General features: G+C 43.6%; 38 protein-coding genes, 6 pseudogenes and 1 CRISPR repeat array (1 of these 45 running past the window's edge). Of the genes and pseudogenes, 23 read left to right on the top strand and 21 right to left on the bottom strand.

The window, feature by feature from the left end; translation table 11 throughout:
* Window positions 1-489, bottom strand: partial view of a M48 family metalloprotease gene (locus V5G28_RS17965; protein ID WP_332994458.1) — the 5' portion only. 1,158 nt of this gene lie to the left of the window's left edge; only the first 489 of its 1,647 coding nucleotides appear in the window; it begins with the start codon at window positions 487-489; the stop codon falls past the left edge of the window.
* Window positions 490-729: 240 nt separating this feature from the next.
* Here V5G28_RS17965 and V5G28_RS17960 point away from each other — a divergent pair, with 240 nt between their 5' ends.
* The 3 genes from V5G28_RS17960 to V5G28_RS17950 all read left to right on the top strand — a co-directional run bounded on the left by V5G28_RS17960 (window position 730) and on the right by V5G28_RS17950 (window position 4,657).
* Window positions 730-1,002: a circadian clock KaiB family protein gene (locus V5G28_RS17960; protein ID WP_096561801.1), complete on the top strand. Its 273-nt coding sequence runs from the start codon at window positions 730-732 to the stop codon at window positions 1,000-1,002.
* 76 nt (window positions 1,003-1,078) lie between these two features.
* The gene (gene kaiC, locus V5G28_RS17955) at window positions 1,079-2,605 is read left to right on the top strand and encodes a circadian clock protein KaiC (RefSeq protein WP_332994454.1); all 1,527 of its coding nucleotides are present in this window, start codon (window positions 1,079-1,081) and stop codon (window positions 2,603-2,605) included.
* 90 nt (window positions 2,606-2,695) lie between these two features.
* Complete coding sequence (locus V5G28_RS17950; protein WP_332994452.1) at window positions 2,696-4,657, top strand: response regulator; 1,962 nt, start codon at window positions 2,696-2,698, stop codon at window positions 4,655-4,657.
* A 360-nt stretch (window positions 4,658-5,017) separates the two neighbouring features.
* Here V5G28_RS17950 and V5G28_RS17945 read toward each other — a convergent pair whose 3' ends face one another.
* The 4 genes from V5G28_RS17945 to V5G28_RS17930 form a co-directional block, all read right to left on the bottom strand.
* A complete protein-coding gene (locus V5G28_RS17945) occupies window positions 5,018-6,016 on the bottom strand; it encodes an ABC transporter permease subunit (protein ID WP_073627876.1) in 999 nt (332 codons plus the stop codon).
* Window positions 6,013-7,566, bottom strand: a complete 1,554-nt coding sequence (locus tag V5G28_RS17940) for a sugar ABC transporter ATP-binding protein (protein ID WP_332994449.1) — start codon at window positions 7,564-7,566, stop codon at window positions 6,013-6,015. The genes V5G28_RS17945 and V5G28_RS17940 overlap by 4 nt, the downstream gene beginning before the upstream one ends.
* 29 nt (window positions 7,567-7,595) lie before the next feature.
* Window positions 7,596-8,588 carry an ABC transporter substrate-binding protein gene (locus V5G28_RS17935; protein WP_332994447.1) on the bottom strand — a complete coding sequence of 331 codons (993 nt, stop codon included), beginning with the start codon at window positions 8,586-8,588 and terminating at the stop codon, window positions 7,596-7,598.
* Between the two features lie 73 nt (window positions 8,589-8,661).
* A complete protein-coding gene (locus tag V5G28_RS17930) occupies window positions 8,662-9,702 on the bottom strand; it encodes an RRXRR domain-containing protein (RefSeq protein ID WP_332994445.1) in 1,041 nt (346 codons plus the stop codon).
* Between the two features lie 773 nt (window positions 9,703-10,475).
* Between V5G28_RS17930 and V5G28_RS17925 the strand changes: the two genes are divergently transcribed.
* Window positions 10,476-10,637 (top strand): hypothetical protein, encoded by a 162-nt coding sequence (locus V5G28_RS17925; RefSeq protein WP_332994442.1) that lies wholly within the window; start codon window positions 10,476-10,478, stop codon window positions 10,635-10,637.
* Window positions 10,638-10,735: 98 nt separating this feature from the next.
* Here the strand turns inward: V5G28_RS17925 and V5G28_RS17920 are convergent, their stop codons facing one another.
* The 3 genes from V5G28_RS17920 to V5G28_RS17910 form a co-directional block, all read right to left on the bottom strand.
* A complete protein-coding gene (locus V5G28_RS17920) occupies window positions 10,736-10,918 on the bottom strand; it encodes a hypothetical protein (RefSeq protein WP_332994440.1) in 183 nt (60 codons plus the stop codon).
* Window positions 10,919-11,347: 429 nt separating this feature from the next.
* Window positions 11,348-12,091, bottom strand: a complete 744-nt coding sequence (locus tag V5G28_RS17915) for a class I SAM-dependent methyltransferase (RefSeq protein WP_332994438.1) — start codon at window positions 12,089-12,091, stop codon at window positions 11,348-11,350.
* A gap of 362 nt (window positions 12,092-12,453) precedes the next feature.
* Window positions 12,454-12,804: a hypothetical protein gene (locus tag V5G28_RS17910; RefSeq protein WP_332994435.1), complete on the bottom strand. Its 351-nt coding sequence runs from the start codon at window positions 12,802-12,804 to the stop codon at window positions 12,454-12,456.
* 310 nt (window positions 12,805-13,114) lie between these two features.
* Here V5G28_RS17910 and V5G28_RS17905 point away from each other — a divergent pair, with 310 nt between their 5' ends.
* Window positions 13,115-14,062 (top strand): DMT family transporter, encoded by a 948-nt coding sequence (locus tag V5G28_RS17905; RefSeq protein ID WP_332994433.1) that lies wholly within the window; start codon window positions 13,115-13,117, stop codon window positions 14,060-14,062.
* 24 nt (window positions 14,063-14,086) lie between these two features.
* Here V5G28_RS17905 and V5G28_RS17900 read toward each other — a convergent pair whose 3' ends face one another.
* The gene (locus tag V5G28_RS17900; RefSeq protein ID WP_332994516.1) at window positions 14,087-14,374 is read right to left on the bottom strand and encodes a LysR substrate-binding domain-containing protein; all 288 of its coding nucleotides are present in this window, start codon (window positions 14,372-14,374) and stop codon (window positions 14,087-14,089) included.
* Window positions 14,375-14,471: 97 nt separating this feature from the next.
* Here V5G28_RS17900 and V5G28_RS17895 point away from each other — a divergent pair, with 97 nt between their 5' ends.
* Window positions 14,472-14,981 (top strand): GNAT family N-acetyltransferase, encoded by a 510-nt coding sequence (locus tag V5G28_RS17895; RefSeq protein WP_332994430.1) that lies wholly within the window; start codon window positions 14,472-14,474, stop codon window positions 14,979-14,981.
* A 70-nt stretch (window positions 14,982-15,051) separates the two neighbouring features.
* On the opposite strand, the gene V5G28_RS17890 is transcribed toward V5G28_RS17895, so the two are convergent.
* The gene (locus V5G28_RS17890; RefSeq protein WP_332994428.1) at window positions 15,052-15,933 is read right to left on the bottom strand and encodes a 2OG-Fe(II) oxygenase; all 882 of its coding nucleotides are present in this window, start codon (window positions 15,931-15,933) and stop codon (window positions 15,052-15,054) included.
* Between the two features lie 460 nt (window positions 15,934-16,393).
* Between V5G28_RS17890 and V5G28_RS17885 the strand changes: the two genes are divergently transcribed.
* Window positions 16,394-16,801, top strand: a complete 408-nt coding sequence (locus V5G28_RS17885; protein WP_332994425.1) for a hypothetical protein — start codon at window positions 16,394-16,396, stop codon at window positions 16,799-16,801.
* A 474-nt stretch (window positions 16,802-17,275) separates the two neighbouring features.
* On the opposite strand, the pseudogene V5G28_RS17880 reads toward V5G28_RS17885, so the two are convergent.
* A pseudogene (locus V5G28_RS17880) lies at window positions 17,276-17,557 on the bottom strand (four helix bundle protein); the annotation flags it as partial.
* Window positions 17,558-18,103: 546 nt separating this feature from the next.
* Here V5G28_RS17880 and V5G28_RS17875 point away from each other — a divergent pair.
* Window positions 18,104-19,759, top strand: a complete 1,656-nt coding sequence (locus V5G28_RS17875; RefSeq protein WP_332986999.1) for an IS1182 family transposase — start codon at window positions 18,104-18,106, stop codon at window positions 19,757-19,759.
* A 208-nt stretch (window positions 19,760-19,967) separates the two neighbouring features.
* On the opposite strand, the pseudogene V5G28_RS17870 reads toward V5G28_RS17875, so the two are convergent.
* Window positions 19,968-20,480 (bottom strand): annotated as a pseudogene (locus V5G28_RS17870) (transposase family protein); the annotation flags it as partial.
* A gap of 45 nt (window positions 20,481-20,525) precedes the next feature.
* Between V5G28_RS17870 and V5G28_RS17865 the strand changes: the two are divergent.
* Window positions 20,526-20,723 carry a hypothetical protein gene (locus V5G28_RS17865; RefSeq protein WP_332994418.1) on the top strand — a complete coding sequence of 66 codons (198 nt, stop codon included), beginning with the start codon at window positions 20,526-20,528 and terminating at the stop codon, window positions 20,721-20,723.
* A gap of 437 nt (window positions 20,724-21,160) precedes the next feature.
* Window positions 21,161-21,313: a hypothetical protein gene (locus V5G28_RS17860; RefSeq protein ID WP_332994416.1), complete on the top strand. Its 153-nt coding sequence runs from the start codon at window positions 21,161-21,163 to the stop codon at window positions 21,311-21,313.
* Between the two features lie 249 nt (window positions 21,314-21,562).
* On the opposite strand, the gene V5G28_RS17855 is transcribed toward V5G28_RS17860, so the two are convergent.
* From V5G28_RS17855 to V5G28_RS17830, 5 genes and pseudogenes are all read right to left on the bottom strand, one after another.
* Complete coding sequence (locus V5G28_RS17855) at window positions 21,563-22,885, bottom strand: MFS transporter (RefSeq protein WP_332994415.1); 1,323 nt, start codon at window positions 22,883-22,885, stop codon at window positions 21,563-21,565.
* Between the two features lie 216 nt (window positions 22,886-23,101).
* Window positions 23,102-23,866 (bottom strand): condensation domain-containing protein, encoded by a 765-nt coding sequence (locus V5G28_RS17850; RefSeq protein ID WP_332994411.1) that lies wholly within the window; start codon window positions 23,864-23,866, stop codon window positions 23,102-23,104.
* Between the two features lie 71 nt (window positions 23,867-23,937).
* Window positions 23,938-27,759: pseudogene (locus tag V5G28_RS17845) on the bottom strand (non-ribosomal peptide synthetase); the annotation flags it as partial.
* A pseudogene (locus V5G28_RS36760) lies at window positions 27,759-32,386 on the bottom strand (SDR family NAD(P)-dependent oxidoreductase). The pseudogenes V5G28_RS17845 and V5G28_RS36760, both read right to left, overlap by 1 nt.
* A gap of 220 nt (window positions 32,387-32,606) precedes the next feature.
* The gene (locus V5G28_RS17830) at window positions 32,607-39,227 is read right to left on the bottom strand and encodes an amino acid adenylation domain-containing protein (RefSeq protein ID WP_332994405.1); all 6,621 of its coding nucleotides are present in this window, start codon (window positions 39,225-39,227) and stop codon (window positions 32,607-32,609) included.
* Between the two features lie 1,225 nt (window positions 39,228-40,452).
* On the opposite strand from V5G28_RS17830, the gene V5G28_RS17825 reads away from it, so the two are divergent.
* The 6 genes from V5G28_RS17825 to V5G28_RS17800 all read left to right on the top strand — a co-directional run bounded on the left by V5G28_RS17825 (window position 40,453) and on the right by V5G28_RS17800 (window position 48,807).
* On the top strand, window positions 40,453-43,113 hold the full coding sequence (locus tag V5G28_RS17825; protein ID WP_332994403.1) for a TonB-dependent siderophore receptor: 2,661 nt from the start codon (window positions 40,453-40,455) through the stop codon (window positions 43,111-43,113).
* A 60-nt stretch (window positions 43,114-43,173) separates the two neighbouring features.
* Complete coding sequence (locus V5G28_RS17820) at window positions 43,174-44,850, top strand: ABC transporter substrate-binding protein (RefSeq protein WP_332994400.1); 1,677 nt, start codon at window positions 43,174-43,176, stop codon at window positions 44,848-44,850.
* Between the two features lie 561 nt (window positions 44,851-45,411).
* Window positions 45,412-46,401: an ABC transporter permease gene (locus V5G28_RS17815; RefSeq protein WP_332994398.1), complete on the top strand. Its 990-nt coding sequence runs from the start codon at window positions 45,412-45,414 to the stop codon at window positions 46,399-46,401.
* Window positions 46,398-47,276: an ABC transporter permease gene (locus V5G28_RS17810; RefSeq protein ID WP_332994395.1), complete on the top strand. Its 879-nt coding sequence runs from the start codon at window positions 46,398-46,400 to the stop codon at window positions 47,274-47,276. The genes V5G28_RS17815 and V5G28_RS17810 overlap by 4 nt, the downstream gene beginning before the upstream one ends.
* A gap of 9 nt (window positions 47,277-47,285) precedes the next feature.
* A complete protein-coding gene (locus tag V5G28_RS17805; protein WP_332994393.1) occupies window positions 47,286-48,215 on the top strand; it encodes an ABC transporter ATP-binding protein in 930 nt (309 codons plus the stop codon).
* Window positions 48,202-48,807, top strand: coding sequence for an ABC transporter ATP-binding protein (locus tag V5G28_RS17800; protein WP_332994391.1), 606 nt, complete (start codon window positions 48,202-48,204; stop codon window positions 48,805-48,807). The genes V5G28_RS17805 and V5G28_RS17800 overlap by 14 nt, the downstream gene beginning before the upstream one ends.
* Here the strand turns inward: V5G28_RS17800 and V5G28_RS17795 are convergent.
* On the bottom strand, window positions 48,790-49,326 hold the full coding sequence (locus V5G28_RS17795) for a hypothetical protein (RefSeq protein WP_332994389.1): 537 nt from the start codon (window positions 49,324-49,326) through the stop codon (window positions 48,790-48,792). The genes V5G28_RS17800 and V5G28_RS17795 overlap by 18 nt on opposite strands.
* Window positions 49,327-49,559: 233 nt before the next feature.
* Between V5G28_RS17795 and V5G28_RS17790 the strand changes: the two genes are divergently transcribed.
* From V5G28_RS17790 to cas5, 5 genes are all read left to right on the top strand, one after another.
* Window positions 49,560-49,796, top strand: coding sequence for a hypothetical protein (locus V5G28_RS17790; RefSeq protein WP_336231115.1), 237 nt, complete (start codon window positions 49,560-49,562; stop codon window positions 49,794-49,796).
* A 164-nt stretch (window positions 49,797-49,960) separates the two neighbouring features.
* The gene (locus V5G28_RS17785) at window positions 49,961-50,155 is read left to right on the top strand and encodes a hypothetical protein (RefSeq protein WP_332994384.1); all 195 of its coding nucleotides are present in this window, start codon (window positions 49,961-49,963) and stop codon (window positions 50,153-50,155) included.
* Between the two features lie 55 nt (window positions 50,156-50,210).
* A complete protein-coding gene (locus tag V5G28_RS17780) occupies window positions 50,211-50,873 on the top strand; it encodes an endonuclease domain-containing protein (protein WP_332994381.1) in 663 nt (220 codons plus the stop codon).
* Between the two features lie 536 nt (window positions 50,874-51,409).
* A complete protein-coding gene (locus tag V5G28_RS17775; RefSeq protein WP_332994378.1) occupies window positions 51,410-52,360 on the top strand; it encodes a type I-B CRISPR-associated protein Cas7/Cst2/DevR in 951 nt (316 codons plus the stop codon).
* A gap of 15 nt (window positions 52,361-52,375) precedes the next feature.
* On the top strand, window positions 52,376-53,023 hold the full coding sequence (cas5, locus tag V5G28_RS17770; protein WP_332994376.1) for a type I-MYXAN CRISPR-associated protein Cas5/Cmx5/DevS: 648 nt from the start codon (window positions 52,376-52,378) through the stop codon (window positions 53,021-53,023).
* A 241-nt stretch (window positions 53,024-53,264) separates the two neighbouring features.
* Window positions 53,265-53,586: a CRISPR direct-repeat array (repeat unit 36 nt; unit sequence GTGCTTCTTGGCTTTATGTCGTTAGGCGTTGCTCAA).
* Between the two features lie 56 nt (window positions 53,587-53,642).
* On the opposite strand, the gene V5G28_RS17765 is transcribed toward cas5, so the two are convergent.
* A complete protein-coding gene (locus V5G28_RS17765) occupies window positions 53,643-53,777 on the bottom strand; it encodes a type I restriction enzyme endonuclease domain-containing protein (protein ID WP_332994513.1) in 135 nt (44 codons plus the stop codon).
* Between the two features lie 478 nt (window positions 53,778-54,255).
* Entirely contained in the window at window positions 54,256-55,278 is a 1,023-nt protein-coding gene (locus V5G28_RS17760; protein ID WP_332994374.1) for a TniQ family protein, read from the bottom strand.
* Window positions 55,279-55,524: 246 nt separating this feature from the next.
* On the opposite strand from V5G28_RS17760, the pseudogene V5G28_RS17755 reads away from it, so the two are divergent.
* Together V5G28_RS17755 and V5G28_RS17750 are read left to right on the top strand one after the other, a co-directional pair.
* Window positions 55,525-55,749 (top strand): annotated as a pseudogene (locus V5G28_RS17755) (hypothetical protein); the annotation flags it as partial.
* A 640-nt stretch (window positions 55,750-56,389) separates the two neighbouring features.
* The gene (locus tag V5G28_RS17750) at window positions 56,390-56,968 is read left to right on the top strand and encodes a hypothetical protein (RefSeq protein WP_336231109.1); all 579 of its coding nucleotides are present in this window, start codon (window positions 56,390-56,392) and stop codon (window positions 56,966-56,968) included.
* 83 nt (window positions 56,969-57,051) lie between these two features.
* On the opposite strand, the pseudogene V5G28_RS36755 reads toward V5G28_RS17750, so the two are convergent.
* Window positions 57,052-57,216: pseudogene (locus tag V5G28_RS36755) on the bottom strand (IS982 family transposase); the annotation flags it as partial.
* Between the last annotated feature and the right edge of the window lie 455 nt (window positions 57,217-57,671).

Below are 57,671 nucleotides of genomic sequence, written 5' to 3'. Positions count from 1 at the left end.
TCCCGCTTCTGCTTCCCGCCAGTACACTTGACCACTTGGGGATAGTTGCGCGAGGTCAACTATTGGTTGTTTGATTTCTTGTGTATCAGATGTTTTGGCAAAAGGTTCTTTAACCTCTCGATAGAGTTTTTCCGCAGCAGCTATTTGTCCCGCTTGGTAAAGCTTGTCCGCTTCTATCAGTTTTTGCTGGCGGGCAATTTCTTCGGGAGTCGGTGGAGGTTCCGCTGCTGACTCCGGCTTTTTAGAATCAGAAGAAGTTGGTTGTTTTGATTCAGTCGGTTTCTTTGTATTAGAGGCTTCTGAGTTGGGTGTTGCTGAAGGAGATTTTTCTTCAGTGGGTACTATAACTGGTTCATTATGACTCGTGGATGCTGCGGGTTCTTTTGCTGGCGATATTATCGGTTGTGTCAGGATAATCAGAAGAGATGTTCCGACTGAGAGGAAAACCCAGGTCAAGGCAAGCAGCAGTGACTTCCATTTGCGTTTCATGGCGGGTGGAACCTATACAAAAGCTCTTTGTAAGCCTAATGAAATCACAAAACGAGTGCTTAGGCAGCCTTCAAATAATATTAGCAGAAAATTACTTGATAGCTGATGAACTCATGGTTACCTAACTATCGGCACTCAGAAATACTTCGTTAGTGTGAAAAAAATTAACATTATTAAAATTTATAATGACTTTCATCAAAAGTGAATACATAAATGAACGAGTTGTGACTCGAGTGACAAATGAGTGATAAATATCTGCTCAAACTATATGTTACAGGAGCCACCGACCGATCCCAGCGAGCCATCTCCAATTTGATTCAGTTGTGTGAGTTACATCTGCGAAATAGACATGAGATAGTCATTATAGACGTACTGGAGCAACCACAAATTGCTGAAGCTGAGAAAATTTTAGTCACTCCAACTTTAATCAAGGAATTTCCCTTGCCAAAAGTGCGAATTATCGGTGATTTATCAGATACAAAGACAGTTTTGTTAGGGCTTAATATTCCTTAGATATATCGGCATACATTAGTTAAAGTAATGATTAATATTATATTTGTTAATAGACAAATCAAATTTCACATCACAGATGAACCAAAAAAGAGAACAAGGTTTGGTTGAGAAAATTATCACAGGAATTCCTGGCTTTGACATATTATCTGAAGGAGGACTACCTGTAGGTCGGGTAACATTGGTCGTTGGCACCGCAGGCGCTGGTAAGACTGTATTTGCATCTCAGTATCTTGCTGAGGGAATTAGACGGGGCGAGAATGGAGTGTTTGTTACCTTTGAAGAATCTCCCCAGCGTATACGGAAAAATATGCGGAGTTTTGGGTGGGATATCCCCCAATGGGAGGAAGAAGGCAAATGGGTATTTGTTGATGCCTCTGGTCAACCTGGCGAAAAACCTTTAATTACTGGAGAATACGACTTCAATTCTTTAGTTGCTCGCATTAAGTATGCCATTAATCAGGTGAATGCAGTGCGAGTCTCTATGGATTGCCTGAGTGCAATTTTTACCTATTTCTCTGATAAGGCTCACATGCGCAATGATCTATTCATGATTGCTTCGGTACTGGGACAAATTGAAAGTACGGTTGTTGTGACTTCCGAGCGCTCTCAAGAATATGGTGACATTAGCACTCATGGTGTTGAGGAGTTTGTTGCTGACAATGTCATTATCCTACGGAATGCGATCGCTCACGAGAAACGCCGACGAACTATAGAAATTCTCAAGTATAGAGGCAGTTCTCATCAACAGGGAGAATTTCCTTTTTCCATCCTTTCTGACAAAGGGATTGTGATGATTCCCCTCTCCACAACCGAGTCAGGAGAGGGTGGTAGTTCTGATACCCGCATCACCTCTGGTATTGGGGAACTTGATACTATGTGTAGCGGTGGTTTCTTCGGTAATTCCATCATCCTAGTGTCAGGAGCTACAGGTACAGGTAAAACTTTACTAGCAACCCAGTTTATTGCAGCTGGAGTCAATAATAACGAACGCTGCATACTGTTTGCTTTTGAGGAAAACCGAGAACTGATATTTAGAAATGCGCTGAATTGGAGTGTTGACTTCCGGCAAATGGAACGAGATGGAAAATTGCTAGTTGTTTGTCGCTACCCAGAGGCAAATCCGCTAGAGTACCACCTGATCAGAATGCAAGAGATTATCGAGGAATTTCAACCAAATCGGGTAGCAATTGATAGTCTATCGGCATTGGAGTGGGCTTCTAGCACTCAAGGGTTTCGGCAATTTCTTGTTGGTCTTAACTCAATGGTTAGACAGCGGAGAATTACAGCACTGTATACCTCCACAATCCCGATGACACTTGTCACCGGCACCTCAACTTCAGAAGCTCATATCTCTACAACGACTGATGTCATTATATTACTACGCTATGTTGAGGTGTATGGGGAAATTCGCCGAGGAATAACGGTTATTAAAATGCGCGGTTCACAGCATGATAAGCAAATGCGAGAGTTTACAATTGACAATGAGGGTATGCACATTGGTGCGCCCTTACGTAATATCACTGGTATTCTCGCGGGTAATCCGGTATCTTTAGAACCAAGCGAATTGGAGCGTCTGACGAATCTCTTTCCACAGGGAGAATGATAAACATAAGTCTTTGGGTGATATGATGCCGAAACAATAACTATTAAGATTTGTTCATAATAATCACCCGTCTATTAAGACCAGCTAAAAGTGGCTGATAAATGCACCATTTTATTTTTATTTACCTGTCCCCAATCTACAGAAGATATTCTGGCTTTGATGAATGGGGCTGATTTTGCAGTGAACTATCACTGTGTGGCAACACAAGCTGATTACTTAACTTATCTCAATTCTAGTTGGGATGCGATCGTTGCTGACTACAGCTTAAATGATTTTGATGCCTTAGAAGCATTGCACACAATGCAAGCACAAGGGTTGAATGTCCCTTTTGTGATTGTTAATGGCACAGATAAGGCATCTGTTGCTGTCAAGTGCATCAAGGCAGGAGCAGCGGACTACCTACCCAAAGATGAACTAGCACGCCTACCCCAAGTTATTAAGCAGGCACTTGCTAAGAAAACACAATCACAATTGCATAAGAAAGATTTAGAACAACGCCTACAAGCACAAACAGTAGAACTCAGAAAACAAGAAGATCGCTTGCAACAAGTCGAAGCTGCACTGGAAAGGATTTCGGTGCAGTTGCAAACGCTGATTGCTAAGAATGCTGACGGCATTGTGGTGGTGGATCGGCAGGGTATTGTACGTTTTATCAACCCAGCAGCACTAAAGCTGTTTGGTTGCAAGCAAGAAGAGCTATTGGGTGAATTGTTTGGCTTTCCTGTTGTTGGCAGTGATAACACAGAGGTTGATATTTACCCATACAACAGAGAAACCACTGCCGCAAACGGTAGCTTGGAAAAAATTGCCCAAATGCGCGTGGTAGAAATTGAGTGGCAAGGAGAAACCGCTTATCTTGTTTCTCTAAGAGATATCACGGAACGCAGGCGAGTCGAAGAAGAGCGAAACAAACTTTTGGAACAGGCTCAAGTCGCCAACCGCATCAAAGATGAGTTTCTCGCCGTCCTTTCTCATGAATTGCGCACACCGCTTAATCCAATCTTGGGATGGGTGAAACTGTTACGTAGTGGCAAGCTTGATGCAAATAAGACAAATCAAGCTCTGGAAACTATCGAGCGTAACGCTTGCTTGCAGGTACAACTTATTAATGACTTGCTGAGTGTGTCTAAGATTTTGCGCGGTAAGTTAAGTCTCCATCCAATGGCTGTTGACTTGCAAACCACAATTGCTGCTGCTATCGAAAGTGTCTCTCTTGCTGCTCAAGCTAAGTCAATTAAGATCACGACTGTATTTGATAGGAATGTAGGACCGATTTTCGGCGACCCCAAACGATTGCAGCAAGTCATGTGGAATCTAGTTTCTAACGCTGTTAAATTTACACCTTTTAGGGGAGAGGTCACAGTTCGGTTAGACACGGTTAACTCATATGCTCAGATTCAAGTTATCGATACAGGCAAAGGCATTAAACCAGATTTTCTACCTTACGTATTTGATTACTTCCGTCAACAAGATAGTAGCTACTCCAGAAAGTTTGGCGGGCTGGGATTAGGTCTTCCCCTTGTCCGCCACTTGGTTGAACTGCATGGCGGAACTGTCCAAGCAGAAAGTTTTGGTGAGGGAAAGGGAGCATGTTTTACTGTCAGGCTTCCTCTGATGCTTGAGTCCTCGATGACAATTGAAGGTGAGACTCAAAAAGATGGTAATAGCCCAGATCTTAGTGGAGTGCGGGTGCTAGTTGTGGATGATGAACCAGATAACCGTGATTTTCTGGTTTTCCTACTAGAAGCTTATGGGGCTTCTGTACGTGCAGCCGCCTCAGGACATGAAGCGCTTTCATCACTGGTTGAAGAACAGCCAGATTTGCTGGTGAGTGACATTGGAATGCCAGAAATGGACGGCTATACGCTAATTCGTGAAATCAGATCTTTACCAGCCGAACAAGGTGGACAAATTCCGGCGATCGCCCTAACTGCTTATGCAGCCCAAACTGCTCAACAACAAGCATTAGGGAGTGGTTTCACGCTTCATGTTCCCAAGCCAGTCGAACCAGTTCTCTTAGCGACAGCTATTGCAAACTTGGTTGAAAAATAAGTTTTTCATCAAAGTTTTAGAATACCAAGTTGCGTTCAAAGATGGTAGTTTTTGGCAAGCACAGGGAGAGAAGTCTACTATTTTTGATTGCAACTCGGTATTAGCAATGCCATTTTTAATTTTGCATTTTCAATTCTTCATCTTTTGCAGTTACCAGTTACCAAGGAAGCGCAGTACCAGTTTTTAGCGGGAGTCCGTAGACCCCTATCACGCTCCGGGTACGTTTCACTTGGGGTCTAATATCAGTTATCAGTTATCAGTTATCAGTTATCAGTTATCAGTTATCAGTTATCAGTTATCAGTTATCAGTTATCAGTTGTCAGTTTTTTGGTCACTGTTTACTGGTCACTGTTCACTGTTTTAACGCCCAGAACGTCTGCGAAGTCGGTCAATTGTCACCGCCACAATAATCACCAGACCCTTGACGACGAGTTGCCAGAAATAAGACATATTCAGCAGGGTCAGACCATTGTTGAGAACGGCAATGATCAACGCACCGAGAAGGGTTCCCCCAATAGTCCCAATACCACCGGTGAAGCTGGTTCCACCTAAAATGACAGCGGCGATCGCATCCAACTCGTAACCCTGACCTAACATACCAGTCGCACTATAAAGGCGGCTAGCGCTCATAATTCCTGCCAAACCTGCCAGCAATCCGCTGACGCCATAGACAAACAGCAGCACACGATTGACTTTGATACCAGTGAGGCGTGCTGCGCGATCGTTACCGCCTACAGCGTAGATTTGCACCCCCAAAACAGTCTGCCGCAGGACAAACCAACTCGCTGCAACAGCCAGCAGGGCAATCACTACCAACCACGGAATAGGACCCAAATAGCTGTTACCTATCCAAGCAAAATTTAGGTTACGGTTGATGACCGTTGTCCCATTGGCAACCAAAAAGGCAGCACCCCTCAACGCCGTAAGTGAACCTAGGGTGACAATAAAAGGCGGCACATTCAAAAAGCTGATCAAAGCACCATTGACTAAGCCCAGAAGCAATCCTGTCAGCAGACCAGCAAGCACACCCGCCCAGCCCAAACCTGGAATCAGCGATACCAGCACTGCAACGACGGCAGAAACACCAAGTATTGACCCAACCGAAAGGTCAATGCCTCCGGTGAGAATCACAAACGTCATCCCGGTTGCCAGCACAATGTTGATTGATGCCTGGCGCAATATATTGACGACGTTACCCGGTGTGGGGAAGTTGGGGGTAAGCAACGAAAACAGGATGCAGATGAGCACCAGAATAGGCAAAATTCCTAGAACCTGAAGCAAATTGCTGGCTGATTTACGCTGAGCCGACTTTGGATGCTCTCCAGGTCTATTTTTGACAGGTCTTAAGGTTTGACTCATGATCCTAGTACCTCCGCTGCTCCAGTGGCATAGTGCATAATCTTTTCTTGGGTAATTTCCTTGCCAGGGCTGCCGTCAAGTTCGCCTACCAGCTGCCCTTCTCGCATCACTAGGACGCGATCGCTCATCCCGACAATCTCCGTGAGTTCGCTGGAAACCATCAAAATAGCGATACCTTGTGCTGCCAGTTCGCTCATAATCCGGTAAATTTCGCTTTTGGCACCAATATCTACGCCGCGTGTTGGCTCATCCAGCATCAAGACTTTCGGCTTAATCGCTAGCCAGCGTGCCAGCAGGAGCTTTTGCTGATTGCCCCCGGAAAGATCCACCGCTCTGATTTCCAAATTGGCAAGCCGGATATGGAAGTTTTCCACGGCTTCCGTTGCAATCTGATTGACTGAACCCCAGTTAACGATGCCAGCCTTTGCATCCTGCTTCAGCCTGTTGAGGGCAATATTTTTACGCGAACTCATTTCCAGAAATAATCCCTGGTCTTTGCGGTCTTCCGGGACATAGCCAATTCCGACAGCAATGGCATCACCGGGCGTATTGATATTGAGTTTTTTGCCATCCAGGAAGACTTCACCACTAGCCTTGCGATCAGCACCAAAAATCAGCCGAGATAGCTCCGTGCGTCCTGCACCAACCAGCCCCGCTAAACCGAGAATCTCTCCAGCATGCAGCTCGAAGCTGGCAGGTTGAACCTTGCGTCCGTCGCTGATATTTCTGACTTCGAGCACTACTGGACCAAAGTTTGTTTGCCGCTGATGTTCGTAAAAGTCCTGCATGGGACGACCGACCATCATCTGCACCAATCGCTGGGGAGAAATTTCATCCCGCGTCAGACTGCCAATATATTGACCATCGCGCAGTACGCTAATCCGGTCAGCCAAGGCATACACTTCTTCCATACGGTGGCTGATGTAGATGATGGCAATGCCGTCAGAGCGCAGTTTACGAATGACTTCAAATAGGCGCTCAGTCTCCCGATCTGATAGTGCAGCCGTTGGCTCATCCATCACCAGGATGCGGCTTTTGTCTTTCAGTGCCCGAGCAATTTCCACTTGTTGCTGTTCGGCAATAGAGAGAGTGCCAACCACATCATTTGATGCAAAACTGGCTCCCAAGCTTTGGAGGACTTGCTGTGCTTCACGCTCCATACCTTGGCGGTCTAAAAACTGACCCCGCCGCAACTCGCTACCCATAAAAATATTTTCGGTCACGGTTAAATTGGGTGCGACATTCAGTTCTTGATAAATCAGATTAATACCCGCTTGTCGCGCCGTACCCGGATCGGTAATTTTCACAGGGTTACCATTGATGCGAATCTCGCCTTCATCAGCAATGTAAGCCCCAGCAAGAATCTTCATCAATGTGCTTTTGCCTGCCCCGTTCTCGCCCATCAGGGCGTGAACCTCTCCTGGATAAATCGTGAGATTGACATTTTGGAGGGCGGGTACACCATGAAATCGTTTCGTAATCCCTTGCATTTCCAGCACTGGGGTCGTGCTCGGTACATGAGGAAGGGAGGCTGCAATATCCGTTGTCATGAGGGATTCCTGCAATGTTGGATGTTATATCACTGCCAGCCTTTATACTCGCTGACGTTGTCTCGCGTGATCAGCTTGACCGGAATCAGAATGTTGGGATTAGCAGGTTTCTTGCCATAAAGAATGTCGTTACCAACCTGAACCGCCTTTTTAGTCATTCCTAGCGGGTCTTGAGCAGCAGTGGCAACAAACAAGCTGTCCTTGTCTGCGATCGCATCTTTTGCTTCCGGTGCACCATCAACCCCAACAATGAAAAATTCGCTGCGTTTTGCCTGCCTAGCTGCCAGTTCTGCTCCGACGCCCGTTGGGTCGTTAATGGCAAAAACCGCATCTATCTTGGGAAAGGTTGCGAGCAAATCACTCATTACCCTGAGTCCTCCATCCCGGCTTCCTTCCGCGTTCTGGTCTTTAGAAAGCACTTTGATACCAGGATATTTAGCAAATATCTGTTGACAGCCGTTGACTCGCTCGACGACAGAGATAACTGGAGGACCGTTGATAATAACTATATTGCCTTTGCCCTTGAGGCGATCGGCGATGTACTGACAACCAACCTGTCCAGCTTGCACATTATTTGAGGTAATGGTGGCATCTACACCTCCCTCAGCGCCCGTATCTACTGCAATGACAACACTACCTGCAAGTTTTGCTTTCTCGACTGCTGGTGCAATTCCCTTACTGTCACCCGCGTTGAGGATGATCACGTCAGTACCTGCGGCAATGAAATTTTCCATTTGGTTGAATTGTTGGTTCAGGTCATAGCCACTAGAAACTACGGTAACTTTGACATCATTACCGCCTATTTTCTTGGCTTCTGCCTCCGCTCCCCGGCCCATGAGGACGAAGAAGGGGTTACCAAGGTCACCGACGGTCACGGCGACTGATCCTAGTTTGGGAGCTTGATTACTCCGGTTACCCTGTATGGCAGCTCTGTTATTCTGGGAAATGGGTGAGCAAGCCACAAGGGCACCACTGACAAGACCTAATACGCCAGCGGCGATTGCTACTCTATTCACATTCATCTGTCTTCCCCTTTGGAGACCCCCGCTATATTGCTCTTAGCTGTCTTCTGCGGGAGGAAAAAGGGGGCAAGATCTAGGATGCACATCGAGTCCTCCATGAGTTGTAACAGAGAAAATTGATATCAGTAGGTAGCGCGTTTTGAGTGAGCCGCTTACCTGTTTCTAGACTGTGCAAGCTAATTACCTTACGCTCTGGTTGCTTTTTGGTTGCAGACTCCATAAACCCGCCAACATAACAAAGTCCATATTTCTGATGTCGAACAATAGAACCCCGCTTGAAGCCAGCACTAATTGTTCCACCGTATCGAGGTCTAACACTGCCAAGGGTGTGTTCTAGTCTATGTATTTGACGGCGATGAAACCGCAATGGAACAATAACGAGTAAGTTAGTATTATCTGGTTCTTGATGTCCGAGTGCGTACCAATTAGCTAGTACCCAAGAATCAACATTATGTGCTTCAAATTTTTCCGCTAATTTGTTCTTGGTCTTTTTTAAACCCAAAGAATCACGTAATTCTTTTGTTTCTAGACCGGACTTAGTTTTTAGTATTCCAAGTTGACATAATTGGTTGTAAAACCAAGACTTCCCAACCTCTAGTGGACTAAATAAAACATTCCATTTTCTGCTATTTTTCCAGGTTCTAGCCTTAATATCCTCCACCACAAAAGCAGTGACGGGAAACATTTTGCTTAACCACCAACAGATTCGTAACTTCCATTGCCACCTAGCTTTTGTAGATGGTGGTAGTCTTTCTGTATTGACTAATCTGTTGGTTCTAGGTTGACGGCAAGGGGTTTTTCTTCCCCGTCTAGTCCGTCGCATATTACGGCGAGTTTCAACGGCATCTTTTACCCAATCAACAGCATGAGCCAGAATATTTAAGTATGTCTGTGCTTGGGACTTAACACTAAATCCCTCGCGCTTGGAGCCTGGATCTATTCCCACAGCTATTGGTTGAGTTATGCAATTACTTGGCTCCACGTTCAATCGAACGCAAAACACACCTCGTTTCCAGAAGCCCGTAGCCTTACCCAACTTAATCCATCGCCGCGCACGTGATGAAGTCGTGGGCATTAATGGACGCTGATTGCTATCAACAACTGGAACAAACATACGATAAGTCTCCGATTGGAGTATGTACATCTCTTCGACACTGGACTACATAGAGGTTGCAGACTAGAGAAGCATCCCGCAACGTATGCGCGAACTGCCACGTTCAGTAGCCTCAGTTGGCTTGCGCCTTGTCTAGACAACTGTTTAGTCTTGTTAAAACTAGTTGGCTTCTAGCTCTTTACAAGCCCCCGCTATATTCGGTACTCCGCTCTTTGCGGTGGGTAGTTGACCTATCTCCAACAACTCACTGGAATTTGAAGAGAGTCAAGAGAATACGAATCTGCAAAGCAATCATAATATGAGCTAAGTCTAAAGTGTTCAGACCTAACCTATCGACACTGTTAGCTTCTACAATTTCAACTCCTTACAAACGTCTTGTGATAGGAATTTAAGTAGAGTGCTATTAACTCTGACAAATTCTCTACCTAAAAAGGTGCAAAAACAATTCCTACACCTCCTCAAAGAATCATGTCGCTTTTGTGAAAACACATAAGAAGTGTGTAACACGAAAACCGCTTTTAGCCAAAACTTCTAAAAGGCTTTGCTAGAAAAGTTGCAGGTATATTCTATTTGGCTCTCAGGTATATTCTATTTGACTCTGTCTTAGTTTATCGTGCGCCTTTGCAAAGATTAACCACATCTATCAAATAGATTATTCCCTAAGATTATATTGAGTCGCTATCAACTGAAAACCTGACTATCATTATGTTTCTAGAATAGACTCGGTCTAAACTTTGGGTCAGATTTAATAAAAAGTAATAGTCTTACCGCTCTTGATAATAGCAGGCGAAGCAGGGGAGCAGGAGGAGAAAGAGGCACTAAACCAGACTGTAGCCAGAGTTTTAGCAGATTTGGATATTGTAAATTTGATTGTAATAGAGCCGCCAGTTGAAGAAATAGTTGGGCGGATTTTTCAAGCAGGGATAGTCAACTGATAAACATTTAACTTAATCGCCGTAAGTCCCCCACCATAACGGTACACCGGAAAGGTGGTGGGATTGCTCTGGCGGACGGCGACGAGGGCATCTCCGACCTATGTTGAGCGTCGGTCAACTCGGGAGGGGGTGTCTGATGAGCCGTCTTTTCCTTTGTTAGGTAATCGGTCAATGTAATCTTCGATTATTTGAGTCACTGTCTTTTCCTTCAACGTGGCATAGTTTTTTAGTTTGCTAAAACGCTTTTCCGATATACGGATGTGTACTTCTTTTGTTTTCATAAGTATGTCCACAATATAGACATACTTATGCTAGTATATAAATGGTTGCGACCCACCCACTCGGCTGCTTTCCAATGGTAACAGTAGCGGTCATACGCTTACCACGGTAACTAGCGAGAGAAAGGGGAAAGATTCCGGTCACTGGTTCGCAAGGGTTAGCTCTGCGGTAAAAGATAAGCCATACAGGAATGTACGAAAAACAAATTACTGCCAAGGGATACGCAGGGCGGCTGCCTGGGTTCTCACGAGTGAGGAGATAAACGGTGAAAACCGAGAGATGCGGCGTAAGACTCAGACCGGATTTGGTTTCGGATACTCAGCAATGAGTATACCCAACGGAGCGGCGGCAAATGAGACAGGAAGCCCCCACCATACCGCTTGCGGTTGGTGGTGGGTACTTCACTGTGTTTCTTTGGGCTATGTTAACAGCTATTTTTGGCAGGTGATGCCCACTATATAAGGATAGTCTATGGCATCCTGCCAGAACTCCTGGCTAAATTTCTGCACGCCTTCGGGAGAGACTATTGGATTGTGCCAGCGGATATCCTTCAAACCAACGCTTCTCAAAGCCCATTCATACGTCGCTTTGCTCAGGTAGTAGTTGTCAAAGCTGACTTTCTCACCATCATCGGCAATTGTCAATGTTAAGGTTAGGCGAGTACCTTCCTGAAGCGACCCAGGACAGCTCTTAGCAAGACCATATTTTTCACTTTTATGATAAAACTGTGGGAGTAAGTCTAAATTATTGTTGAGACTGATGAACCGACCGCCTGGTTTCAAGTTAGCTGATATGGTATGACACATTTTAAGTAGTTGCTCCTTCGTTGAGGCGTAATTCAGAAGAAAGGAAGCAACCACAAGGTCAAAGCTATCAATAAAACCTATTTCCATGACATCAGCGATAATATACTCAATTTCGAGCGGTTCTTTCTCTTCTTCCTGTCTTGCTAGTTTGATCATTTCTGAAGAAATATCCACACCCACTAGACGTGCTGCGCCGTTTTGTTTGAGCAATCTTGTGTAAATTCCTTCTCCGCAAGCCAAATCAAGAATTGATTTTCCGGTAACATCTCCAATTAGATTTAAGTGTGTATACGTCTCAACATGCAGGGCAAACGGCAAAGAGTAGAACTTTTTAAACTGTTCAGCTATTGAATCATAGATTTGTGCCATTTTTTCCCTGTTTTGCAAATTCTTAAAGACTAATAATTATTTTGACTTATCCCCGCCATAAATCGACGGGGATTCTAAGCAGATACTACGCACAAGGCTAAAGCCTTTGCTTCGTTTCTTCTTATAATTTGCAATTGGAAGTGTGCCTGATTTCATGCAGTCTTAATTTGGGTGGCATAGGTGTACAAGAGGGTAAGCGGGAAGATGGGGTGTGAGGGCAAATTGGGAAGGCGATTGCCCAAGGGGCAGTGCGCTCTGCGCAATCGCCCATCACCCCGGCTGTTAGGCAGGACTGTTTCATTCCCTAAAATTGGCATTCAAGACGATTTTGGTGATGTAGCTTAAATCAACAGGCACGCAATTCACCACTTATTACCCAGTAACACTTCAAGTTCTGCTCTTAGAGCCTTAATATCCGCAACCCTTGCTACCAGTAAGTTATCACTCCCTGCATCTATTAAACGTGATTTCCAATAGCCAATACTCTCTGAATTATTCATCCAAAACTCAATGACAGTACTTACGACTTCATCTATATCCCAGCCCCACTTTTGTGGCAATGGTTCTACAGATGTGATCAGGGCATCAAGCGTACATTTATGAGTTGCTACTAATTCTACACCTTGATGCTGTGGTGTTTGTAGATTCTGCTGTTGGTGACTAAAAAAATGCAAAACTGGAGATACTCCTACGATGTCGAAAGTGTATTTCATTCTACTCCTCCAAGTTCTTACATGAGTTCTCTTCAAACCAGAGCTTTTAAATTTTTTAATGTCCTAAAATCCTCTTAAATAACATCTGAAAAAAGTTGGACATCACCCTATACCATAGGTACTAAACTTCAAAAATATTGGCACTATAGTCTTGTGAGTGCTAAAGTTTTTCCCCATAAAAGAGTTAGCAGTAAAGTACGTTGAGTGCTAAAGTTTGTTCCGCGAAAATTAGCAGTAAAGTGCATTGAGTGCTAAAGTTTATAAAGGTATTTATCTTAAATTATTAAATATTTTCCTTATAAGAAAAGAGATGGATATTATTTTTAATAATTATTTCAAATTGGGTGCGACAAGTTTTAAAGGTGAAATAGCAGCTTTGTCTGCTGCCTGTTTGTGGGCTGGGGCATCGGTGATATATAGGCGCTTGGGGGAGCGTATCCCGCCATTGCAACTCAACTTGATCAAAGGGATAGTTGCGATCGCTTTCCTTTTGCTTACCATCTTCATCAAGGGTGAATTTTTTCCCAACATTTCACCACTTCCCCTGTGTCTGCTGCTTGTCAGCGGCGTTGTGGGCATTGGCTTAGGCGATACAGCCTTCTTGGCAGCTTTAAATCTTTTAGGCGCACGTCGTGCCTTACTTATAGGAACCCTTGCGCCACCAATGACGGCAATATTAGCGCTCATTTTTCTCCAAGAGCAATTAAACGCTAATGCTTGGTGTGGCATTTTGCTCACCATTTTGGGAGTTGCCTGGGTGGTGACAGAACGCACTCCCGATACAAATGATACTTCTACTCATACTTCTAGAATGCAGTTATGGCGGGGACTTGGCTTTGGTCTGATAAACGTAGTAACCAATGCTATAGGTACTGTTTTGGCTCGTGCAGCATTAGCAAATAGCAGTATTAGCCCCTTGTGGGCAGCTTTGTTGCGGTTAATTGCAGCCGTGTTGATTCTCGTGATATTGCTACCCTTGCGCAGGCAACAAGGTGACTTTAAGTTAAAAACATTACATTCACCAAGGGTAGTTCTAGCTGCTATCTTTGCTGCTTTTTGTGGGACTTATTTAGGAATTTGGTTGCAACAGACAGCAATTAAATTAACTGCTGCGGGAATTGCCTTAACTTTGTTGCAAACTAGCCCGTTATTTGTTATACCAATTTCTCTGACGATAGGTGAAAAAGTCAGTTTGAGGGCGATCGCTGGTGTAGTGATTGCGATCGCTGGGGTTGCATTGCTGTTTTACTTGCGGTAGCCAGAGTAAATTGGATGATTTTAATCAAACTGCTGTTTTTTGAGTGAAGCGATCGACACCGAGAATAGTTTCTAAAAATGCAAACACAGCCGGACTATGGAGAGTATTTGCTAGCACAGCCACGCCAATGACTCTTTTCAAAGGAACTGGCAAACTGCATACCTGCATTTCTGGCAGTATAGGTTCGGCTACCAGCCGGGCTACAATAGCTGCACCCAAACCTTGTTTAACCATACCAACGATTGTCGAGGTTTCTGTAACGTTATAAGCAATGTTTGCAGGAAATTTCATCAGCGCCAAGTGTTTGTCGATTACGGTGTAACAGTGATTAGCGATCGCTCTGATGATATTGCTATTTTATCTCAGGTAGTGTTTCAGTATTGCAACCAGTCTAATCGTTCAAAATTCTATGCTAAATATTACTGCAGAGAGAGATAACCAAAGAGCAAAGATTCACCAAGTGCTAACAGATGCTTTTGGTCAAACACAAGAAGCCGAACTTGTAGATAAAATCCGCAACTCCCCAAATTTTATACCTGAATTATCTCTTGTAGCGCTAGAAAATGAGGATGTGCTGGGACACATTCTTTTCAGTCGCATTAACATTGAAGCAGCACAAATTCTAGCACTGGCTTTAGCACCGCTAGCTGTGACACCAATGCACCAGCGCCAAGGTATTGGCACTCAGCTGGTGCAGGTGGGTTTATCAAGGTGTCGTGAATTAAACCATTCTATTGTTGTCGTTGTTGGCGATCCGCGCTATTACAGACGTTTTGGTTTTCAAAAGGCGAGTCAATTCGGCTTGCACTCATCATTACCAATTCCTGATGAGGCATTTATGGTGTTAGAACTCAAACCGAGTGCTTTGATGAATCTTAATGGGAACGTGTGTTATCCAGCCTATTTTAATGAGGTTTGAAACATTATTTTCCTAGTTATGATTCCTACTCCTGTTTCTTCCCTAAGTCACTATTGCTAAAATTGTTATATTATCGCCAAAAAACACACTGCTTTTGTTCTTCGGAGAACTTTGTGGAAAGTAAATGCAAATCCTCCATAGGTAGAGAAGATTTACAATAAAAAGGGAATTTTGGTTGTCTGGAAGTGTAATCAAAAAATACTGAAAATCTATCGGAATCTACAGGTTTTTTTCCCCGATGAAAGACACTAGCAGTGCCTGCAATAACTACCGTGCCAGATGCTCCTGTACAGGATTTATAATTTGATTGGGATATCACCTGTTGCAAAGTTTTATCTTTGATGTAGCCAGTTTTATATTTCAAAGAATCAGCTACTTTGGAAGTGATATCTTTTGGAATATATTGAAACGGACCTCGCTCATCGTTGATATCGTTTAAATAAACAATGACTTTGAACAATTTTCGGTCTTCCGAGTCCATATGCCACAACCTTGATTTTTTCTCCACTTGGTTGGCAATATCTCTGCGAAAATAGGCACCATGATAAGCGACTGGTAGACCAAGATAATTCTCAGCAATATTGAGTAAACGTTGTTCTAATCCCCAAAGAAAAATCTCTGGGTACTCCATCATTTGCTCGGAAGTTGCATGAACAACAAATTCATTTTCATCGCCAGAAATCGCTCTTGGGATTTCTGGTATGAGTTTTTTGGCAGCTTGCAGCAATTGTGGAGTAGAAGGAATCGAAAGTTCCTCTAATGAAGTGACAGCAACTCCCTCAGTTTCAAGAGTCTCCACGATAGCCCAGTCAGTACTCGAAAGAACAGGTAGATGACTCTTATGTTTTTCTAATGCTGCTTCATAAGCAAGCTCAGCAGGATCTCGTATAAATGAAACTTCATAAAGATTTTTTAATATTTTGTTACGCACCTGAGTAGCAATAGTTTTCATCTTGCTTGTTACCTGTTTTACAACTAACCTTAGAAGTATTTTAAGTATACCTAAGGCTAGATGTCCAACTATTTATTTTTATCTAAGCAAACTTTATACTCGCTTTATACAAAAGAAGCTATAAGAGGAGTGTGCTTTACTATTTCTGTATATTCAGCAGAAAAACCTACTTTCCGGAAATTTTTCCCAAAAAAATCTTAATTTAACTCAATAAATTTACGGAATGGCAGGTACAGACAAGTTGTCGGTAGTTCGTAGAAGCCGCAGTCTTACTTATTCATTTGAGTGTAAAGTTTGGTTAAACCCGAACTTGCAAAGCTGCTTAACGGCACAATGTATTAAAGTTTACTAGCTGCAATGTGATACTAATTTTTGCCACAGATAGGCGCGATAATTACACCAGCTACAGCCTATACTATCGCTTTGGAATAGCAGATATGAGTATAGAGGAGCCATCATAATGGTGCGGCTAATTATCAGCTTAATTTTGTTGGGACTATTAACTGCGTGTACCACGAGTGTTCTTGCACCAACTAGGCACTTAGTGGAAAAAGCAATTGCATTTGAATTAGAGCAAACTCAACAGCAACTCAGCCAACAGCTAGATTTGAATTTTCAGGGATTTGAAATCCATCGGCTATCAATTAGTCAGGAACAACCTTTGACAATTGAAAATTTACCCACATACCGCGTTCGTGGAACTTACGAACTCACGTTTAAGCTACCAAAACGACGGTTGACACAACCTCAAAAACCTTTTGAAGTTTACCTGCAACTTCAAAGAGAAGGTAAAACTTGGCGGTTACTGGTTCCTGAAGCTAGTGGCAAGGATTCTAAATCAGTTTGGCGCAGTTATTTCATTCGATAAATTATTCATTATGAATTATGAAATTAGAGTAGAATATGACTCTTGCATAATTCATAATTTGTAATTTATCATTTGCCATTGCCTATTCTCTTGGCTTTCTTAGTGTGTAACTCTAAAAACCATCACAAGGATTTTTGCCTAAGTCCCAACCCCTCGCCAAGATTGAAGTGATATCTTCATCGGAGACAAGGCAAGATGTATTTTAACTTCTTCATTGGTTCCAGTCTGGCAATTATGATTTTGGTATTGCTGGCTTTTAGCGTGCTGCAATGGTTCCATGCACCCACTGGCAACTTCCTTGACTGGATAATTGGGGGCGGGACAACAACCATAAGTTGTCCAAAATGGTCACTTTATGCTTGTAATTCTCTATGGTCAACTTATGGGGTCTTGTCAGATTTTGGTGATCTTGGCTGGGGGAAAGGCAGAGGGCAGAGGGCAGAGGGCAGAAGGAGGAAGAAGGAAATTATAGATTCAAACTTTGAGTTTGTTTAAACTTGCAACTAATATACTTTGCATTTCCTCAACTTCATTTAATAGGGGAGTAAAAAGGTTTTTCTCTGCTAAATCTACTTCTTTAGCAATGATTAATTGTGTATCGAGTTCTCTTAAAGAACCTAAAGCAATATGCAAAAATTGTACATATTCTTGTTTTGAGCGCCTTCCATATCCTTCGGCTATGTTGGATGCTACAGATACTGCGGAACGACGTATTTGGTTGGTTAAACCATACAATTCTGACTGAGGGAATAAGCGCTTAAGAAGGCAGAAGTACGCTCGTCTGAAGGCAGAAGGGCATCCCCACGCTTAAAAGCGGGGCATTTAATAAAGTTCGCACTTTTTTATTTGTCTCCATAAATAAATGATGCTGTTGGCGAATAAATTAGGGGTCAAGCACGACAAGAAAAATTAAGGAGATACAACAGAGTTGAATCAAGTTATTCGTGATGATGGCACTAAAGGCGGAACAAACGGAGATTGTCGGGTTGAGTCCTAGTGGCACGAGGGGGGCTACCGCCCGCCCTCAGGACTCCCCCCGATGCCAGTTGCTGACCGCCCGCTATAAAGTTTACTAGTGATGTATTCGAGTTATTAAAGCGGGCAGTCACCGCTCTTGCTGCAACTGGCTCAAAAATCAGTAGTTGAAAACACTAGTGTTTCAAATACACTTGTGGCTGGTGCAGGCAGGGATACTCTAGAGAGTCAAGCAGGGTCGAGAGTGCTTAAGTAAAATAATCAGAGCACTGACAATAGCTGTCAAGCAGAGAAACTGGTAAGCGCAACATTACAGGGGGAACATAGATGAGTGTGCATCCAAAATCGGAGTGGGAGATACCACAAGAAACGGCAAGGATAGCAACATCGGCATTCCCGAAAGGAAATGTGTACATGAAAATGCGGGACAGTTTAGGAGAGATTTACACAGATAAGGAGTTTGAAACGCTATTTCGGAGTGATTGTGGTCAGAGTGCATATTCGCCAGGACAATTGGCGTTGATTAGCGTGATGCAATTTGCGGAGGGGTTAACCGACCGTCAAGCTGCAGAGGCAGTCAGATCGAGAATCGACTGGAAGTATGCTTTAGGGTTAGAAATCACTGATAGCGGATTTGATTACTCAGTATTGAGCGAATTTCGTGGCAGGCTGATAGCGCGAGGGCGAGAGCATCAAATACTGGAGAAGATACTTGAGGAATTTAAACAAAAAGGATGGCTCAAAAGTCGCGGCAAGGCACGAACCGACTCCACCCATGTGATAGCTGCGATTCGACAATTAAATCGACTTGAGTGTGTGGGAGAAACGTTACGCCACTGCTTGAATGAATTAGCAACCATTGCACCAGAATGGTTGTTATCGATTGTTAGCCAAGATTGGTTTGACCGTTATAGTCATCGGTTTGAGCAGTATCGTCTACCTAAGACGAAAGCAGAACAACTGGATTTGGCCTTAGTGATCGGTCGGGATGGACATCAGTTATTGATGGCGGTGTATAGTACCAACACACCGGCTGAACTGGCTTCGGTTAGTGCAGTGGAAATTTTACGTTTGGTTTGGGTACAACAATACTATCTCCAAGGTGAAAACTTAAGTTGGAGAACAGATGACTTACCACCCAACCAATTGCTGATTCAGTCACCCTACGACATACAAGCCCGCAACCGTACAAAACGAAATACAAACTGGACTGGCTACAGTGTACATTTGACCGAAACTTGCGACTGTGAGTTACCTTCGTTGATTACAAATGTCGAAACAACTGCCGCTACCACTTTTGACGGGGCAATGACACCCATCATTCATCAACACCTAGCCGACAAAGCACTTTTACCCCAAGAGCATTTTGTCGATACGAACTATGTGAGTGCACAGCACCTGCTCGACTCCAAGCAAAATTATCAACTTGAGTTGACAGGACCTGTGATGCCTGACACTAGTTGGCAAGCTCAAAGTGACAATGGTTTTGACCTTAAGTGCTTTACCATTGATTGGCACTCCCAAACGGTTGTTTGTCCGGCAGGCCATACCAGTAAAGCTTGGTGTGAACGCATCGAAAACGACGGAACTTGTGTGAGTGAAGTTCGCTTTGCATCGATTGACTGTCGAGTCTGTCCACTGCGAGCACAATGTACCCGTGCTGCCCGCGCTCCACGTCTGCTCAAACTCAGACCACAATCCCAGCATCAAGCTTTGCAAGCAGCTCGTATCCAACAAGCTACTTCCGAGTTTAAAAGGCGCTACCAACAACGCGCCGGCGTCGAGGGGGCTATTTCCCAAGCTTGTGTGCGGTTTGGGTTACGTCGTAGCCGATACATCGGTTTAGCTAAGACACACTTACAGCATCTTCTTACCGCCACTGCCATTAACCTCACACGCATTGTCAGTTGGCTTGAGGGTATACCTAAAGCCAAGACTCGCACTTCTCGCTTTGCAGCTCTTGCTCCGAGTGCTTTTACCTAAGTTTTATTTGATTTTCTCTTTACTATTTTCACTCTTACTTTGGTATCCCACCATATTGCTTTCACCCCTCACTTATTCGCCAACAGCATCATAAATTCAGGGGCTGTCTTACCATATGGCAGAGCACAGAGGACTTACCTTTGTATAAAAGTTACTATCTTTCCTTCTGCCTTCTGCCCTCTGCCCTCTGCCCTCTGCCTTTCTTCCGGTAAGTTTTACATTTACGAAAACAAAAGTCATCTACCCCAAGAGTATGTGGCGTTACGATTGGTGGTAGTGGGATTGAGCGGACTAAATTTAATAGTGTGTTGCGAGAAACTTTTATCCCCAATTGCTCTGAGAGTCTTACTCCTGCTGCACCACCATTAGCTAAAGCAATCGCACTTAGTCGTTGAGCTAAACGTAGAGTTCTTCTCGCCCAAGGTGCGATTACATTGGTCAGCCTTTCTGTAAAAATGCGTCGTTTACACAAAGTATTGATGCAAAAAAACTTCCTTACCCGTAACTGTAAGGTAATGCTGTAATCAGCCCAGGGCAAGTCTGCTAAGAAGCGTTCATAGCGACTATGAATTTTGTGAGTTGGTTGGTTACAAACTGGACAATTAACTACTCTACTGATTGCGGAAACAATCAAATTTATCTGAGTTTTTATCTTGTCAAGAAGGCAATTCTCAAGTTTCAGATTGGTTGAATCTGGTAATAGGTGAGTTAGCACCGACATAGGCCTTGCTGAGGCTTATTCCTCAAATGTTTGATGGAGTAAAGTTTGAAGTATCTCAATTATATCTTTCTTCCTTCTGCCCTCTGCCCTCTGCCCTCTGCCTTAAAACGAGTTTCCGTGTTGATCACCAAAAGCTGCCAAGAACCAACTTATGCTTGTTATTATTTAAACTCTGACGAGAGCCGCCCTTTAAAGCCTATCTTTGCCGCAGTGGTACAGGTCAGCGATCGCATCTCTGGTTAGCGCGATCGCACCTCAAAGCCCCCATTTCTGCTACTCAATTGCTACTCAATCTCTATGGTGGGCTACACTACAGTAAACCTTCCGTCTGGAGAGTCGGTCAACTAGAAGTTTTTGACTGTCATAGGCAAAATATGTAATTTGTAGGGGTTCTCGCATTCGGTGAACAATTTATACCGCTCAGAACTGCTGGTGCCGTAGGCAATCGCTCAAGATTTTCTGTCCCAATGCCACAGCCCTTCATTAAATGTCGATGAGAGTTAACTCTGTTTTCTTGACCGACTCAGACACGAACTATCCCCGCAGGTTCGGTTATTACGAATCTAACTTTCAGGATAACCGAATAAACATAGCTATCCCGCAGCCTATCAGTTACAAAATATTGACAGAATTGATAAAAACGGAAGAACAGTCGGCTTCGGCTGCCATTAGTTGAAGTATTGAGTCAAAAAGGGGGCTACTCTTGGAAGCGCATCCGCTATCGCCCTGCTCTGACTCGCTCGCTTGCTTGGGTAGCCGATTCGTGCAAAGATTGGGAAACGCTCAAGCTTGGGGTACAGCAAGGACTGATCCGGCGCTCAGTATTTAGATGAGTCTGGTTGTACCTGTGTGCGTTCTGCAGAATACAGTTATGCTCTCAGAGGGGTGCAAAAATCCATTCGTCAACGCCCTCGACGGGGCAGACGCATTAATATCTTGGGGGTTTGGGAACCAGGAGTGCAATTTGACGGGAGCTTTAATGGTGGGAACGCTTAAAGCCCCAACCTACCTGGAACTGATGGATTGACAGGCTCATATTGCCCAACAGCATCTTGATACTAGTGGACAAATAACGGTGATGTTTAAATGGTATTGCTATCGGGCAATATATCCTCTGCATTTTTGATGATTTTGAAGAGATACCCACCTAAGCCAATTAATATACCTAATAAACCTAGAATAAAAAGGACTAGACCCATTCCAGCACCAGGACCAATACCAATGATTCCGCCGAACATAGGTACAATGCTACCTCCTGGTTGCATTGCTGGCTCAAAAACGTAGTCAGCTAGCGGTCCTGCAATAATTATGGCTAAAGGCATAGTAATTTCTCCTATCTGGCGTTGCACGCCAAAAACACGCCCTTGCAAATCGGGTGGTACTTTGGCTTGCCAGATAGCTTGATTACAGCCATATGCAATCGGGGGAAAGAATTTAGTAAAAAAGGCGGCTGTAGCCCAAACAGGAAGGTTCTGTCCCAGTCCCATCAGCGTTGTACCCAGTAGGCTAGTAAATGCTACGCCAAGCAAAACCCCGTGTATTTTGCGCGTCGGACCACCCCAACAGCTCATCAACACACCGCCAGCTATTCCTCCAATACCAAAAGCTGAACTTACAATTCCAAATATGACCTGATTGTTATTCGAGCGAGCCAAAATCATGGGTGCAAACAAAGCCATGTAGAAGCCGAAAGTGATGTTGATAGTGAAGAAAATAAGTACAAGTCCGCTAAGGCTGGGACGCTTATAAATGTAGCGGAATCCGTAAATAGAATCTTGCCATAAACTAACGCTACTAACTTTTTCAACGGCTGTTTTTTCTGGCTGGGGAATATGTATGAAAAGCAATGCACTTATTGCTACTAGAAAAGTTAATATATCAATGGTCATAATACCTTTTATGCCAATAAGCGCAAACAAAAAGCCTGCCAATACTGGAGCGGTAACACCCGAAATAGATTCCAAAAGTGAGAGCATACCGCTAGCTTGAGTGTATTGAGCTTTTGACAGCATCATGGATATGGAAGCGTAATAAGCTGGAAATTGAAAAGATTCAAATATTGAGGCAATAGCTGTCGTGAGATACAGATGTTTTACTTCCAAATTGTTAGTGGCATAAAGTACTAATAAGCCAATTGTTACCAAACCTGCGCCCAAGTCGCTGATAAATAAAATCAGTTTTCGATTCCAGCGATCTACCAGCGCACCAGCAATAGGGCTGAGTAGTATAGATGGCATAAAGGAACAGAAGAATACCAAAGCTGTAGCTGTGGCTTGTTCGGTTATTGTGTATGTCCATATAGTAAGAGTAAAGCGGGTCATAGCAGTACCCAACTGTGAAATCACCTGACCAAACCAGATGACTGTAAATCCTTTCATGCCAGTTAGTAGCTTTGCTTTCCTCATCAAATTTCTCTCTTGTTACTGGTTCATCTTTTGCAGTGAGCAGTGAGCAGTTACCATTTTTAGCGGGAGGAAGGAGACCCCCATCACGCTCCGGGTACGTTTCACTTGGGGTCTAAATCAAGAGCGTGTTACCTGGTCACTGCGGCTGGTACTGGTCACTGTTTTAATAGAATTGCTGTATTATTCCTAATAAATTACAATCCCGCTTTTGGAAGACTACAACTGAACGATTAATGAAATGAGCGATCGCACTGTCTCCATCAAAGATTCGGCTAGACTCTCAATTGTGGACTGTCGATGAACATTCTCACTATAGATAAAATCTACCTCCAGCCTGTCCTCAGATATTACCCCGATGACATCTAGTAAATGCGGTCGAATTCCTTGTTTTTGCCTAATTGTTCCGGGAGATTCTGGGGCAAATTGGAATAAAGAAGTTTGAGAAAAATCTACTTGACCAAAGTAGTTGAAGGCAACTTCAGCTTGAGGTAAAGACCTTAATTTTTCGGCAACTTGAGTATTTGGTGTAAGATAGCGAAGAATACCGTAGCCGATGCCTCGGTTGGGAATGCGCTGAATTTGCTGTTTGACCGATCGCAACACATCCTCCAAAGTATCTCCATTGCCCATATCTAAAAACACAGGGTAGATGCTGGTAAACCATCCCACAGTGCGAGATACATCCATATCTTCTAAGATTTCCTCGCGTCCATGACCCAAGAAGTTAAGCAACAGAGAACTTTTGCCTGTCCACTGGGACATGGCACATAGTAAGCTAGTCAACAACACCTCTTGAGCTTGAGTGCCATAAATAGGAAACTGCCGCAGCAGCACATGAGTTTCTTTTTCATTGAGAGACCTGGAAACAGTGCGGCTAGAACATTCAGTATTAATGCCTTCAGGATAGTCCACTGGCAGAGGGTTTGCTTGTTTGGGAAGAGTTTCCAGCCAGTAAGACAACTCTTGCTGAATCTTATCCAACTGTGCATATTTGATGAGTTGTTGAGACCATTGCTGGTAAGAAGTACTTTTGGGGGAAGCTGAATAGCTTGACCGCTATTGAGCTGCTGATAGAGTGTTTGGAGATCCTCTACCAAAAACCGCATCGAAACCGCGTCAATTACTAGGTGATGGGCAACTATTAATAGGAGGTCTGACTTTTGGGAACCAAGTTCAAAGAGAACAACCCCTATCAGTGGTTCTTGGGACAAGTTGAAGCTAGCCAGTAACTCTGCTGCCGTTGCATTGATCGCTTGTTGGCGATCGCTCGTTGGTACGTGCGATAAATTAATTCGCTCAAAAGCGAGCGCCGCCCCAGGACTGGCGTTATACTGCTCCCAGCCAGAAACATTTCGTTCAAAGCGCAGGCGGAGTGCATCGTGATACAGCAGTAAATGTTGGAAAGCTGCTTCCAGCACACAGACATCTACTTTTTGCCGCACCTCCAGCAGCCACGTCAAGTTCCAGGGATAAGAGTTTGGCAGATCCTGCTCGAATAAAAAGTGCTGGATGGGGGTGAGGGGAACCAAACCCGTTACAGGTTCCTGTTCGGTGCAGACTGCCGTCGCCGTGCTAGCTACTGCTGCTACTTCAACAATAGTTGGATACCCAAACATCTGTCTGGGTGTTAGTTGAATACCTGCTTGCTTGGCACGAGCGATCGTCTGCATAATGAGAATCGAATCTCCACCCAAGGCAAAGAAGTTGTCGTTAATGCCTACAGGTTTGACAGCAAGTACCTCAGCCCAAATTTCCGTTAGTATCTTCTCTATGGGAGTGCGAGGTGGCACATATTCAGTACGGCTACGCGCTGACGTGAGAGTAGGAATTCCTACCTCAAATTCGCTGTTGACTTGCTCAGGTGCTGGTAATGCCCGCCGATCCACTTTGCCGTTAGCTGTCAGTGGCAGGGCATCCAACACCATGAACGCAAAAGGCACCATATACTCAGGCAGTTTCTCGCTCAAGAAGTGGCGCAGTTCATCAACGGTAGGGGCTGGCTTTTGCACGGGGACTACATACGCCACCAAACGCTTATTGCTTTGCTGTTGATCTGCCATAACGACAGCTTGATGCACAGCCGGATGCTGCACCAAAGCCGCCTCAATTTCTCCTAACTCAATGCGGTATCCGCCGACTTTAACCTGGTAATCTTCCCGTCCTAAAAACTCAATTTGACCGTTTGGTAAATAGCAACCTAAGTCCCCTGTACGGTACAAGCGACTACCAGTAACGGGATGAGTGATAAAGTTGGCAGCAGTCTTTTGCTCATCCCGCCAGTAACCTTTTGCTAAACCAATTCCCCCAATATATAGCTGTCCCGGCACCCATACAGGACAAGGTTCTAGTGCCTCATTCAAGACGTAAAATTGCTGGTTGGTCATCGGACAACCGTAGGGGATGCTTTTCCAGCTTGGGTCGATAGTTTCAATCGGGTAAAGAATTGACCAGATTGAAGCTTCGGTAGCACCTCCTAGACTGATGACTTGAGCATTTCTAGCTATAGCTTTAATTCGAGAAGTCAGAGGTAATGGCAACCAGTCTCCACTTAGAAGCACTAGGCGTAAAGAGGTCAGGGAAAATTCTGGTCGCACATTGGCATATTCCACTAACATCTGCATTAAGGCGGGTACTGAGTTCCAAACAGTAATTTGCTCGTGTGCGATCGCATCCAACCAATGAGATGGGTCTTTAGCCGCATTCGCTTGGGGAATGACAATTGTTGCCCCAGCAGCTAAAGTACCGAAAATGTCGTAGACCGACAAGTCAAAACTGAGGGAGGAAAGCGCGAATACTCGGTCAGATGAGTTAACATCAAAACGTTTATTGATATCGAGGATGGTATTAACTGCACCGCGATGGTCTATCATCACTCCTTTAGGCATCCCGGTAGAACCAGAAGTGTAGATAACATAGGCTAAATCTTCGGGTTGCTGTACCGGATGCAAAGGCTGGTGTTTTTCAGATAGCAGTTCTTTTATGTCTACATAAATTCGCTTTACAAAAGAAGGTAACTCTAAGGTTTGATTCAGTTTTAATTGGGTTAAAACTAAGCTGACTTGTGCTTGTTGTAGTAAATGCGTAAGCCGCTGATTAGGCAATCCTGGGTCGATGGGTACGTAGGCAGCACCAGCAGCTAAGATGCCCAAAACAGCTACGACTTGCTCCCATCCTTTCTCCATAACGACAGCCACCAGAGTGTTTGGCTTTGCACCCAAGTGCCGCAGTCGGTGTCCCAATGCCTGTGAAAGGCTATGCAACTCTTGGTAAGTCAAGGTGCGCTTTGGTGCAATAATGGCGGCATGATGGGGATGCTGTTTTACCTGAGCCTCAAATAAAGTGTGTAGCAGCAAATCTGGTACTGGTAGCGTGGTGCTATTGATAGCTTCAAAAAGCTCAATTTGGGCATTTGGTAACAGTTGCCGTCTGGTTTTCAACCAAACCGATTCATCATTAGCCAAACGAAACAGAAAACCACAATAAGCTTCAAACATATCAGAAAGAAGCCCACCGGGGAAAAGTTCCTCGACAGCATCCCAGTTAAAAACTAAAGTTTCTTCTTCCTCATAAACTTGATGATCTAGCAAAACTTGAGGTGTCTGGGTGATGCTGTAAACTACCGAGCCAAATGGGGCGAATGGGTCAGTATTCTGTCCGGCTTCTGTTAAAGTAAGGGTGCTGGTAAATACGACTGGCATCAGAGCTTTTGACTCCTGAGTTTGGATGCGAGCCAATTCTCGCAACACCTGCACTCCGTCAAAGTAGCGATGATCTAAATCTTCCCAAAGTTGCTCTTGTATGTTTCGAGCATGGGTTTCAAACGAATCTAAAGTTGAGTTGTCTATGGCAAGTAAGCTTAATGAGGTGAAGTCACCAACAATTTCGTTGATTTGGGGATGTAGGGGTAGGCGATTAAATAGCGTTAGGTTGATGGTAAATCGGGGACATTTGCTCCAGACACTCAGAACTTCGGCAAAAGCAGCTAATAGCACTCCTGATGGCGTTAAACCTGCTTGATTTGCTCGTGTTTTCAGTTGTTGCCAGATTTCTGGTTGTAGCGTTGCACTCCGACGCACAAACCGAGGGGAATGTAGCAAGCTGGGATGTTTTGCCAAAGGTAATTCGGGTGCGGGTGGTAGGGTATGAATTCGCCTCAGCCAATAGTCCCGCGATCGCTCATACTCGCAAGAACCTTGCAGCGCGACACAAGCGAGAACATAATCTCGGAACGATACCGCGATCGCACCTAGAGGAGCATCGGCATCTTGGTAAAGTTCCCAAAGTTCTTGCAATAGAACTTGCAGACTCCAGTCATCACCAATTAACAAGTCGAAGCTGATATGTTGCCGAATGCACCGTTCATTTAATATAGAAACACGAATGTCAAATAAAGGCCATTGATCGGTTGGCAGTATTTGATGAGACATTTTCTGGCGAGTCGCTTCTAATTGCGAAGCTGCTACCTCTGGACTTTCTTTGCGTAGATCCAACACTTGAATTTCATAAGGTGGTACAGAGTCCAGAATTTGCTGTTCTCCAGAAGGTAAGACAATCGCTCGCAGCATTTCGTGACGTTCGATTAACCGCTGCCAAGCTTTTTCATATCTTTCTAAATCTAAATTGATGCTTTCAATTTCCCAGTAAGCATGAGCTGCTACATTGCCCAATTCCAGCGCTTCACTGCGACCGATCCAGTAAGCTTGTTGAATGTTAGTAAGTGGGAAAGGTTGGTGCCGTTTTTCTGGATCGGACACTATGAGAGGAAGTGGTTGCGTTTGCGAAAGTTCTATTCCTTCCTCTTCAAGTAAATATGCCAGAAGATCGCGCTCTTCGGTAGAAAGTTCAGTTCCGTCTGCAAAGCTTTTGATATTCATTAAACTCTAGCTCCTCTTTTCTTCTCCTGAAGCGTCTGTCTGATGTCTTGAGCAGACATATTCTTGAGCCTTTTTAAAGCTTTAGCAATCTTTTCGGTTTGTCCTGGCTTTGGTTCGTTAATGATAATGGCGTGTGACAAATCTGCCACATTGGTTGCTTTAAAAAGAGTACGCAGAGGTAGTTCTACCTGAAAGGTGTCGCGCAACCTAGAAACTAACGGCAAGGCAAGCAAAGAGTCTCCTCCTAGTTCAAAAAAGTTGTCGTGGATGCCTATTTGTTTGATACCAAGCAATTTTTCCCAAATCTCAGTAACAGTTTCCTCAACCTCGTTTCTCGGAGCGACGTAGGAATTTGATAAACTCGGTCTAGGATGGCTCGACGATGAATTTAGTTCTTTGGAATCTTCAATTTTTTGTAAAACTTTAAAATTAATCCATTGGTCAATCCTAGCTTTTAAATCTCCTGTGGAAATGACAATTTGAGTGGGCGCATTTATGGCTAAAATACGTTGTAAAACCTCTACTCCTTCTGCAAGTGTCATAGTTAATTCAGCCATACTTGCTCCTAAAGCTGTTGTTGTTGGTTTTTCTTCTTTAAATTGCCAGTTGTCCCAATTTACATTCAGCCAAGGGAAAGAGTGGGTTTGGTTGCACTTATAAGCAAAAGCATCCACGAATATGTTGGCGGCAGAGTAGGCTACACAACCTAATCCTCCTAAAACAGATGATAGGGAAGATACCAATAGACAAAAATCAAGTTTTCTTCCCTGCAATTCTTGTTCTAATACTATAAGTCCGCGTCCTTTAGCCTGAAATTGCTGCTCGCACTCAGTTTTATCTGTTTCTTGGATGGAGCGAAATGACTTTTCTCTGACAATGCCTGCGGCGTGAATAACTCCATGAAAAAGACCAAATTGTTCGTATATCTGGGTAATGACTGCTTGCATTTGGCTGCGAGCGCCCACATCTGCGTTCTTGATCAAAACTTCGGCACCCAGTTTTTCAAGTGTTTGCAATTTCTCAATCTTGCGGCTGATTTCATCCTGAGAATCGTGAGTTTCCAGCCATTTTTCCCACTCGTCTTTTTTGGGAAAAGGCGATCGCCCAACCAATATTAGTTTGGCTTGCACGGTTTTTGCGAGATGTTCGGCAAGCACCAGACCAAGACCTCCCAACCCACCCGTGATAAGATAGACTCCACCTTGGCGCAACCTTATTTTGCTTCCAGCTTTATCATCCAGTCGTATTGGTTCAAAAGTTTGCACCCATCGATGATTTCCACGGTAAGCAACAACTAAGTCAGACTGCTCTGCTGCTGTAAATTCGGCTATGAGTTGATTTATTAGCTTATTGTCCTGGGAAGTTTTGATTTCAGGAAGTACGATATCAATGCTGCGGCAAGTTATATTGCTGTATTCTTGAGGAATAACCTTGCACGCACCTAAGACAGTCGCCTTTTCTGGACAAAGTACCTCTTCTTCAGTCACTCCCTGCATATTTGCTGACACAACTTTGATTTGCAAAGAATCGGTAAGATTTCTATCTTTAAATGCTTGCACAAGATAAAGTAGACTGTAAAAACCGAGTTCCTGAGAGCTTTCAAAAAATTCAATTTCAGATTGTTTCTGCTGAGGCGGTTGAATGCTCCACAAGTGTGCAACTATTTGGGGAATTTGACTTAATGTGCAAAGTTCTTTTATTAAGCGATCGTAGTGCTGGCGCGAGCGCGGATTGATAGTATAGACACCATCGTCAACTTTGCGAAACTCCTCCCCAATCATCACTTTGATAACAGTTTGCTTTTCTTGTTCCAAAAGTTTGGCAATTTGCTCTCCCAAACCGCATTCATCCACAAATATCAACCAGCAACGTTTTACGCTTTCTAATTCTCCCGGTTGAAATAATTTAGGTACAATGGAACGTTTCCATGATGGAATGTAAAACCAGTCGGAAATGTCAGGCTTTTTGCTTAATGATACTGAGCTATTAGTTTCAGTGTCAGATAACTTTTTCGGTTCAATCCAATAACGCTGACCTTCAAATGGATAAGTTGGTAAGGGTAAGCGATGACGTTTTTGGTAGACGTAAAATTTCGAGCAATCTATTAGCCTACCCTCAAGCCAAAGTCTGCCTAATGTATTTAATAAAAATGCTACATCTGACTGTTCTTCTTTGGGATGTCGCAACGAAGAAAGCACAATTTGTCCGGTTATCTGTCCTTGATGCTGTTTTGCTAAAGTGCTTAATGTTCGACCTGGTCCAACTTCTAATAAAATTCGTTCTGATTTCAACAACTCCTGTATTCCAGAAGAAAACTGTACCGTGTGGCGCAAATGTTTCGCCCAATAACTGGAATTTGTTGCTTCTGCTGCTGATATCCAAGTGCCAGTAAGATTGGACAAAAAGGGAATTTCGGGGGGCTCAGCTTAACTTTTTTTACCAGTTCGGTGAATGGATCTAAAATAGAATCCATCACAGAAGAATGAAAAGCATGGGAGGTATGTAAGCGACTTAATTCCAAACTTTTCGCCGCCAACTCATCCTCTAGTTGGGCGATCGCTTCTACTGTACCAGAAACAACACATCGAGATGGTGCGTTAATTGCCGCCAAGGAAAGCCCTTCTTTTAAAAAAGGTTGTACTTCTACTGCCGATAAGGAAACAGAAAGCATCGATCCAGCAGGCAATTCCTGCATCAATTTTCCTCTAGCTGCCACTAACGCCAAGGCATCTTCTAAACAAAAGACACCAGCGAGACAAGCAGCTACATATTCTCCAATGCTGTGACCGATCGCAGCTTGAGGTTGCACTCCCCACGACATCCACAACTTAGCCAAAGCGTATTCAATGACAAATAATGCTGGTTGTGCAATCGCCGTCTGTTTTAGTTGCTGTGTTGCCTTATCCATATTTGACTCGTCTGGATACAGCACTTGCCGCAAATCTAAATTTAGATGAGGTTGTAGCAGTTGACAGCAGCACTCGACTTCCTCTCGAAAAGTTGGCTCAGTTTCGTAGAGTTCCCGCGCCATATTTACATATTGCGCTCCTTGACCGGGAAACATAAATACAATTGGTCTTTCGCTTGGCTTTTGCGAGTGATAGGATTGCTGCAAATTCAAATTTGAGAGTGCATTTACGGCATCTTCAACGTTTTGGCACACCAACATCCGGCGATAATTGAAAACGCTGCGACCCACTTGTAATGTGTAAGCTGCATCGGCAAGATTAATATCAGGATGCTGTTTAAAGTGTGCAGCTAAATTTGCAGTAGCAGTATCCAAAGCTGTTGGAGTTTTGGCAGAAAGTAACAATAATTGATACTTTCTGCCCTGCACCTCTGCACCGCTAGAATTATGTTCAAGAGGCGCTTCCTCCAAAACTATATGAGTGTTAGTTCCCCCGAAGCCAAAGGAACTAATACCTGCACGACGGGGAGTGCCGTTTGCTTTCCATTCAGATAAAGAAGTGTTGACGTAAAATGGGCTGTTGGCGAAATCTATTTGAGGATTTGGCTTCTCGAAATGCAGGGTGGGTGGTAGTAATTTATGTTTGAGAGATAAAACAGTTTTAATTAAACCAGCGATACCAGCAGCCGCATCTAAATGTCCGATATTAGTTTTAACAGAACCGATAGCACAGTAGGGTTTTTTATTAGGATTGGTGGGAAAAATTTTGGAAAGAGCAGCAATTTCAATTGGATCGCCTAAGGGAGTTCCGGTTCCGTGAGCTTCGATATAGCTAATAGTTTCGGGTTCCACTCCTGCCACAGACAAAGCTTCTGCGATCGCTTTTGCCTGTCCGTCAACGCTGGGTGCTGTGTAACCAACTTTGGCAGATCCGTCATTATTGATGGCAGAACCTTTGATGACCGCATGAATGCGATCGCCATCTGCAAGAGCATCTTGCAATCGCTTCAAAACAACAATTCCTAATCCATTACCGCCAACAGTTCCTTGTGCTTGAGCATCAAATGCGCGGCAATGTCCGTCTGGGGAAACAGCTCCTCCTTCTTGATAAAGATAACCGAGTTTTTGCGGAACTTTAATTGAAACTCCACCAGCCAAAGCCATATCGCATTGATAATCGAGTAAGCTTTGACAAGCCAAGTTTACAGCAACTAATGAAGTAGAACAGGCAGTTTGAACGCAAATACTAGGACCGTTAAGGTTTAATTTGTAAGAAACGCGGGTAGCTAGATAATCTTTATCGTTACCAATCAAAACTTCAACAAATTCTGAAGGCTTTCCCAGTTTCCATTGTGATGCCAAGTTGAGTAATGAATAAGTGTTAATCCCTGAACCAGCGTAAACACCAATTGCCCCTTGATAATTTTCAGGAGTATAGCCAGCATTTTCCAAAGCCTCCCAAGCGCACTCCAAAAAGATCCGCTGTTGGGGATCTATAATTTCAGCTTCTTTGGGAGTTATCCTAAAGAATTGAGCATCGAATAGATCTACATCTTCTAAGATGTATCCTGCTTTGACAAACTGAGGATTTTTTACAATGGCGGGGTCTATATTTTCCTCCATCTCCTCAGAAGAAAAGACTGAAATTGATTGTATGCCGTTTTTTAGGTTATGCCAAAATGTTTCAATATTTTTGGCTTTGGGAAAACGACCTGCCATGCCAATAATGGCTATTCCGGTCAAATCTATTTCTTCTTGATTTATCACGGCTTTTCTCCGATTTCTTGAAAAATCTATACGATTTGGGCGAAGGAATACGGTGGTTCGATTGATTTATGAAGGGTTTTAAGTAAATTAACCGCAGAGACGCCGAGGACGCAGAGATAAGAGAGGTAGAAGTTCACAAATTATTTAGAATTGATATTTTCTTTTTCAACAGTTACAGAGTACTCAACTTCTTCTTGCTACTTCGTTGTTTTTGTAAAGCCGCTTCTTTTCGCTTTTGCCCTCGGTCGTAACCTTCTTTGAAAACAGTATTTCTCGTTTCTTTTTGACTTAAAGCTTGTGCTAAAGCGCTAACTGTTGGATGTTCAAACATTGTGACTACTGGAAATTCCGTTTCCAGTTTTTCTTGCAGCTTGTTATAAATTTGAATTGCCTTTAAAGAATTTCCGCCCAACTCGAAGAAGTTATGGTGAATATCCACAGCACTTTGTAAGTTAAGTATTTGAGTCCAAATGCCAGCAATTATTTGCTCCAGTGTATTTCGAGGAGCTACAAAAGCTTTGTTTGGATTTAGTTTGATTGGACTCAGTTTGGCAAGAGCTTGCCTATCTACCTTTCCGTTAGAATTTAGCGGTAAAGTATTAAGGGATATATAGACAGAAGGAACCATATACTCAGGTAGCTTTTTCTGAAGAAAATTCCGCAATTCATCTTGCTTCAACCGCTTTTCAGAAAAAGGTTGTCGAGCAATTATTAAATGTTGCCCAAACAAATCATTAAGGGAACCGGATTGTGGGAAGGCAAGAAAGTCTTCAAAGGCATTCAATTGTAAAATATTTTGCCATTGCTTTACTGATAAAGTAGGTAAGTTTTCTTGCGTTCTTTCATCTTCATAATTGCTGAAGCCTTTGACAAATCCCATAGTCGTCATGGCTGAACGACTGTACTCTGTTAACTCAACTAATAAAAGTAAACCTTGGGGAGCTAAAAGAGAGCGGATATAGGACAAAGTTGTTCCTAAGTTGCGGGCGACGTGCAAAACATTGGCGGCTACAATCAAATCAAAACTTTGCAATTCATAGCCTTGCTCTTGCGGGTTTTGGTCGATATCTAGTCGCTTGTATTCAACAAAGGAATATTCTCTGAATTTTTTCTTAGCCAAATTACTGAAAAATGGAGAAACATCAGTGTAAGTGTAAAGTGTGCGATCGCCTGGCAAGACTGGCAGCAGCGATGCGGTTGTGCCACCTATGCCTGCCCCAATTTCCAGAATTCTTAGTGGTTTTCCCGGAGGCAATGTTTTTACCAAAGACCTCACGATTTCCCTGGCAAGACTGTTGAAATAGGCAGCAGTAGGAAAGGATTGATACAGACTTTCTACCGTATCTAAAGAACCGTCAGGAAATAATAAATCCAGCGGGTCTATTTGTCCTTTTAGCAGTGCCAAATGATTATCGAGATGACGCTCGATATAATTCAGAAAATTCTGCCCTTGAGGAATCGAGTTGGCATATTGTTTAACCTCGTTCCAAATAGTATTTAGAGAATCGGTTTGTAAGGGAATATGGTTGACAAAAGTATCTTGTCCTTCTCTCTGCAATAGCTTTTCTTTTTCCAGGACGCTTAACCACTGCCCTAATAGTTTTCGATAGTGAGGCTGAATCTGACACCGATTCATTAAACTATCTAGAGAATGCTTTTCTTGGGGGTGGATATAAACACCCAAACTGGTTAAGGTAGAACGTATATAGGCAGTACTCAAACGCTCTATAGCTTGCAAAAAAGCTGATAGAGTTTGAATATTGACTCCTTCTGGTTCTTTTTCAGCTTGTTGAGAACCTGAATTCACCAGAGATTTCCAAACTTGTTGAATCTCTGAAAAATTTGTACCTTCCACTTCAAAAAGGGTGAATCCTTGTTCTCGATCTGGAAGTACATAAGCTACTAGCTGCTTATTGTTTTGCTGTTCGCCAACTGCCGCGACGACAGCTTGATGTACTGCCGGATGTTCCATTAAAGCAGCTTCAATTTCTTTTAATTCGATGCGATATCCACCAATTTTGACCTGGTAATCTTCTCGCCCAATGAACGAAATGTTGCCATCTGGTAAGTAGTAACCGAGGTCGCCAGTGCGGTAAAGTTTTGCTTTAGTTACCGGATGAGTGATGAAGCTAGCAGCAGTCTTTTCTTCATCCCGCCAATAACCTTTAGCTAAACCAATTCCACCAATGTATAACTGTCCCGGCACCCATACTGGACACGGTTCCAAAGATTCGTTAAGTACATAGAATTGTTGGTTAAGCATCGGACGCCCGTAGGGAATACTTTTCCAAGACGGGTCTACACTTTCTATGGGGTAGAGAATCGACCAAATTGATGCTTCGGTAGCGCCTCCCAAACTGATAACTTGGACGTTTTTAGCTACGGTTTTAATTTGATCGGGTAAAGTCAATGGCACCCAATCTCCACTTAACAGAACTAAGCGCAAACAATCCAAAACTGAGATACGTCCTGAAGCATATTCCACCAACATCTGCATTAAGGCAGGTACTGAATTCCAAATTGTTACCCGCTGTTTTTCAATCAAATCCCACCAGATTGAGGGATCTTTAGAAGCCTCTGTTTTGGGAATGACAATTGTTGCCCCAGCAGCTAGAATGCCGAAAATGTCGTAAACTGACAAGTCAAAGCACAGAGAAGAAAGCGCCAAGACGCGATCGCACGGGTTAACACCAAAGCGCTGATTCATATCCAGGATGGTATTAACTGCACCGCGATGGTCTATCATCACCCCTTTAGGCATCCCGGTAGAACCAGAGGTGTAGATAACATAGGCTAAATCTTCGGGTTGCTGTACCGGATGCAAAGGCTGGTGTTTTTCAGATAGTGGTTCTGAGATGTCTACACAAATTCGCTTTAAAAAAGAAGGTAACTCTAAGGTTTGATTCAGTTTTAATTGGGTTAAAACTAAACTGACTTGTGCTTGTTCTAGTAAATGCGTCAACCGCTCATTCGGTAATGCTGGGTCGATGGGTACGTAGGCAGCACCAGCAGCTAAAATGCTTAAAACAGCTACCACTTGCTCCCATCCTTTTTCCATGACAATGGCTACCAAAGTATTGGGTTGTGTGCCTAATTGTCGTAAACGATAACCTAGCGCATTCGAGTATTCAAATAACTCTTGATAGGTGAAACTGCGGTCGGGTGCGACAATAGCCAAATGATGCGGACGCTGTTTGACCTGAGCCTCAAATAAAGTGTGTAGCAGTTGAGTTGACAGTGGTAGCGTGGTGCTATTGATAGCTTCAAAAAGCTCAATTTGGGCATTTGATAACAGTTGCCTTCTGGTTTCTACCCACGCTGACTCGTCAGTTGCCAAACGCTGCAAAAGATTACAATAAGCCGCAAACATATCGTCGAGAAGACCTGGGGGGAAGAGTTCTTCAACAGCATCCCAATTAAACATTAAAGTTCCAGCTTCCTCATAAACTTGATGGTCTAGCCACACTTGAGGCGTCTGGGTGATGCTGTGAACAACCTCTCCAAATCTTGCCAATGGATCGACATCTGTACTGGCTGTTGGTAAAGACAGTGTACTGGTAAATACAACTGGCATTAACGCTTTTGATTCCCATCTTTGTTGCTTTGTTAATTCCCGCAATACTTGAACTCCATCGAAGTAACGATGGTCTAAATCTAACCAAAGTTGCTGTTGTATTCGCTGGGCGCGAATTTCAAACGAATTCGGGTTAGAGTTGTCTACAGTCAGTAAGCTTAATGTGGTGAAGTCGCCAACAATTTCGTTGATTTGGGGATGCAGCGGTAGACGATTAAATAAAGTGAGATTAATCGTAAACCGAGGATTTTTACTCCAAGTAGTTAGAACTTCAGCAAAGGCTGCTAAAAGCACTCCTGAAGGAGTTAAGCCTATTTGAGAAGCGCGTGTTTTCAGTTGTTGCCAAAAGAGGGGTTCTAGCTTTGCACTCTGGCGCACAAACCGGGGATGAGTGATGGCGCTTTTCTCCCGCTTCTGTAGGGGTAATTCGGGTGCGGGTGGTAAAGATGGTAATCTGTTGAGCCAATACTCTTTGGAACGTTGGTAATGCAAGGAATTTTGCAGCGCCAGACAAGTATTGACGTAATCTCGGAATGATACAGATAGTGGAGGCAAGGAAGTATCGAGATTTTGATAAAGTTCAGAAAGTTCCTTGCCAAGAATCTGAAAACTCCAGTAGTCACCAATTAACAAATCAAAGCTGATGTGCAGTCGAATGCGTCTGTCATCCAAAACAGAAGCGCGAATTTCAAACAAGGGCCAAGTGTCAGTAGGCAACAGTTGATGCGACATCTCTTGGCGAATAGTCTCTAATTTAGAAGCGACTACCTCTGGAATTTCTCCACGCAGATCCAAGACTTGAATTTGATAAGGTGGTACAGAGTCCAGAATTTGCTGTTCTCCAGAAGGTAAGACAATCGCTCGCAGCATTTCATGACGTTCGATTAATCGCTGCCAAGCTTTATTGTACCGTTCCAAGTCTAAATCAACGCTTTCGGTCTCTAAATAAAAGTGAGCTGCCACGTTACCCAGTTCAAACATCTTACTGCGACCGATCCAGTAAGCTTGTTGAACATCAGTGAGTGGGAAAGGTTGATACCGCTGGTTTTCATTAGAAGCGATCGCAAATAATATACTGACATTTGTACTATCGTTAGTACTGACAGTTTTCTGCTTAACTGCATTTTGTTCAATCCAAGCTGCCAAACTATCAACGGTGGGTAATTCCAACAGGCGTTGCAAAGTTAGTTCCACACCAAAGGCATCATGTACTTGGAGCAGCAGTTCCGTTGCTAGTAGCGAGTGTCCTCCTAACTCAAAGAAATTATCGTGAATGCCAACCCGTTCAATGCCAAGAACTTGTGCCCAAATTTCGGCTAACACTTTCTCTGACTCAGAGCGAGGTGCTACGAAAGCTTTCGCCAAATGCGATCGCGTAAAATCGGGAACAGGCAATGCAAGGCGATCCACCTTGCCGTTGGGAGTTAAAGGCAGTGCCTCAAGGAATACAAAAGCTGAAGGCACCATGTAGTCCGGTAGCTTTTCGCTCAAAAAGTGACGCAATTCACTGATACTAAGCTCTGATGACACCAAATATGCCACCAAGCGTTGTTCACCAGAGACATCCTTTTGAGCCAAAACTACCACTTCTTGCACGTAGGGATGTTTTGCAAGAATAGCTTCAATTTCCCCTACTTCGATACGAAAACCGCGTATCTTTACCTGTTGGTCAATGCGACCTAAAAACTCAATGTTTCCCTCTGGAAGATACTGCGCCAAATCTCCAGTTTTATAAAGTCTGGGGACTGGGTAATGGTGATTGGTGATTGGTGATTGGGGTATTGGTAGTTCTCTCCATTTCCTCATCTCAGACAAAGGGTTTGATATGAACTTTTCAGCAGTTAATTCTGGTCTGTTAAGGTAGCCTCTAGCCACGCCTGCTCCGCCTATGTATAATTCACCCGGTACTCCAACAGGTACAGGATTTAACTGCTCATCTAGTAGATAAATTTGAGTATTGGCGATTGCGCGACCGATAGGAATTGAACTCTTCAACTCATCGCTTTGACAACGATATACGCTACTCCAAACAGTTGCCTCTGTCGGTCCATATTCGTTAAATAAAGTTGTTTGCGGAAGTATTTGATAATGGCGATCGACTAACTCTCTCGAACAAGGTTCTCCCGCTACAATAACGGTACGCAGGGAAACAAGCTCCTGTAACGACCCATGAGTTAGTAAGGCTTTGTAGAGAGAAGGAACGCTTAACCAATGGGTTATTTGATATTGAGATATTAGCTTTGTTAACTGCAAGATGTCTTTGTGCAAACCCTCTTTAGGGAGTACAAGAGTTCCACCAAAGCAGAGCGTCCAGAAGATGACTGCAACTGAACTATCAAAGGCAAAGGATGAAACCAACAGGAAATTTTTAACAGGTTCTTGGTAATAGAAAGTACGAGCAACAGTCGAATAAACTAAGTTGTTATGCGTTACCATGACTCCCTTGGGTCTACCCGTGGAGCCTGAAGTATAAATCGTATAAGCTAAGTTTTCTGAACTAACTGCACTGAGAGGGTTTTCGTTGCTCTCGTGTACCATAACGCCGCAGTCTGAGTCCAGACACACTACCTTAGCTTTATGTGCAGGAAGTTCTGCAACTAGCTGCGCCTGAGTCAGCAGTATCGGTACACAGGCATCTTCCAACATAAAAGCTAAACGCTCTTTTGGATATGTTGGATCTAGAGGTACGTAAGCTCCACCCGCTTTGAGAATACCCAGCAGTCCTACAATCATCTCTAGAGAACGCTCTACGCAGATACCAACCAGTGTTTCTGCCCCTACTCCCTGCCTTTGCAAGTAGTGTGCTAGTTGATTAGCGCATTGATTCAACTCTCGATAGGATAAAGACGTGATAACCCTTGTCTCTACGTCTTCAAAGATAACCGCAACAGCTTCCGGTGTCCGTTCTACCTGAGCCTCAAATAGCTGATGAATACACGAATTTTGTGCGTAATTAACCTGAGTGTCATTCTGCTGTTTGAGTACGTGCATTGCTAGCTGGGCAAGGTTAAAATCTGGTGGAAAGTCAGCGAGAGATACAATGACTCCAAGGTCAGTCTCAATGCAGTTTTTTAGCTCGACTCGGCTCAAGGAATCGAGTCCCAAACTGTTTAAAGGTTGCTGAAGATCCACTTGAGATAAAGCAATTTTCAGCATTTTAGCCACCTGCGCTTGCAGATAAGACTCCAGCAGAATCTGGCGCTCTTCTAGTTCAATCATGAGAAAAGCTTTACAGTAAATTTATTTTTTTTAAGCAGAAAATTTTAGCTTTGTGTCTTGTAAATTCGGATTTTGAAACAGTAATCCAGTGATATCATTTTACAATGAGGCTGCATAGAATAGAAAATCACTTGCATTGTGATTACCCTTGATTGATAACCATCTTAAAGCTTTAACATTCTGTGCAAGCTCAATGTAATTTGATATGAGGCAATTGCTTTTATTTGCGCCGTAGGTATTGGTTACTCTAAAGTCGAACTTTTTTAGACTTATGGTGTTGAGAATGCCTCCCTGTTAGTTAGCGCGGGCATTACCTGAAAACTTGGTACCAATATATTACTTTACAATTTTTTAGCTCAAAAAACTTAGCAAATCCAAAAACTTGGTTGGGCGATCGCTTCGATAGATTTTTTGCAGCAAGTTGTAAATTGCTTCATCTCTAATTTGAATCGGCATACTTATTTCCTCACTCTGAGGTTTAGCTTGCTGTTAGCCAAAGTCATAATATCACCATATCACCTGTCTTACAATTTACAAGTCCTAAACCAAACAATAATTTGTAGAATTTTTTACTTTCAAACCGCAGCATCCCTTCTCGACATCTTTCTTAATAGGTCTCTATTCCTTTTTCACCAAAGCTTTTCAGGCTCAAGTCGCTTTTTTCTCATTAATTCTCTCATTAAAATTTACTATATTTTCTTAACTCATTGATAATGATTTTCAAATTTGGCAGGGCAATATTTGATTGTAACTGGGATACTGTAAAGCTTGTTGTATTGCCTTATAAAAAAGATTGCATTGAGCAAATGTGAAATGGTATTATTTGTACTTTTTCCGTTCTAACTTAGCGCATCGCCAGCGTTCGACAGCAAAGTTTTCTGTACATTGCAATGCCCCTATAGGGCATAGTAAGAAAAATATTTTTTGCTCGCTCTCATTTAAGTTTGACAACTTGTCGTTTGACACCGTTGCTGCAAATATAAATAATTTATAAAAGAGTCATTTTATAACAACTGAATAATTCTGCTTCGGATTTAGTCCTGAAGTTCTACTTGCCTAAAGTTAGTTTTCAAATTCTCTATCTTTTATTAAGAAGTATTATTATTATCAAAAAATGTGATATTTACTTAGTAACAAAAAAAGCATTCTAGCTGCTAAGGCTTGCCAAATCCTTTTGGTAGTTGGAAATTCATTGCTGTTGAAACTACTTAGGTGTAAGGAATTTATGAATCAACTGTATCTACTGAGGAATTTAGGACTAGCTGTGGTCATAGCAGTGATTGTCAATCAGGAAGCTTTGGCAGGAGCTAACACCACGAAAACAAGTCATACAGCAAAAATAGTCCCTATTACAAAGATTCCCCAACTTAAGGACATCGAGCGTCCTTACACCAACGTTAAGGAGTGGCTGGCGCAGCAAGAGCAATCGAGTCAGATTATTCAAGTAACAGGGGTCAGGCTGAATCAAACACAAAGTGGCTTGGAAATCATCTTAAAAACATCTGCTACATCTGACAAGCTGCAAACTTCACTCAAAAGTGAAGGTAATACCCTGACTGCTGTGATCACCAATGCTCAATTACAACTAACTAGTGGTAATTCTTTGCGTTCTGAAAAACCTATTGCGGGAATTACGTTACAAGTCACAAATCAGAATCCTAATACTGTCCAAGTGACAGTGACAGGTGAAGAGGGATTACCAAAAGTCGAGGTGTTTGACAGCGATGAAGGTCTCATTTTTGCGGTGACACCAGCTGTATCCTCAGCTGTGAAGCCTACCCCTAGCCCTTCCCCGCCTACGACACCCCAGCCCACAGGCGAGGAGAGATCACCATTACCTGGTAGTGAAACACAGCCTGCAAAACCATCAGCTTCTGGTGAAGAACCCATTGAGCTAGTAGTGACAGGTGAGCAAGAGGAGGGATATCGGGTTCAAGAGTCAACAACCGGAACCAAGCTACCTGTTTCGCAACGCGACTTGCCGCTGTCAGTACAGGTAGTACCCCAAGCCGTGATTCGCGATCGCGGGCTGACTCGTTTGGAAGAGTTCACTGAAAATATCAGCGGTGTGACTCGGTTCCCTGGCTTTCCGTTTGCGCCCGGATACCGGGTGCGAGGCTTCGGGGAAAGTTACCAACAACTCCGCAATGGTTTTCCAGACTCGGCTTTTATCAATCCCCACGGCTTTGCGAATGTCGAACGGGTGGAAGTCCTCAAAGGACCAGCTTCGACACTTTATGGGGGCAATTTCGCCTTTGGTGGTGTTGTAAACACAATCACAAAGAAGCCTTTAGATCAACCGTTCTACCAAGCGAATTTTACGGTTGGGAATTATGATTTTTTTCGTCCAACATTTGATATAGGAGGTCCTCTCACCGCAAATGGTTCTCTCACTTACCGTTTGAATGCTTCCTACGAATCCGCAAACAGCTTTCGCGATTTTGTCTTTAACGAAGACTATTTCATTGCGCCAGCTTTTACCTGGCGCATGAGTCCGCGAACAACGTTAACAGTAGAGTACGAATATTTCAAAATTTCTAATAACATTTTTGGTGCTAACTTTCCACCAGAGGCAGAGTTTTTGCGAGTGCCTATCAGCAGGTATCTTAGTGAACCAGACTTGGGACCCACTACGGGAACAACACACTGGGGATATTACGACTTTGAACATCGCTTTAGTGATAATTGGAGATTTCGGCAGGGGTTTAGCGTACTCGTTGCCGATCTCAATATTGGATCTGAACGATTAGCTAGCACTGCGCTAGAACCAGATCGGCGAACGCTCAACCGTGAATCCGTTAAGGGACCGCAGAACAATCAACTCTACACGCTGCAAAACGAAGTCATTGGCAAGTTCAATACAGGCTCCGTGCGACACAATCTTCTGTTTGGTGTGGAATTAAGTCGATTTGTCTATCCCTATACTCGCAGAACCGCGCCTCTAGGTTCCATCGATATCTTTAATCCTGTTTACGGTGCCCGACCGGGAAGTTACACTGTGCAGGACTCTGCGGAATTTGGCAACGATAGTCTCGGAATTTACATACAAGACTTGGTTGAGCTTGCCTCAAATCTCAAGGTGCTAGGTGGCATTCGCTTTGACTCCGTCTATTCCTTCAATGAAAATAGACTAACAAATGACTTGACAGAACAATCGGATACAAAATTCTCTCCCCGCGTGGGCATTGTCTACCAGCCAACAGATTCTACTTCTGTCTATTTCAACTATGCACAAGCCTTCAGTCCCAACACTGGTTACATCACCCGGACGGGAGAATTATTAGAACCGCAGACTGGAGAGCAGTTTGAGTTTGGACTTAAACAAGATTTCTTCGAGAATCGAGTTTCAGCAACTCTGGCGTTTTACCAGATTACCAGACAGAATGTGCCAACAGCTGACCCTGACCCGGAATTTCGAGACTTTTTCAGTGTTGCGACGGGCGAACAACGTAGTCGTGGAGTTGAATTGGATATTGCCGGAGAAATTTTGCCAGGATGGAATATCATCGCTAGCTATGCTTACACGGATGCAGAAGTCACAAAGGATACTGACCCTGAGAAAGTTAGCGATCGCCTACCTGGTGTTCCATATCATAGTGCCAGTTTGTGGACAACCTACGAGCTGCAAAGTGGAAGTTTGCAGGGGTTGGGATTTGGCTTGGGGCTGACATATGCACAAGATGCTGAGGTCATACTACCCAATAGCTTCAAAATTCCCTCTTACCTTAAAGCAGATGCAGCTCTGTTTTACCGTCAAGATAACTTTAGATTCGGGCTAAATTTAAAAAATCTCTTTAGCACAAGATATTATGACGTTGATAACGGCTTTGCGTTGATTCCTGGAGCACCTTTGACAGTGTTGGGAACGGTGTCTATTAATTTCTAATTCGAGTGTGTCCTATGAATCGCAAGACAGTATCGAATTTAGTAACACTCTTAGTGGGCAATGTACAAAAATTGTCTTAGTAGTAGGCAATGCCTACCCGGTAAAACTTATCAGCGCACCTCTCATTTCCTTCGCTTGTTAGCAGTGCTGTTGTTAGTAGGAGCGGCTGCTTGTAGTCGGGTTTCCCAGAACCGCTCACTGTTTAGCGCCACCTCTGGGTCCAAGCAGCAGATTATGGTGGACTTGGGGTGGGATGAATATCATATATATGAGAAAGGGTTCGACCCAACAATGGGTTGGCATTACGCCGGTCCTCCTCTGTTTCAAAGTACACTATTAAGCCGCAACGAAAATTTGGAACTGGTCAACGACCTAGCCCAAAGCTACACCGTCAGCAGCGATCGCAAGGTCTGGACAGTGAAAATCCGCGAAGATGTTCGGTTCACTGATGGTCAGCCCCTCTTGGCAGAAGATGTCGCTTACACCTTCAATACAACGAAAGACAGTTTGGGGCGACTGGATATGGAGATTTTGGATCGCGCTGTTGCTACAGGTAAGTATCAAGTCGAATTACACCTCAAACGACCTGATATTACCTTTGTCAATCAACTTGCCACTTTGGGTATTGTACCCAAGCATGCCCATAACAAAGACTACGCCCGCAACCCAATCGGTTCCGGTCCTTACAAACTAGTGCAATGGAACCAGGGCGAGCAGGTGATCATCGAAGCGAATCGTGACTACTACGGGCAGAAACCAGCTATTAAGCGTGTCATCCTTCTCTTCACTCAGGGAGATGCTGCTTTTGCCGCCGCCAGAGCCGATCAAGTTCAGGTGGCTGCAGTTCCCAACCACCTAGCCTCACAACCAGTGGAGGGCATGAAGACTTATGTCATTAAAAGCCTCGGTCACGCTGGGCTTATGTTTCCCTTTCCTCCCCGTACTGGGAGGAAGACACCTGATGGCTACCCAATTGGCAACGATGTCACCTCAAACCGAGCGATTCGTCAAGCAGTCAATTATGCGATTGACCGCCAAACTTTGGTTCAAACCTTGTTTAACGGTTACGCTTCCCCAGCGATGAGTCCTGCTACTGGTCTTCCCTGGGACGAGCCAAAAGCAGACATTCAAGACGGTGATATCAACAAAGCCAAGCAAATCCTGAGTGAGGATGGTTGGCAGGATACGGATGGTGACGGCATTTTAGAAAAACAGGGGATCAAGGCAGAATTCACTCTCCTTTACAATGCCCAAGACGCTTTCCGGCAGGGACTGGCTTTAGCAGTTGCCCAAATGCTCAAACCTGTCGGGATTAAGGTAAATGTTGAGGGTAGGAGCTGGACTGAGATTGAACGCCGGATGCAAAGCAATGTTGTCCTCTACGCGCTGGAAACCCACGACACGCAGCAGTTATCCTTTCTCTTCCAAAGCTCTTTGGCTCAGGGAAAATACCAAAATCCCGGTTACTATAGCAACCCAGTGGTTGATAGAGCGCTTGACCGAGCAGCAGCATCCGCTACAGAGACAGAAGCAATCCAATTTTGGAAGCAGGTGCAATGGAATGGTCAAACTGGAGTCACCACAAAAGGCGATGCAGCCTCAGCCTGGCTAGTCAATATCGATAAAACTTACCTTGTCAGCACCTGTCTCGACGTTAGTAAAGCTACCGAACAATCCCGCCACTACACGCTAACGCTTCTACATAACTTGCCTAACTGGAAATGGATTTGTCATTGACGTACTCCCCTGCCTAAAGGCTAGGGGATTCTTAAAAGCTGTTCCACAGCAGGCTTAAGCCATGCTGTTACACCTTTCTTCCTGTTTCCTAGACTCTTAACTAGAGCAGCCTCGTGACTTACTCCCCGTCAGACCGTCTCAACAAGCATTTTAGTTTTACATCCAAGAGGCGTCCCCCCTCAGATGGGTCTAAATATTTGGTTTTTATTTGTCTTTTTCCCAGAAGCCAGTGTCATTATCGGTTCGCTGGGCATGGAAGTGGAAGACTTTCCTACAATGGTTTCACGTTAGTTACGCGTTATTTTTCTATTCTAAATAAAAAAGTGCAAATTGTTCAGACAAATAACTCTAAGGTAGGCTTTAGCCTACGTCGTGGTTTTCATCCCCGCAGCTATTGCCGAGGGGTTCTCAACCTACCTTCTTATAGCAGCCCATTCTTTACTCTTAGGACTTACGCAAGAACTAGTCGTGAAACTCTTATTTCTTCGTGTCCTTTGCGTCCTTTGCGGTTCGTTTTTTCATAATTTTGCGTAAGTCCTGACTCTTCTGGCTCACTCCATCATGCACTTCCTGATTCGATTTATTCTGCAAAAAGTCTTGCATTTGTTGTTGCTCCTGCTAAGCGTCGCTGTCCTTACCTTCGTGCTAGTTAGCTTATCTCCGGTTGACACTGTCAATGCTTACGTTGGTTCTGACGTAATTCGCCTCGGTTCAGAGCAAAGAGAATTGATTATCCAGCGCTGGGGGCTTGACAAACCTTGGATTATGCGATTCATTCTCTGGCTGGGGCAACTGCTTCAAGGCAACCTTGGAACTTCCATGACCTACAATCAACCAGTTTCTGATGTCATTGCTGAGCGCTTTCAAGCCTCACTTTGGTTAATGGCATTGGCGTGGTTGGGTTCAGGCATTTTAGGAGTCGCTTTAGGTGTCTTAGCAGGAGCGAAAGAAGCTTCACTGCTGGATCAAGCAATTCGGCTGTATGCTTACACTTTGTCCTCTGCTCCCACCTTTTGGATTGCACTGCTGCTGCTTATTACCTTCTCCGTCACTTTAAAAGTCACTCCTATGTGTTGTGCAACTCCACCAGGAGTGTTGCTTAAAGATGTCACTTTTTGGCAACGTCTATACCATTTGTTACTGCCTGCTCTCGCTCTCAGCGTTATTGGGGTTGCAAATATTGCTCTGCAAACCCGCGAAAAACTGATCCAAGTCCTCAATAGTAACTATGCCCTGTTTGCTTACGCTCAGGGAGAAACAACGACTGGAGTCATTTTGCACCACGGTTTACGCAATATTGCTTTACCAGCCCTGACCTTGCAATTTGCATCTCTTAGCGAACTGTTTGGTGGTACTGTCTTAATTGAGAAGGTCTTTGGCTATCCTGGGTTAGGTAGTGCGACCTTACAAGCAGGTTTGCGTAATGATGTCCCGCTACTGGTGGGTATTGTTTTGTTCAGCGCCATCTTTGTGTTTATCGGCAACACCTTGGCAGACCTTAGCTACCAAGTGATTGATCCCCGGATCCGCATAGGAGGTACTAGAGGATGAAACTTCCTAGTGCGATTTCAACCCCTCAAACTTTAGGACGCAAACTATCACTCATCTTCAGTAATCGTCGTAGTCGGACATTGGTGCTCATTGCTCTGTGCGTGCTCATTTTGAGCATCCTGCTGCTTGGCACCCAACTGATTGGTAAAGCTGGTTTGGAAATTTCCTTACAAGAACGCAACCAACCTCCAACGCTTGCTCACCCGTTTGGCACTGACTGGTTGGGACGAGATATGTTCACCCGTACCCTCCACGGTTTGAGCTTGAGCTTATGGGTGGGGCTGCTAACCGCTAGCTTTAGCGCCGTGATCGCCTTGGTACTGGGCACGCTCTCAGCTACACTGGGTGGTAAGGTTGATGCCTTTATCATCTGGATAATTGATGTATTCTTCAGCCTGCCTCACCTAGTATTAGTTATCTTAATTGCCTTTGCTGTTGGGGGCGGAGTCAAGGGGTTAATCATCGCCATCACTATCACCCATTGGATGAACTTGGCTCGTCTGCTGCGGGCTGAAGTGCTTCAGGTCAAAAGTTCTGATTACGTGCAACTCTCTTCTAAACTAGGACACTCCCCCTTGTGGATTGCCCGCAATCACATACTGCCCCACCTATTGCCCCAGTTCCTCGTTGGGTTGATTTTGTTGTTTCCCCACGCAATTTTGCACGAGGCAGGGCTTACCTTTTTGGGTTTGGGTCTACCGCCAGAGATTCCGGCAATCGGGATTATCCTGTCGGAATCAATGCGATACCTATCCACTGGCTACTGGTGGCTGGCGGTCATGCCAGGAGTAGCGTTGCTTATAGCGGTGAAAACCTTCGACATCTTGGGTCAGAGCCTGCTTGCTTTGCTCGACCCAAAAACAAGCCAGGGGTAACATTATACTATGCTATCAGTTCAAAACCTCAGTCTTACTTTCACCATGTACGATGTGGGTCTGACCCAAAAACGGCTGACCGTCATTACGGATTTGGATTTAGAGGTTGGTGCGGGTGAAGTGGTGGCAGTGGTTGGTTCTAGTGGCTCTGGTAAAAGTCTGCTAGCTCACGCCATTTTGGGCATTTTGCCTTATAATTCCTTGGTTACAGGCAAGATAATTTTTAAAGGAGAACTTCTGACCCCAGAGCGTCAGACCAAGTTGCGGGGCAAGGAAATTGCCTTGATTCCCCAGTCAGTTAGTTATCTTGACCCCCTAATGAGCGTGGGTTCGCAAGTACATCGGGCAGCTCGTTTGGGTGGATTGTCTGCTACGCAAGCAAGAGGAGTTGTGAATCAAACCTTTGAACGCTACGCTCTTCCCTTGCCAGTTAAACAGCTTTACCCCTTTCAACTTTCAGGTGGCATGGCTCGACGAGTACTAGTTGCTACAGCAGCCGTCGGACGCGCTGAACTGTTGATTGCTGATGAACCCACTCCTGGTTTACATATAGATGTAGTCGTTGAGACACTTAACCATCTACGCGAACTGGCAAATGAGGGCAAAGCGGTGATTCTTATCACCCATGACCTGGAAGCGGCTGTGGGAGTTGCAGACAAAGTGGCTGTGTTCTATGCAGGCACGACATTGGAAGTGGCGGCGGCAGAGGATTTTACTGATGGTAATCTGCGTCATCCTTACACACAAGCTCTGTGGCGATCGCTGCCCCAAAATGGCTTCATCCCGGTTAAAGGCACCCAACCCAGTCCAGAGGCGCTTCCTGATGGTTGTCTGTTTGCTGACCGCTGTCCCTTAGTGACTGACGCTTGCCAAAAAGCCCGACCCCAGTTTCAGATCGTGCGAGGCGCTCCTGTGAGGTGTATTCATGCTGAAGGGTGAACAGTTGTCTTTTCGCTACCGAGTCAATCAACCTTGGATTTTGCGTGATTTTAGTATTGAAATCGACAAGAGTGAAATTGTGGGCTTGCAAGGTCCAAGCGGTCAGGGCAAAACGACTATAGGTAAGCTACTAGCCGGGTATCTTCAACCAACGGAGGGTAGAGTCACAATCGACGGTAAGCCTCTGCCAAAACAAGGCTATTGCCCGGTACAGCTCATCTTTCAGCACCCAGAACTAGCAATGAACCCCCGCTGGCTGATTAGCCAAATCCTAGCAGAGGGAAAAGGAACATCTAGGGAACTCCTGCAAGCTTTGGGAATTCACTCTAGTTGGCTGAGTCGCTTTCCCCATGAACTCAGTGGGGGAGAGTTGCAGCGCATCGCAGTCGCACGCTCGCTCAATAGAGCAACCCGCTACTTAATTGCTGACGAGATGACTGCTATGTTGGATGCCAACACTCAAGCACTCATCTGGCGTGCAGTCATTGACTATGCCTGCCAGGTTGGAATAGGTATTTTGGTTATAAGTCATGACATTGCGCTACTCAAGTACCTGTGTCACCGTAGGATTGATTTAAAAGCAGCCCATTGAAGAAAAGGGTTCATATTCGTCACTTGGCTCTTGTGGCTCATATTCCTTCAATCGCTCCCATTCATCCGCAGTTAGCTCATCGAATGGCTTGTCTAAAAGGTCATCTACTGTGCTATTCGTAGCGGTTTCAATAATTCGACTTTGCGCTTCCTCTCCCGTAGAACAGTACCAGCACTCAGTGCTACCACAAGAACGCGCTACCCACTCACCACTTATTGATTGGTAGAAGGTACCGATAAGACGCATACCTTGCCATACTCTGTACAAGCTGCCAAAGTCAGAGTCGGGTACTGCGTCAATTTCTGCTTCTGGTGCAACTTCCTGCGCTTGCTGTTCAATTGTTACGTTGAGTTCTGATTGCGCTACCGCTTGAATTTGTAAGGACTGCTTCGCCAAAATCTCATCAACACACTTGGCGTTTGCCGAATGCTTAGGTAACCCTAATTGGTCACAGATTGCCCAGAGTTCGGGACGTTTGAGAGTCGTGAGATGGTCGCCGCTATATATAGGATGTGTCATTATTAAAATACCTGACTTTAGTAGTTGGGGGTTTACAAAAGGCGATCGCACTTGATTGGTAGTCGGAGCGGTCGTCTTTTGTTTTGGCTTGGGGTAGTTCCCTGTTGCCTTGTGAATCTAATGTAATGCAATGCAACGCTTATGTCAAACATTGCGACGCATAATTTTCTTTTGTATAGTCAGGAGAACTATAATTCAGGGAGAGACATTGCAACGCATTGCAGAGGGTCAATATGAGGATGGATACTCAAATCAATTTCCGGACTTCATCGGAAATTAGAGAGCAAATGGAGAAAATAGCTAAAGACCGAAACATAAAGCTATCACAACTGATTAATGATATAGTTGCCGACTTTATTAATCGCGAGGGGAATCAAAAGTCAGAAGGCGTGGATATACAAGCGCTTTATCAAATGGTAGTTTCACAAGAAAGACGGATAGATCAACTAGAAAAAAAATCAGCAGCCTGAGAGAGGAAAACCTGTCTCTCAGGCGACAACGCGATCGCGTCTTGCAAATTATGAAAGAAGACCCGCCTCCGTCACAAGACAAGGCGGGTTGAGTTTTATTAGGTGTATAAGCGTCGCAAAGCGACGCTTATGTATTACAATGACGATAACACGTTGCATCTGCAATGCTTAGCCTCAATGTTTCCTGTTACCACGTTTGTGATGGCGGAACCATGAGCGCAGGTTTGAAGCGTGGCTCAGTCGTTAAGCATCCAAGATATGGGTTCTCCTACGTTGGGGCTTGGCAAGAATCTCCAACCAAAAAAGACCCAGACAGAAAAACAATTAGCTTGCACAGTCTTGATACTGGTAAGCGATAGCTGAAGCTTACGACAGATTGGCGAAAACTGCTGAGATAGGAGTGGAGGTGGTGAAATGAGCATAATTAATTTAGCTTCTGTCCACGAAAACAACGCTCTTTGTGCTGACTTTTCGATTGAGATAGCGGTTGTCTTGTATGAGTCAGACGAGCAGTATCCAGTTGATTTTGAATTAGCTTGGCAGTGGTTGGGATACAGCAGGAAAGACAACGGAAAACGAATACTGGCAAAGCACTTTACCGAAGGAAAGGATTATTGCATTTACTTGGTGTCTGCAACTGCCCCGAACGGAGGACTTACGCATAAGCAAAATATTTTTCTAACTATGGATTGTTTTGCGAGGCTTGCAAGTCTTTCTCGATCCATTTCAGTAGTAGATGTTTTGCAATGCCTTGGCATAAAAGTAGCAATGCCATCAATCGAAACTCAGACTTTATCAATTATTCAAAAAAGTTTTGCACATTTAAAACCAATACCGCAATTTCTGGTAAATGGATATCGCATAGATCTTTATTTTCCAGAAGAAAGGGTTGCCGTGGAGTGCGACGAACTGCACCACAACATGACAGGAATTTATGACGAGGAAAGGCAAGACGCAATTATAAAAGCTTTAGGTTGTAAGTTTATCCGGTTTAAGCCACACAGCCCAAATTTCAACCTTGGCGATGTCATTTATCGGTTAATCGTGGAATTTTACCATCGCAATCAAGAATCCTAGTTTACCTGCCATAGTACATATCGCGCGACTAAAAGCAAATGAACAGCTTAACGCAACAAGACAATCCAAGCTTCAAGTTTTACCGGAAGAAAGGCAGAGGGCAGAGGGCAGAAGGCAGAAGGAAAGATAGTAACTTTTATACAAAGGTAAGTCCTCTGTGCTCTGCCATATGGTCTAAAGCCCCTGAATTTATTTATGGAGACAAATAAAAAAGTGCGAACTTTATTAAATCCCCCGCTTTTAAGCGTGGGGATGCCCTTCTGCCTTCTGCCGCGCGTACTTCTGCCTTCTTAAGACGACCAATCTTTTAGGGATTTTATGTGAGAGTTTCTCGCTAGAGCGGGTCTTAATTCAGCTTTATATACTCAGTGGGAAGAGATATTACCCTTAATCATGGAATCGCTATCTTGGCAGAAAGGTAGAAATTTAGCCTTGCTTGCTCTAGCCAGCTATAAACCTAAAAGAAATCCCATATCAGATAGGGATCAAGACGCTACAGAGGATTCAGAAACCCCCGCATCACTCTAGGAAAAACTATGTATTATTTATTCGGTACGCTTTTAACCCATTATGGTTCTGCTTCACTCAATCACGGGCAAAGAAAAGGTAATATTAGCCCACTTCAAAAGTGCCAATGGTACGACAAGCTGCATTCAACGGTAAACAGTGATGCCATTCGTTGGGCATTGCGCTACTACTGGCAACAAATGGATTACCCAGTTAACCGTATTTGGGATGCCGATAACTTTGTCAATCGCTTTACAGACGATAATTTTGACCCAGTACAGTTTATTGATGATGACGTTTTGGGGTACATGAAACCGGAAGCAGCAAAGGAAGATGTTGTTGAGGAAGAAAGCTCGTCACTAACCCAGCCCAATCCAGAAGAAGTCGTAGAGAAAGAAAGTTTCAAGCAATCCAAGTCTAAGGGACGGAATAACAAGAAAGGAAATTCGCTACAGAGAATGGGAGCGTTAGGGGTTAATCGAGCAATTTCTCTAATTCCCTACAATGGGACAATGACATTCAATTCCAAAAGTGGTAAAAAAGACCGAACGTCACTTCACTTTCTTGAGTACCACAATACTCACTATCAATATGTTTTTGCGTTGGACACCAACCATCTCAAAGATAAATCTCGAATTTTTGCCGTTATTGATGGATTGATGTCGATTTGTAAGGTGGGCGGTCACAATAATGTATCTTGTTATGATTTCTCTCCTGAAAGTTTTGTGCTGCGCTGGACACAGAAAATTTCACCTCAAATATTTTATTGTTTTGAACAAAGTCAATCAGAACCAGAAATTAAAAGTGATTTAATAGAAGAGATTAAAGTGGGTGATATTGATGCTAAAGAGCTATGGATTGGAGGTAAAATTGTTAAAAATACAAAGGTAAATAAGGCAAATATCTTTCCGGGGAAAGAAGAGACAATTACTAATTTAAAAAAAGTTATCATGAAAGATTTAAAGTTAATTATTCCATAAAAGGAACCACTAATTATGGTATCAATTGCTATATACATTGATGTTCCTTTTGCCACGTTCCGTCAGTCATATGCTAGGGAATATGGCAAAACCTATCCTGTTCCTCCTCCCTCAACCGTATATGGGATGTTGCTTTCTTTGGTAGGAGAGACAGATGCAAACAAACACTGTGGGATCTCTTTAGCGATAGCTATGCTGTCTCAACCCCAAAAATCAGTCGTGCTTCGACAGTTGAGACGGTTTAAAGTAAAAGACATTCACGATGCTCGAAATACTGTCCCCGAGCATCAAGAGATCCTTAGCAATACTAAGTTCATGGTTTGGCTAGCCTCTGGTAATGATGAAGCACAGCCCACTTTAACAGAGAGAATTCAGCAAGTTTTAGCCAATCCATCATTTAATAAGCGTTTTGGCTGTTTATATTTAGGAGAAAGTAACGATTTAGTCAATGTGGTGAAGTTAGTATCTGATGACTATCAGAGCGAGGCAAGACAGTGGTTAATTCAGGATAATAGAGGAGAGCTTACTTTGCCCTATTGGGTTGACCATGTTGGTTCAAAGGGAACGCTTAGGCAGCGATATACCCTTAGGGAAATGTCTACTCAGTCTCCACCTGAATTATCTTGGACGATAATTCAAGCTCCAGCTTACAAGGATCGCTGAATGTTAAGTAGACTGAATGAAAAAAATAGCTGTAATGCTAATTGAATATATTACTTAGGGTTTAAGTAGCACTTTCCCAGATGCTTGTAAATTGCTGGATACCTCATAAATTCTGGCTTTTAGGCATTGAGAAAACTATTAAAGTTGATAATATTTGTAACTTCAGCCAGTCATTTAAAGAGGTGCTTGTAAAATTGTCTGTAAGCCCTTAGCTATTAAGTCTTCTAGAAATAGCAATCGCGTGCTTCTTGGCTTTATGCCGTTAGGCGTTGCTCAAAAAACTCTAGAATTCAAGCTATCCCCTACTCTTGCGTGCTTCTTGGCTTTATGTCGTTAGGCGTTGCTCAACAAGGGGAGAACGAATGCTGGGAATGGCGCACAATGGTGCTTCTTGGCTTTATGTCGTTAGGCGTTGCTCAATGTGAATCGGAACTCGACAGCAGCGCGCAAATCATTGTGCTTCTTGGCTTTATGTCGTTAGGCGTTGCTCAAGAAGTACCCGCATGAAGATGTTGTAGAACTCCGCTGTGCTTCTTGGCTTTATGTCGTTAGGCGTTGCTCAAGTTAGCGGTTTCAAGCTAAAGTCTTTGAAGTGTGCTGCTTTGTTGCCCAATTCTACCTAATCCTTACACAGTAATTCAGCTTGTTGTAGAACTGTCAGTGTCACTTTTTCCTGCTTGCCGGGCGGATATTCGTATTTTTTGAGTAGTCGCTTGACGCTAGCTCTGATCTTAGATCGAACCTGTTCCCTTATGCTCCAATCACCCCTTCGGGGAATTCAAAATTCCAAATTCGCTCGTTCAAAATTAAGAACCCCATGGATGAATCCGGGAGCTTGAATATAATGTTGCAAAGCATTTTTATCCCTCCATTAATAAAATAATGGTGCAAGAAACCGTTAAACAAGGTAAACTTAAATTAAAAATTAAAAGAGTTTAAACTTTTTCCATTCAAAATTTATTAATTATTTTTGAATTTTGAATTTTGAATTTGAGCGAAGCGAGGGTCAATAGTTATGTTAGCGACGGGTTTCAGATGTTAGGCTCTAAAATCGTGAAAAAATAATATTGTTTGTTTACTATCGATTATTTGATTAATCTCGATATCATCACGAAAAGTTTATAGCTTATATGAATAAATTCATGCCCAACTGGCGTTTCTATAAAGAAGAATTGAATAGTATGCCCCTTAATTATATAAATTGGAGTTATTAAAAGCGGAAAACATCAGTGCTAAACCTTATAACCAAGATGAAAATGCTCAAATAAAATTCTACTCAACCATTGAATATCTTCTAAAAATAACTGTGATAGGGTTAGATTTGCCCTTTGACACACCGGAATAATTAACTTGACAAGATGAAACGGCTTATTTTGATGTTGTCCTACCGCTATCTTCAACTGCTCCATTATATTCCCTAGAGCAACAAACCGAGTTAAATCTTTACTCACTGCGCTCTCAAAAACAAATGAAATAAATTGTAACTTCCTGATTAACTCTTCCATCGTTGGTTCATACTTCAACTGAGGCACAACAGCGATTAATTCGCCAATACTGGTTATATTAGACCGAATTTCTTCAATATCACGAGGATGAGTTGACTTACGCCCATCCTTATCTCTCCCCATCCACTCCTTACAACGAGAACAAAATCCTGGTAGCAAAAAATTAGCAATCACAGGTAAACGAGAACCACAATGGGGACACTCATCTATTAACTGGCACTGATGATGCAGACAAATCTTAACATCTCGAAAAGACCATAACAAAGGCTCATAAATACTTTTTTTCTCTTGCTTCCATTGCTCATAACAGTCAGGACACCAAGCACGATATTGACGAAATAATTCTCGTTCACTAATCACTCTTTTCCAAGTTAAAAAACTTAAGATCTTTAAATCTTCTCGTTGCGTCAAATATTCTAAAGCCTGAGTTAGATTTTGAGTCATTGTCTTCATTCCATTTAAAGCTGGTTTTGCATCAGTGTTAGCAAAAAGACTACTGACTTTCTTCTTCCTATAAGACACTTCAAAATCTTGTCCCATAATCTGAGGGGCGATTTCTCTCATAATTAATGTCCGAGAAGTAAGGCAGTGCTCTTGGGCTAGGCGGTTGAGATAACTGGTTAAACTTTCTGTATAGGCTGTTCCTACTCCAATTGGTTCAATAGGAAACAAACGACTGCGCCTGGGAATTGCTGGAGCTTTTAAACTCACAACCTCAAGCTCCGAGTTGATACTATCTTGATTGGGCATATTACTTCGGTTCTCGAATGCGGCGATTTTCAGTGAGTACACTTAGCCATCATAATTTTAAGCTATCCTCGTAATCTGACCGAGTCCTCATGGACAACTTATGCTTTGTTTTTTGCACTCATGGACAACTTATAGTTGTCAAGCGGTAATTTTCTGCCCGCTCGAGGTACGAAAAATCAAGCTTCTAGAGATTCCTGTGGTCAACTTATGATTGTCATTGTGGACAACTTATGGTTGTTGTCCCACCCAGAACAGCCCTATTCCTTAGCAGCCAACCAACAAACTTATTTAGAAGAAACACGCAAAGAATTAGCTCGTATTTCTGCGAATTTGGAAGCAGATCGCGCTACAAATTTGACGGAACATGAACGTCTAGCAAGAGAAGCAAGAGGGGCGATCGCCCAGCTTTCTACCGACGGACAATTTCTCGATCATGTCCGCGAGATTATCAGGTTTTTTAAGACAGCATAGTTCACAATCCAAAATTGCTGCAATTCCTGAGACAGAATTATAGCGGGTTTGGTGTTGCGTGGAATACAGTAGGGGCTTCCAAATAAAAAAATATCCCAAATTTTCTTGTGGGATGGGTGTCCCCACCCGTTCCAATATTTAGGGCGGGCTTTCCTGCCCAACGCCAGAGTCGGCACGAGGGAAACCGTTCGGCTGAGCGCTCACGGCGAAGCCGTCATTCGCGCTGGCTCCCCCACAAGATGGATAATTTATTTCTTGGAAATCCCATAACTACGATTCAAAATATCTTTTGCTTGTTCGAGAAAAAATTTCCCCTCTTGTGTGAGTGTCAATATGTTCTTTTTCAAAATTCACTAATTTAGATGATTGACAAAATTTAATATTTGTGTATTTTATATCTCAAAGCAGTATAATTTTAGACAAAAATACCAACTTTATCTATTTCTCGTTGAGCAAAACAACTGAAATAATACACAGTAAAGTTTTTTGGTGAATGTACGCGCTTAGAGCAATTCAGCCCTTGTCGTTCTGCCCTGGAGCTATCTGCATCAAAGCCGAATTGGATTAACTGCTTGTTTGGGGTGCATAAGAATCTAGAGCGTTCTTTCCTGTGTACATACTACTCAAATGGAATCACTACATGAATATTGGCGAAGTTCTGGACACTGTACAAACTCTGCTCTTTAGGCAACTTAGTTCCCTTGAGCGCTTAATCCTGTGTCAGTCATGGCTCGGACGCGGTTATAAGCAGATGGCACGCGATTGTGCCTATAGTATCGCTCACATCAAGGATATTGGCTCCCAGTTGTGGCGAGCCCTTTCTAAAGCATTAGGGGAGAGAGTGACGAAAAAAAATCTGTTTTTAGTCCTCAAGCAATATTTGCTTTCCCGGACAGGTGAAACAGTGCCTAGCGACCAGTTATCAGTAACTAGTGAGTTAGTAGAAGTAATAGATCCACCACTAACACCTACCACTAATCAGTTACCAGTTCCCACTGATTTAGTAGAGCCTTCATACTCAGAAGATAGCGAGCAATTACCACCCTTTTGCGATCGCCCTACAGCCCTTCTCCTAAAGAGAGACGCTACGCGTTGGCGGAGCACGGGCATCCTACGGCAGGCGCTACCCTTCTCTTGGAGACGCTTTCTCGCCTTCGGCTGCGACTGCTTTGCAAACGCGAACAGGCAATCGCTGCGAGCTAGTTGCGGAACCAACTAGCTGCTTTGCTTAAAGAACACGACGAAATAGAACGCTCAATCAAAACTAGAACTACTGAATTAATTTAGAGTATAAAATTTTTATCATTTCAGAAACGCTTTTTGAAGAGTAAAAGCCAAAATAAATGCTCTCAGCCTAAGTAAAAACCCTCATTTAAGTACCGCATGAATTGACTTTGGGAAAACACAGACAATCTGACTAAATACAGTTTCAATGTAATGTCGCGTACATTGTTTAATGTATTGATTTCACAGCTGGTCTTAACGCTTGGAATTCTTTTTTCGTATGACTTATAGGTTGATTTGACCAAAAAAGAAAAGGATACAAGCCCCTAAATTTATTTCTGGAGAAGAAAAAATGCCCAGCAACTTTATTCAAGCCCCTGGATTCATCCATGGGATCTTCAATGCCGTACAGAGATGAATTTTGAATTTTGAATTTGAGCGAAGCGAGTGACTTGACTGTTTCAAATCATCCTCTGCCGTGTCATCAGTGTAAGCAGAGTCAGCCCCTGAGTCCTTACGGACACGCATGCGCGTTGGCGGTGCCTGCGCTTTGCGCTTACGGGGAAGTCAAAAGTCAAAAGTCAAAAGTCAATGCTGTTCAACAATTAAGAAAAATAATTGCGGAAGTACTCTCGATATAGCTGACAACTAACAATTGCTTGACTATCGATTATATGCACCAATCCTAAACTTTTTAA

This window comes from Scytonema sp. PRP1, assembly GCF_036697665.2.
GTDB lineage: Bacteria > Cyanobacteriota > Cyanobacteriia > Cyanobacteriales > Nostocaceae > Kalymmatonema > Kalymmatonema gypsitolerans.
The sequence above is the reverse complement of the archived record's forward strand: the minus strand, read 5'-3'. Positions and strand labels throughout refer to the sequence as shown.

Bases quoted from the DNA above. Each gene is read 5' to 3' on its own strand.
- V5G28_RS17960 (WP_096561801.1), top strand. From the start codon at position 730: ATGAGTGATAAATATCTGCTCAAACTATATGTTACAGGAGCCACCGAC.
- kaiC (WP_332994454.1), top strand. From the start codon at position 1,079: ATGAACCAAAAAAGAGAACAAGGTTTGGTTGAGAAAATTATCACAGGA.
- V5G28_RS17945 (WP_073627876.1), bottom strand. From the start codon at position 6,016: ATGAGTCAAACCTTAAGACCTGTCAAAAATAGACCTGGAGAGCATCCA.
- V5G28_RS17940 (WP_332994449.1), bottom strand. From the start codon at position 7,566: ATGACAACGGATATTGCAGCCTCCCTTCCTCATGTACCGAGCACGACC.
- V5G28_RS17935 (WP_332994447.1), bottom strand. From the start codon at position 8,588: ATGAATGTGAATAGAGTAGCAATCGCCGCTGGCGTATTAGGTCTTGTC.
- V5G28_RS17930 (WP_332994445.1), bottom strand. From the start codon at position 9,702: ATGTTTGTTCCAGTTGTTGATAGCAATCAGCGTCCATTAATGCCCACG.
- V5G28_RS17920 (WP_332994440.1), bottom strand. From the start codon at position 10,918: ATGAAAACAAAAGAAGTACACATCCGTATATCGGAAAAGCGTTTTAGC.
- V5G28_RS17915 (WP_332994438.1), bottom strand. From the start codon at position 12,091: ATGGCACAAATCTATGATTCAATAGCTGAACAGTTTAAAAAGTTCTAC.
- V5G28_RS17910 (WP_332994435.1), bottom strand. From the start codon at position 12,804: ATGAAATACACTTTCGACATCGTAGGAGTATCTCCAGTTTTGCATTTT.
- V5G28_RS17905 (WP_332994433.1), top strand. From the start codon at position 13,115: ATGGATATTATTTTTAATAATTATTTCAAATTGGGTGCGACAAGTTTT.
- V5G28_RS17895 (WP_332994430.1), top strand. From the start codon at position 14,472: ATGCTAAATATTACTGCAGAGAGAGATAACCAAAGAGCAAAGATTCAC.
- V5G28_RS17890 (WP_332994428.1), bottom strand. From the start codon at position 15,933: ATGAAAACTATTGCTACTCAGGTGCGTAACAAAATATTAAAAAATCTT.
- V5G28_RS17885 (WP_332994425.1), top strand. From the start codon at position 16,394: ATGGTGCGGCTAATTATCAGCTTAATTTTGTTGGGACTATTAACTGCG.
- V5G28_RS17875 (WP_332986999.1), top strand. From the start codon at position 18,104: ATGAGTGTGCATCCAAAATCGGAGTGGGAGATACCACAAGAAACGGCA.
- V5G28_RS17855 (WP_332994415.1), bottom strand. From the start codon at position 22,885: ATGAGGAAAGCAAAGCTACTAACTGGCATGAAAGGATTTACAGTCATC.
- V5G28_RS17830 (WP_332994405.1), bottom strand. From the start codon at position 39,227: ATGATTGAACTAGAAGAGCGCCAGATTCTGCTGGAGTCTTATCTGCAA.
- V5G28_RS17825 (WP_332994403.1), top strand. From the start codon at position 40,453: ATGAATCAACTGTATCTACTGAGGAATTTAGGACTAGCTGTGGTCATA.
- V5G28_RS17820 (WP_332994400.1), top strand. From the start codon at position 43,174: ATGTACAAAAATTGTCTTAGTAGTAGGCAATGCCTACCCGGTAAAACT.
- V5G28_RS17815 (WP_332994398.1), top strand. From the start codon at position 45,412: ATGCACTTCCTGATTCGATTTATTCTGCAAAAAGTCTTGCATTTGTTG.
- V5G28_RS17810 (WP_332994395.1), top strand. From the start codon at position 46,398: ATGAAACTTCCTAGTGCGATTTCAACCCCTCAAACTTTAGGACGCAAA.
- V5G28_RS17805 (WP_332994393.1), top strand. From the start codon at position 47,286: ATGCTATCAGTTCAAAACCTCAGTCTTACTTTCACCATGTACGATGTG.
- V5G28_RS17800 (WP_332994391.1), top strand. From the start codon at position 48,202: ATGCTGAAGGGTGAACAGTTGTCTTTTCGCTACCGAGTCAATCAACCT.
- V5G28_RS17795 (WP_332994389.1), bottom strand. From the start codon at position 49,326: ATGACACATCCTATATATAGCGGCGACCATCTCACGACTCTCAAACGT.
- V5G28_RS17790 (WP_336231115.1), top strand. From the start codon at position 49,560: ATGAGGATGGATACTCAAATCAATTTCCGGACTTCATCGGAAATTAGA.
- V5G28_RS17785 (WP_332994384.1), top strand. From the start codon at position 49,961: ATGCTTAGCCTCAATGTTTCCTGTTACCACGTTTGTGATGGCGGAACC.
- V5G28_RS17780 (WP_332994381.1), top strand. From the start codon at position 50,211: ATGAGCATAATTAATTTAGCTTCTGTCCACGAAAACAACGCTCTTTGT.
- V5G28_RS17775 (WP_332994378.1), top strand. From the start codon at position 51,410: ATGTATTATTTATTCGGTACGCTTTTAACCCATTATGGTTCTGCTTCA.
- cas5 (WP_332994376.1), top strand. From the start codon at position 52,376: ATGGTATCAATTGCTATATACATTGATGTTCCTTTTGCCACGTTCCGT.
- V5G28_RS17760 (WP_332994374.1), bottom strand. From the start codon at position 55,278: ATGCCCAATCAAGATAGTATCAACTCGGAGCTTGAGGTTGTGAGTTTA.
- V5G28_RS17750 (WP_336231109.1), top strand. From the start codon at position 56,390: ATGAATATTGGCGAAGTTCTGGACACTGTACAAACTCTGCTCTTTAGG.